General features: G+C 59.1%; 40 protein-coding genes and 4 tRNA genes. 12 read left to right on the plus strand and 32 right to left on the minus strand.

What is annotated here, in order from left to right; translation table 11 throughout:
- Window positions 1-262: 262 nt before the first annotated feature.
- The 8 genes from KGA82_RS18620 to rluD form a co-directional block, all read right to left on the minus strand.
- Window positions 263-1,888 carry a methyl-accepting chemotaxis protein gene (locus tag KGA82_RS18620; protein WP_223451745.1) on the minus strand — a complete coding sequence of 542 codons (1,626 nt, stop codon included), beginning with the start codon at window positions 1,886-1,888 and terminating at the stop codon, window positions 263-265.
- Between the two features lie 153 nt (window positions 1,889-2,041).
- A tRNA-Pro gene (locus tag KGA82_RS18625) sits at window positions 2,042-2,118 on the minus strand.
- Between the two features lie 95 nt (window positions 2,119-2,213).
- A tRNA-Lys gene (locus KGA82_RS18630) sits at window positions 2,214-2,289 on the minus strand.
- Window positions 2,290-2,294: 5 nt separating this feature from the next.
- Window positions 2,295-2,371: transfer RNA gene (locus tag KGA82_RS18635), tRNA-Pro, on the minus strand.
- Between the two features lie 9 nt (window positions 2,372-2,380).
- Window positions 2,381-2,456 (minus strand) — tRNA-Asn (locus KGA82_RS18640).
- Between the two features lie 300 nt (window positions 2,457-2,756).
- Window positions 2,757-5,321 (minus strand): ATP-dependent chaperone ClpB, encoded by a 2,565-nt coding sequence (gene clpB, locus KGA82_RS18645; protein WP_008037881.1) that lies wholly within the window; start codon window positions 5,319-5,321, stop codon window positions 2,757-2,759.
- 130 nt (window positions 5,322-5,451) lie between these two features.
- Window positions 5,452-6,177, minus strand: coding sequence for a peptidoglycan editing factor PgeF (pgeF, locus tag KGA82_RS18650; protein ID WP_223451750.1), 726 nt, complete (start codon window positions 6,175-6,177; stop codon window positions 5,452-5,454).
- Window positions 6,174-7,136 (minus strand): 23S rRNA pseudouridine(1911/1915/1917) synthase RluD, encoded by a 963-nt coding sequence (gene rluD, locus KGA82_RS18655; protein WP_008028788.1) that lies wholly within the window; start codon window positions 7,134-7,136, stop codon window positions 6,174-6,176. Before rluD ends, pgeF begins: the two co-directional genes overlap by 4 nt.
- A 151-nt stretch (window positions 7,137-7,287) precedes the next feature.
- Here rluD and KGA82_RS18660 point away from each other — a divergent pair, with 151 nt between their 5' ends.
- The 4 genes from KGA82_RS18660 to KGA82_RS18675 all read left to right on the plus strand — a co-directional run bounded on the left by KGA82_RS18660 (window position 7,288) and on the right by KGA82_RS18675 (window position 11,586).
- Window positions 7,288-8,310: an outer membrane protein assembly factor BamD gene (locus tag KGA82_RS18660; protein ID WP_008028792.1), complete on the plus strand. Its 1,023-nt coding sequence runs from the start codon at window positions 7,288-7,290 to the stop codon at window positions 8,308-8,310.
- 129 nt (window positions 8,311-8,439) lie between these two features.
- Window positions 8,440-8,673, plus strand: coding sequence for a PP0621 family protein (locus KGA82_RS18665; RefSeq protein WP_223451752.1), 234 nt, complete (start codon window positions 8,440-8,442; stop codon window positions 8,671-8,673).
- Window positions 8,663-10,252 carry a sensor histidine kinase gene (locus KGA82_RS18670; RefSeq protein ID WP_223451753.1) on the plus strand — a complete coding sequence of 530 codons (1,590 nt, stop codon included), beginning with the start codon at window positions 8,663-8,665 and terminating at the stop codon, window positions 10,250-10,252. The genes KGA82_RS18665 and KGA82_RS18670 overlap by 11 nt, the downstream gene beginning before the upstream one ends.
- A 2-nt stretch (window positions 10,253-10,254) precedes the next feature.
- Entirely contained in the window at window positions 10,255-11,586 is a 1,332-nt protein-coding gene (locus KGA82_RS18675) for a sigma-54-dependent transcriptional regulator (RefSeq protein ID WP_223451755.1), read from the plus strand.
- 129 nt (window positions 11,587-11,715) lie between these two features.
- Here KGA82_RS18675 and thiO read toward each other — a convergent pair whose 3' ends face one another.
- The 7 genes from thiO to KGA82_RS18710 are packed head-to-tail and all read right to left on the minus strand — an operon-like array spanning window position 11,716 to window position 18,505.
- Window positions 11,716-12,816, minus strand: coding sequence for a glycine oxidase ThiO (thiO, locus tag KGA82_RS18680; RefSeq protein WP_223451757.1), 1,101 nt, complete (start codon window positions 12,814-12,816; stop codon window positions 11,716-11,718).
- A 55-nt stretch (window positions 12,817-12,871) separates the two neighbouring features.
- A complete protein-coding gene (locus KGA82_RS18685; protein WP_008028801.1) occupies window positions 12,872-13,270 on the minus strand; it encodes a type IV pilin protein in 399 nt (132 codons plus the stop codon).
- Window positions 13,271-13,284: 14 nt separating this feature from the next.
- Entirely contained in the window at window positions 13,285-16,398 is a 3,114-nt protein-coding gene (locus KGA82_RS18690) for a pilus assembly protein (protein WP_223451759.1), read from the minus strand.
- Window positions 16,385-16,864: a PilX N-terminal domain-containing pilus assembly protein gene (locus KGA82_RS18695; protein ID WP_223451761.1), complete on the minus strand. Its 480-nt coding sequence runs from the start codon at window positions 16,862-16,864 to the stop codon at window positions 16,385-16,387. Before KGA82_RS18695 ends, KGA82_RS18690 begins: the two co-directional genes overlap by 14 nt.
- An 11-nt stretch (window positions 16,865-16,875) precedes the next feature.
- The gene (locus KGA82_RS18700; RefSeq protein WP_223451766.1) at window positions 16,876-17,589 is read right to left on the minus strand and encodes a PilW family protein; all 714 of its coding nucleotides are present in this window, start codon (window positions 17,587-17,589) and stop codon (window positions 16,876-16,878) included.
- Entirely contained in the window at window positions 17,586-18,035 is a 450-nt protein-coding gene (pilV, locus tag KGA82_RS18705; RefSeq protein ID WP_008037891.1) for a type IV pilus modification protein PilV, read from the minus strand. The genes KGA82_RS18700 and pilV overlap by 4 nt, the downstream gene beginning before the upstream one ends.
- Window positions 18,032-18,505, minus strand: a complete 474-nt coding sequence (locus KGA82_RS18710; protein ID WP_008028811.1) for a GspH/FimT family pseudopilin — start codon at window positions 18,503-18,505, stop codon at window positions 18,032-18,034. Before KGA82_RS18710 ends, pilV begins: the two co-directional genes overlap by 4 nt.
- 129 nt (window positions 18,506-18,634) lie before the next feature.
- Here KGA82_RS18710 and KGA82_RS18715 point away from each other — a divergent pair, with 129 nt between their 5' ends.
- Window positions 18,635-19,177 carry a GspH/FimT family pseudopilin gene (locus KGA82_RS18715; protein ID WP_223451767.1) on the plus strand — a complete coding sequence of 181 codons (543 nt, stop codon included), beginning with the start codon at window positions 18,635-18,637 and terminating at the stop codon, window positions 19,175-19,177.
- On the opposite strand, the gene ispH is transcribed toward KGA82_RS18715, so the two are convergent.
- From ispH to murJ, 6 genes are all read right to left on the minus strand, one after another.
- Complete coding sequence (ispH, locus tag KGA82_RS18720) at window positions 19,154-20,101, minus strand: 4-hydroxy-3-methylbut-2-enyl diphosphate reductase (protein ID WP_008028815.1); 948 nt, start codon at window positions 20,099-20,101, stop codon at window positions 19,154-19,156. The two genes, KGA82_RS18715 and ispH, sit on opposite strands and share 24 nt — an antisense overlap.
- 131 nt (window positions 20,102-20,232) lie before the next feature.
- The gene (gene fkpB / locus KGA82_RS18725; RefSeq protein ID WP_177318165.1) at window positions 20,233-20,670 is read right to left on the minus strand and encodes an FKBP-type peptidyl-prolyl cis-trans isomerase; all 438 of its coding nucleotides are present in this window, start codon (window positions 20,668-20,670) and stop codon (window positions 20,233-20,235) included.
- Between the two features lie 7 nt (window positions 20,671-20,677).
- Window positions 20,678-21,190, minus strand: coding sequence for a signal peptidase II (gene lspA / locus KGA82_RS18730; RefSeq protein WP_008028819.1), 513 nt, complete (start codon window positions 21,188-21,190; stop codon window positions 20,678-20,680).
- On the minus strand, window positions 21,183-24,014 hold the full coding sequence (gene ileS, locus KGA82_RS18735; RefSeq protein ID WP_008028820.1) for an isoleucine--tRNA ligase: 2,832 nt from the start codon (window positions 24,012-24,014) through the stop codon (window positions 21,183-21,185). Before ileS ends, lspA begins: the two co-directional genes overlap by 8 nt.
- Window positions 24,015-24,965, minus strand: coding sequence for a bifunctional riboflavin kinase/FAD synthetase (gene ribF, locus KGA82_RS18740; protein WP_008028822.1), 951 nt, complete (start codon window positions 24,963-24,965; stop codon window positions 24,015-24,017).
- Between the two features lie 129 nt (window positions 24,966-25,094).
- Complete coding sequence (murJ, locus tag KGA82_RS18745; protein WP_223451768.1) at window positions 25,095-26,633, minus strand: murein biosynthesis integral membrane protein MurJ; 1,539 nt, start codon at window positions 26,631-26,633, stop codon at window positions 25,095-25,097.
- A 252-nt stretch (window positions 26,634-26,885) separates the two neighbouring features.
- Between murJ and rpsT the strand changes: the two genes are divergently transcribed.
- Window positions 26,886-27,161, plus strand: coding sequence for a 30S ribosomal protein S20 (gene rpsT, locus KGA82_RS18750; protein WP_008028826.1), 276 nt, complete (start codon window positions 26,886-26,888; stop codon window positions 27,159-27,161).
- Window positions 27,162-27,286: 125 nt separating this feature from the next.
- Here rpsT and KGA82_RS18755 read toward each other — a convergent pair whose 3' ends face one another.
- The 6 genes from KGA82_RS18755 to rplU form a co-directional block, all read right to left on the minus strand.
- Complete coding sequence (locus KGA82_RS18755) at window positions 27,287-29,395, minus strand: toxin-antitoxin system YwqK family antitoxin (protein WP_223451769.1); 2,109 nt, start codon at window positions 29,393-29,395, stop codon at window positions 27,287-27,289.
- Between the two features lie 11 nt (window positions 29,396-29,406).
- Window positions 29,407-29,862, minus strand: a complete 456-nt coding sequence (locus KGA82_RS18760; protein ID WP_192228005.1) for a CreA family protein — start codon at window positions 29,860-29,862, stop codon at window positions 29,407-29,409.
- A 12-nt stretch (window positions 29,863-29,874) separates the two neighbouring features.
- Entirely contained in the window at window positions 29,875-30,993 is a 1,119-nt protein-coding gene (gene proB / locus KGA82_RS18765; RefSeq protein ID WP_017340857.1) for a glutamate 5-kinase, read from the minus strand.
- Window positions 30,994-31,130: 137 nt separating this feature from the next.
- Entirely contained in the window at window positions 31,131-32,354 is a 1,224-nt protein-coding gene (gene cgtA, locus KGA82_RS18770) for an Obg family GTPase CgtA (protein WP_008037904.1), read from the minus strand.
- A 193-nt stretch (window positions 32,355-32,547) separates the two neighbouring features.
- On the minus strand, window positions 32,548-32,823 hold the full coding sequence (gene rpmA, locus KGA82_RS18775) for a 50S ribosomal protein L27 (protein WP_003215862.1): 276 nt from the start codon (window positions 32,821-32,823) through the stop codon (window positions 32,548-32,550).
- 34 nt (window positions 32,824-32,857) lie between these two features.
- Window positions 32,858-33,172: a 50S ribosomal protein L21 gene (gene rplU / locus KGA82_RS18780; RefSeq protein WP_003176051.1), complete on the minus strand. Its 315-nt coding sequence runs from the start codon at window positions 33,170-33,172 to the stop codon at window positions 32,858-32,860.
- A 240-nt stretch (window positions 33,173-33,412) separates the two neighbouring features.
- Here rplU and KGA82_RS18785 point away from each other — a divergent pair, with 240 nt between their 5' ends.
- The 3 genes from KGA82_RS18785 (at window position 33,413) to KGA82_RS18795 (ending at window position 35,350) form a co-directional block, all read left to right on the plus strand.
- On the plus strand, window positions 33,413-34,381 hold the full coding sequence (locus KGA82_RS18785) for a polyprenyl synthetase family protein (RefSeq protein WP_008028837.1): 969 nt from the start codon (window positions 33,413-33,415) through the stop codon (window positions 34,379-34,381).
- 163 nt (window positions 34,382-34,544) lie between these two features.
- Window positions 34,545-34,886 (plus strand): zinc ribbon domain-containing protein YjdM, encoded by a 342-nt coding sequence (locus KGA82_RS18790; protein WP_008028840.1) that lies wholly within the window; start codon window positions 34,545-34,547, stop codon window positions 34,884-34,886.
- 206 nt (window positions 34,887-35,092) lie between these two features.
- Window positions 35,093-35,350: a hypothetical protein gene (locus tag KGA82_RS18795; protein WP_008028843.1), complete on the plus strand. Its 258-nt coding sequence runs from the start codon at window positions 35,093-35,095 to the stop codon at window positions 35,348-35,350.
- Between the two features lie 113 nt (window positions 35,351-35,463).
- Here KGA82_RS18795 and KGA82_RS18800 read toward each other — a convergent pair whose 3' ends face one another.
- From KGA82_RS18800 to KGA82_RS18810, 3 genes are all read right to left on the minus strand, one after another.
- A complete protein-coding gene (locus tag KGA82_RS18800) occupies window positions 35,464-36,081 on the minus strand; it encodes an FKBP-type peptidyl-prolyl cis-trans isomerase (protein ID WP_008028844.1) in 618 nt (205 codons plus the stop codon).
- 122 nt (window positions 36,082-36,203) lie between these two features.
- Window positions 36,204-36,515, minus strand: coding sequence for a DUF6482 family protein (locus tag KGA82_RS18805; RefSeq protein WP_223451770.1), 312 nt, complete (start codon window positions 36,513-36,515; stop codon window positions 36,204-36,206).
- Window positions 36,516-36,741: 226 nt separating this feature from the next.
- On the minus strand, window positions 36,742-37,230 hold the full coding sequence (locus tag KGA82_RS18810; protein ID WP_008037914.1) for a TIGR00645 family protein: 489 nt from the start codon (window positions 37,228-37,230) through the stop codon (window positions 36,742-36,744).
- 159 nt (window positions 37,231-37,389) lie between these two features.
- On the opposite strand from KGA82_RS18810, the gene KGA82_RS18815 reads away from it, so the two are divergent.
- Entirely contained in the window at window positions 37,390-39,219 is a 1,830-nt protein-coding gene (locus tag KGA82_RS18815) for a hypothetical protein (protein ID WP_223451772.1), read from the plus strand.
- Window positions 39,220-39,224: 5 nt separating this feature from the next.
- On the opposite strand, the gene KGA82_RS18820 is transcribed toward KGA82_RS18815, so the two are convergent.
- Together KGA82_RS18820 and KGA82_RS18825 are read right to left on the minus strand one after the other, a co-directional pair.
- Window positions 39,225-39,566, minus strand: coding sequence for a hypothetical protein (locus KGA82_RS18820; RefSeq protein WP_008028851.1), 342 nt, complete (start codon window positions 39,564-39,566; stop codon window positions 39,225-39,227).
- A gap of 296 nt (window positions 39,567-39,862) precedes the next feature.
- Window positions 39,863-42,301: a Lon protease family protein gene (locus KGA82_RS18825; RefSeq protein WP_192228007.1), complete on the minus strand. Its 2,439-nt coding sequence runs from the start codon at window positions 42,299-42,301 to the stop codon at window positions 39,863-39,865.
- Between the two features lie 417 nt (window positions 42,302-42,718).
- Here KGA82_RS18825 and KGA82_RS18830 point away from each other — a divergent pair, with 417 nt between their 5' ends.
- Together KGA82_RS18830 and KGA82_RS18835 are read left to right on the plus strand one after the other, a co-directional pair.
- A complete protein-coding gene (locus KGA82_RS18830; RefSeq protein ID WP_008028855.1) occupies window positions 42,719-43,207 on the plus strand; it encodes a DUF3015 domain-containing protein in 489 nt (162 codons plus the stop codon).
- Between the two features lie 229 nt (window positions 43,208-43,436).
- Window positions 43,437-45,290 (plus strand): DUF4105 domain-containing protein, encoded by a 1,854-nt coding sequence (locus KGA82_RS18835; RefSeq protein ID WP_223451774.1) that lies wholly within the window; start codon window positions 43,437-43,439, stop codon window positions 45,288-45,290.
- Window positions 45,291-45,392: the final 102 nt, after the last annotated feature.

Raw genomic sequence — 45,392 nt, forward strand, 5'->3', positions numbered from 1 at the left:
GCTCGCGATAGCGGAGTGTCAGTCACCACATGAGTTGGCTGACACACCGCTTCGCGAGCAGGCTCGCTCCCACATTTGATCTCCACTGATTTGGAGATCCGTGTCTTACTGTACCTCCCCCCGCGATTTTCCCCCTTCGCTTACAAACTCCCCCTTGCGCGACACAGCAGCGATACACCTCGCCCGTTAAATGGCCACATCCGAGCAAGGCACCCGGCCGCGCTTCTCCACCGAGAGGTGCGGCTTTTTTCGTCTGGCGGTTTTACACCCGAAAACGCTGCACCATCCCCTGCAACGCATTGGCCAGTTTCGACAGCTCGTGGCTGGAGGCACTGGTCTGATCCGCGCCGGTAGCGGAACGCACCGACAGATCACGAATGTTCACCAGATTGCGATCCACCTCCCGGGCCACTTGAGCCTGCTCTTCCGCTGCACTGGCAATCACCAGGTTGCGCTCGTGGATTTCGTGAACCGATGCAGTGATCGTCTGCAATGCGTCACCCGCCCGCTTCGCCATCACCAGAGTTTCGGCAGCACGGGAAGCGCTGGCATTCATCGAGTCCAGCGCCAGGCTTGAACCGCTGCGCATGCCCTGGACCATTTGTTCGATTTCCTGAGTCGATTGCTGCGTGCGATGCGCCAGTGCACGCACCTCATCGGCCACCACCGCAAAACCACGCCCGCTTTCACCCGCACGCGCCGCTTCAATTGCAGCGTTGAGCGCCAACAGATTGGTTTGCTCGGCAATGGCCCGAATCACATCCAGCACCTTGCCGATGTCCTGGGACTGATTGGCCAGTGACTGCACCAACTCGCCGGTGTGCTGCACATCATTGGCCAGGGCGCTGATGGCACTCGCGGTTTCGCTGACCCGCTCCTGCCCCAGATGCGCCGACTCGCTGGACTGGCGAGTGGCATCGGAGGTCGACACTGCGTTGCGCGCAACTTCTTCGACGGCGGAGGTCATTTCGTTGACCGCCGTGGCGGCTTGCTCAATCTCGTTGTTCTGTTGTTGCAGGCCCTGAGTGCTGTCGAGGGTGACGGCGTTCAGCTCATCCGCCGCCGTGGCCAGTTGCGTCGCCGAGCCACTGATGGCTTGCAGGGTTTCCCGCAGGTTCTGCTGCATGGTCGCCAGCGCCTTGAGCAAACGGCTCACTTCGTCGTTGCCATGGGTCGCGATAGGTCGGGTCAAATCGCCCTGCGCCACGCTTTCCGCCGCACTCAGGGCTTCGTTCAGCGGACGGACGATACTGCGAGTCAGCAACATTGCCAGGCCGACAGTCGCCAACGCCGCGAGCGCGATGAACAGGCTGACGATGGATCGCGAGGTTTCGTAGTGCGCTGCGGATTTCTGGCTTTCAACGGCGACCTGTTTGGCGAACAGTTCCGCCAGGTCATTGAGCTGTTTGCCGGAACCATCGACCACGGTTTTCATGTCGATCAACAGCAGTTTGGTCAGCTCGTCACGGCGACCTTGCTCGGCCAGGGTGAACGACTGGGCAATGCCGGTGCGATAGGCGGCGAAGGTGGTTTTGAACTGGTCGTACAAGGCCTGACCTTCAGCGGTGTCGACCAACTTGTCGTAAGCCGCAATCTTCTCGCTCAGTTCCTTGTCGCGAGTGTCCATCTGGCCGCGGTAGGTGGGAATGTTCTTTGGGTCTTGATCCAGTGCCATGCGCAAGGAAATGGTACGGATGCGCAGCATCAGCTCGCGGATCTCATCACCACCACGGATGCTCGGCAGCCATTGCTTCTCCACCGCCACCTCGCTCTCGCGAATGCTCGACATTTGCCCCAGGGCAAATATTCCGAGCAACGCCACCAGCACGGCAATCAAGGCAAAACCCAGCGCAGCACGAGGGGCAATATTCAGCTGACGAAGAAACATAACGAGCGCCTTTCTTGTTGTTGGCCTGAATGGGAGGTCGCGAGTGCGCCCCGACAGCTCGTTATCGGCTAGTTGTACGATGACTTGAAAGGATTCGGCTTTTTCAAAGGCAAAAAAAAATCCCCGTATCTTTCGATACGAGGATTTTTAATATGGTCGGGGTAAGGGGATTCGAACTCCTGACATCCTGCTCCCAAAGCAGGCGCGCTACCGGACTGCGCTATACCCCGGTAAAAAAAAGGCACCTTTAAAAGGCGCCTTCTGCGAACAGAGCTTTTGGCGTCTGATCTTAAGATTCGATTCCAGCGTTAACTGGTTTCAAAAATGGTGGGTCGTGTGGGATTCGAACCTACGACCAATTGGTTAAAAGCCAACTGCTCTACCAACTGAGCTAACGACCCAAAAATGGTCGGGGTAAGGGGATTCGAACTCCTGACATCCTGCTCCCAAAGCAGGCGCGCTACCGGACTGCGCTATACCCCGGTTTGAAATTGGCTCCGTGACCAGGACTCGAACCTGGGACCCAATGATTAACAGTCATTTGCTCTACCGACTGAGCTATCACGGAACTACATATTTCAATTTACAACGGTGAAGCTTTACTGCGTTCTCTTCGACCCGTTCGCATCGCTGCGTTCGTGTGTCTGAGGCGCGCTATTCTACAATCTTAAGCACCTCTGTCAACCCCCTAAATTGCATTCAAGTTAATGATTTGCAACTTATTTCAGATTCCTGCTTGGGGAGCAGAAACCCTTCCGGGTGACTTACTGCGGGGCGCACTTTACAAGCCTTTTCCTTTGAGTTCAACAACCTGACGAAAAAAAGGCCTCGCAATGCGAGGCCTCTTCAGTTTTGTTGCTAACGCGGATCAGGCGAAGACGATTTCGTCGTTTTCCACCACACCCTTGGCGGTATCGCCGGGCATGAAACGCCCCGACAAAATCAGCTGCGCCAGCGGGTTTTCGATCCAGCGCTGAATCGCACGTTTGAGTGGCCGTGCGCCGTACACCGGGTCGTAGCCAACCGCGATCAGCTTGTCCATGGCCTCAGGGCTGAGTTCCAGTTTCAGTTCGCGCTCAGTCAGGCGACTGCGCAGACGACCCAACTGGATCTCGGTAATGCCCGCGATCTGATCCCGCGCCAATGGCTCGAAGATCACCACTTCGTCGACCCGGTTGATGAACTCCGGCCGGAAGTGCGTGGAAATCGCATCCATCACCGCTGCGCGCTGAGCCTCACGATCACCGACCAGTTCCTGGATCTGTACCGAGCCCAGGTTGGAGGTCATGACGATCACGGTGTTCTTGAAATCCACCGTGCGGCCATGGCTGTCGGTCAGGCGGCCATCTTCCAGCACTTGCAGCAAGATGTTGAACACGTCCGGGTGGGCCTTCTCGACCTCATCCAGCAGGATCACCGAATAAGGCTTGCGACGCACCGCCTCGGTCAGGTAACCGCCCTCTTCATACCCTACGTAGCCTGGTGGCGCACCGATCAACCGGGCCACGGAATGTTTCTCCATGAACTCGGACATGTCGATCCGCACCATCGCCTCCTCGGTATCAAAGAGGAACTCGGCCAACGCCTTGCACAACTCGGTTTTACCGACACCGGTCGGGCCGAGGAACATGAACGAACCGCTCGGACGATTCGGGTCGGACAAACCGGCCCGCGAACGGCGCACCGCGTTGGAAACCGCGATCACCGCTTCGTCCTGACCGATCACACGTTGGTGCAACAGGCCTTCCATCTTCATCAGCTTGTCGCGCTCGCCTTCGAGCATTTTCGACACCGGAATGCCGGTCCACTTCGAGACGACTTCGGCGATTTCTTCCTCGGTCACCTTGCTGCGCAGCAACTGGTTTTCGCTTTTGCCATGCTGGTCGACCATTTGCAGGCTGCGCTCCAGGTCCGGGATCACCCCGTATTGCAGCTCGGCCATGCGGTTCAGGTCGCCTTTACGGCGTGCCGCTTCCAGTTCCTGACGGGACTGTTCGATTTTCTGCTGGATCTGCGCAGAACCCTGGACTTCGGCTTTTTCCGAGTTCCAGATTTCTTCGAGGTCCGAATACTCCCGTTCATGACGAACGATTTCTTCCTGGAGTTTCTCCAGACGCTTGATCGCCGCTTCGTCGCTCTCTTTCTTCAGCGCCTGGGATTCCACCTTCAGCTGAATCAGACGACGCTCCAGACGGTCCAGCACTTCCGGCTTGGAGTCGATCTCCATGCGGATGCGGCTGGCGGCTTCGTCGATCAGGTCGATGGCCTTGTCCGGCAACTGACGATCGGTAATGTAGCGATGACTGAGCTTGGCCGCGGCGATGATCGCGCCGTCGGTGATCGCCACTTTGTGGTGAACTTCATAACGCTCTTTCAGGCCACGCAGAATGGCGATGGTGTCTTCTTCGCTCGGTTCATCCACCAACACTTTCTGGAAGCGCCGCTCAAGGGCCGCGTCCTTCTCTATATATTGGCGGTACTCGTTGAGCGTGGTCGCGCCGACGCAGTGCAACTCGCCACGGGCCAACGCAGGTTTGAGCATGTTGCCCGCATCCATCGAGCCTTCGCCCTTACCGGCGCCGACCATGGTGTGCAGTTCGTCGATGAACAGAATGATCTGCCCTTCCTGCTTCGACAGCTCGTTGAGCAGGGATTTCAGGCGTTCTTCGAACTCGCCACGGTACTTGGCACCGGCAATCAGCGCGCCCATGTCCAGGGACAGCAGGCGTTTGCCTTTCAGGCCATCCGGCACTTCGCCGTTGATGATGCGCTGGGCCAGGCCTTCGGCGATGGCGGTTTTACCCACGCCAGGCTCACCGATCAGCACCGGGTTGTTCTTGGTGCGGCGTTGCAGCACCTGAATGGTCCGGCGAATTTCGTCGTCACGACCGATTACCGGATCGAGCTTGCCGTCTTCGGCGCGCTTGGTCAGGTCGACGGTGTATTTATCCAGCGCCTGACGCGACTCTTCGTGGTTGGCGTCGTTGACCGCTTCGCCACCACGCAGGTTGTTGATCGCGTTTTCCAGGGCTTTTTTGCTGACGCCCTGACCGAGCAACAATTTGCCGAGTTTGCTGTTCTCGTCCATGGCGGCGAGCAGCACCAGCTCACTGGAAATGAACTGATCACCCTTCTGCTGGGCCAGGCGATCCGCCTGGTTGAGCAGACGCGCCAAGTCCTGCGACATGTTGACGTCGCCAGTCGGGTTCTGGATTTTTGGCAGCTGGTCGAGCTCTTTGGTCAGCTCTTTACGCAGGCTGTTGACGTCAAAACCGACCTGCATCAACAGGGGTTTGATCGAACCACCCTGCTGTTCAAGCATGGCTTGCATCAAATGCGCCGGTTCAATACCGGGATGGTCGAGGCCGACGGCCAGCGATTGGGCGTCGGATAGAGCTAACTGCAATTTGCTGGTTAAACGATCTATACGCATGGGTCACCTTCCTTTTGAGCAGGCCGGACCTATAAAACATCCTGAATGAAGAAACCTGCCAGATACCGCTATAGATGTGGTCGATTCTGGGAGTTTCAAGCGTCGTACAGTTGACGCAGGTCAGAGGAGTTTAGCGTTCGAGCCAGATAAGGGAGGCAAACCGACCGGTGCGAGGGCTGCGGCGGTAAGAAAAGAAGCGGGGATCGGTCACGGTGCAGAAACCGCCACCATAAACAGCAGTGACACCACGAGCAGCCAGACGCAAACGCGCCAGCTCATAGATGTCAGCCATGAATTTGCCAGCGTTTTGGCTGGGCACGAAGGCTTTCGCGGATTCGGGCAATTGCTCGACGAAGGTAGCCCGCACTTCCGGGCCGACTTCAAAGGCTTGCGGGCCAATGGCCGGACCGAGCCAGACCAGCACGTCTTCCGAGGGCACGGCCAGCGCATCGAGCGTCGCTTCGAGCACACCCGCCGCCAACCCGCGCCAACCGGCGTGGGCCGCAGCGACGCGAGTGCCGGCACGGTCGCAAAACAACGCGGGCAGGCAATCAGCCGTCATCGCCGCGCAGGCAATGCCGGGCGTTGCCGTCCAGCTGGCGTCGGCGGTGGCCACAAGGCCTGGGTCCGCATGAGCCACGGCGATGCCGTGAACCTGCTTCAACCAGGCCGGCTGCATGGAGAAATGATCGGTGAGGCGACGGCGGTTTTCGGCAACAGCTTCGGGGCTGTCGTCGACGTGATCGCCGAGGTTGAGGCTGTCGAACGGCGCCAGACTGACGCCGCCCGCACGGGTGGTGACGCAGGCTTTCACCCCGGCAGGCACAGGCCAGTCGGGAATCAGCCAGTCACTCATCCGATGAACGCCTCGCGGTCTTGCTTGAGCAGCGTCAGCAACCAGACGAAATCGTCCGGCAGTGGCGATTCCCAGCTCATGCGTTTACCGGTAGTCGGGTGATCCAGCTCCAGGAACCGCGCATGCAGCGCCTGACGCGGGAACGTCTTCAAGGAATCGACCATGGTCTGGCTGGCGGCTGGCGGGATACGGAAACGACCGCCGTAGGCAGGATCTCCGACCAACGGGTAGTTGATGTGCGCCATGTGCACGCGAATCTGGTGCGTACGACCGGTTTCCAGCTTCACCCGCACGTGAGTGTGGGAGCGGAAACGCTCAAGCACACGGTAATGGCTGACGGCTTGCTTGCCACCTTCCATCACGGCCATGCGCTGGCGTTGCTGGCCGTGACGACCGATCGGCGCGTTGATCTTGCCGCCCGCCGTCACTACGCCGATCACGATGCACTCGTAGATCCGGCTGACGCTGCGGCTCTGCAACTGTGTCACCAGCTGCGTCTGCGCTTGAATGGTCTTGGCCACCACCATCAGACCGGTGGTGTCCTTGTCCAGACGATGCACGATACCGGCGCGGGGCACATTGATGATGTCCGGCACGTGGTGCAGCAAGGCGTTGAGCAAGGTGCCATCAGCGTGACCGGCAGCCGGGTGCACCACCAGGCCCGCAGGCTTGTTGATCACCAGGATGTCGTCGTCTTCATAGACGATGTCCAGCTCGATGTCTTGAGCGATCCATTCGCCCTGAGCTTCCTGCTCGGCAGTCAGTTCAAGAATGGCGCCACCGTGAACGATGTCTCGCGGGCGGATAACCGCCCCATCCACAGTCAGGCGGCCGTCTTTGATCCAGGCGGAAAGGCGCGAGCGCGAGTGCTCAGCGAATAATTGTGCGGCGACTTGATCGAGGCGTTGGCCGCCCAATTCGGACGGCACCTCTGCGCGAAGTTCAATTTTATCGGACATGCTCAGACTAGGCGTCGGCACAGCCTTTGGTTTCGGCTGCGCGCTTGTGGTTAAATACGGCGTCTTTTGCCCCGAGGCTATTCAACGGGGCGCTCATCATAACAGGACGGCCTCGCCCAAGACAGCGGCCGTCATAGGGACGCAAGCCGCCATGCAAGTGAAACACCTGCTGCTGATCGCCATCCTCGCATTGACCGCTGCTTGCTCATCGAAGGAAGTCGTAGACGAAAACCTTAGCGAAGTCGAGCTGTACCAGCAGGCTCAGCAAGATCTGGACAACAATAGCTACACCGCCGCCACAGCCAAGCTGAAGGCGCTGGAGTCGCGTTATCCGTTCGGTCGCTACGCCGATCAGGCTCAACTCGAGCTCATCTACGCCAACTACAAGAACACCGAGCCTGAGGCTGCGAAGTCTGCCGCCGAGCGCTTCATTCGTTTGCACCCTCAGCATCCGAACGTGGACTACGCCTATTACCTCAAGGGCCTGACCTCTTTCGACCAGGACGTCGGCCTGCTGTCGCGTTTCCTGCCGCTGGACATGACCAAGCGTGACCCGGGTGCTGCCCGCGACTCCTACAACGAGTTCGCCCAACTGACCAGCCGCTTCCCGAACAGCCGCTACTCGCCGGACGCCAAGCAGCGCATGATTTACCTGCGCAACCTGCTGGCGGCCTACGAAATTCACGTCGCCGACTACTACCTGACCCGTCAGGCCTACGTCGCTGCCGCGAACCGTGGTCGTTACGTGGTGGAAAACTTCCAGGAAACCCCATCGGTCGGCGACGGCCTGGCGGTGATGACTGAAGCCTACCAGCGTCTGCACCTGGACGACCTGGCAGCCACCAGCCTCGAAACCCTGAAGCTCAACTACCCGAACCACCCAACGCTGGTAGACGGTCAGTTCGTGCCATCGGTCGACGAAGCCGACAACCGTTCGTGGTTGAGCAAGGCGACTCTGGGCCTGATCGAATCCCGTCCACCGCTGCCGCCGGGCGAAACCCGCGCCAACCAGGACGTGCAGAGACAATTCCGGGACGCCAAGGAAGCGATTCCGAACGATCTCAAGCCTAAAGATGAAAATGGCGACGTGATCGAAGAAGAAAATCACGAAGCGGAAGGCAACAACAGCGACCGCTCGTGGTTCAGCTACATGACCTTCGGCGTGTTCGACTGATACGACCGGTGGTGCAAAAAGGGAGACTCTTGAGTCTCCCTTTTTTATTGCGCAGTTTTTATTACGCTGTGCGCCTGTCATGTCCTTGGCTAAACTGCCTGATCATTAGTCAAAAAGCAGCTGCTCACCATGTTTGGTAAATTGTTCTGGATCGCCCTGATTGTTGCGGCGATATGGTTTTGGCTTAAGCACAAGCGCCAAGTAGCTGCGCCCAAGTCCCCTGCCGAACTGGAAGCCGCGCCCATGGTCCGCTGCGCCCATTGCGGCGTACACCTGCCCCGCGACCGCGCGCTGAGCCTTCAACAACAGTGGTATTGCAGCCAGGCTCACCTCGAGCAAGGCCCGGGCTCCAGTGATCGCTGAGACGTCCAGTCCCGGCAGCAAACAGGCTCAGCGACTGCTGCGCCTTTATCACCTCTACCGCCTAAGCGTCGGCATCACCTTGGTGCTGCTGATCTCCAGCAACCTGGACAACCAGTTGCTGACGTTCGCCAATGACAGCCTGTTGCGCAGTGGCAGCTGGCTGTACCTGGTGCTGAACATCTTGCTGGTGGTCTTCTTCGAGAACACTCGCCGCCCGGCGCAATTGTTCGGCCTGGCGCTGATTGATGTCCTGCTGCTGTGTGGCTTGTTCTACGCCGCCGGCGGTGTCGCCAGCGCCATCGGCAACTTGCTGATCGTCTCGGTGGCCATCAGCAACACCTTGTTGCGAAGCCGCATCGGCCTGCTGATCGCCGCCGTGGGCGCGCTCGGCATCGTCGGGCTGAGCTTTCTCCTGAGTTTCAGCCATCCCGCCAGCCCCAACGATTACCTGCAAGCCGGCACCCTCGGTGTGTTGTGCTTTGCCGCGGCGTTGCTGGTGCAAGGCTTGATCCAGCGCCTGGAAGTCAGCGAAACCCTCGCCGAACAACGGGCCAGCGAAGTGGTGGGCCTCGAAGCCCTCAATGCATTGATCCTGCAACGCATGCGCACCGGCATCCTGGTGCTCGACGGCCAACTGCGGGTGCAATTGGCCAACCACAGCGCGCTGATCTTACTGGGCCGAGACCATCTTGAAGGCCAACGGATCGACGACTGCTCGCCCATCCTGGTCGAACGCCTGCAGCTGTGGCGGAACAATCCGACGCTGCGCCCCCAGAGCCTGAAAATCGCCAACAGCGGCCTGGAACTGCAACCGAGCTTCATTGCCCTGGCCCAAAGCCCACACCACCAAACCCTGGTCTTCCTTGAGGATCTCGCACAAATCGCCCAACAGGCCCAACAACTGAAGCTCGCCGCTTTGGGCCGCCTGACGGCCGGTATCGCCCACGAAATTCGCAATCCTTTGGGCGCCATTAGTCATGCCGCTCAGCTATTGCAGGAATCGGAGGAACTGAACGGCGCGGATCGACGTCTGACCCAGATTATTCAAGACCACTCTCAGCGAATGAATCGGGTTATCGAAAACGTCCTGCAACTGTCCCGCCGCCAGCAAACCGTACCGCAACGACTCGATCTGAAGCTGTGGCTGGAGCAGTTCGTGGCCGACAGTCGCGAAAGTGCGCTCGATCGCCAGCAGATTCACCTGCGCATCGGTTCAGGCGACTTCAAAACCCTGATGGACCCGAACCAGCTCACCCAGATTCTCGACAATTTGTTGCGCAACGCCTGGCGTCATAGCGCTCAGGTCCACGATCAGGCGCAGGTCTGGCTCGATTTGTTTGTCGACCCCGACAGCCAGTTGCCGATCATCGAGGTTCGGGACGATGGCCCCGGCGTGGCACCGGACCAGCAGGTGCATTTGTTCGAACCGTTCTATACCACCAGCGCCCAAGGCACAGGCCTGGGGCTGTATCTGTCCCGTGAGCTGTGCGAAAGCAACCAGGCCCGCCTAGACTTCAAGCCACGCCATGATGGCGGCTGCTTTCGCATCACCTTTGCTCACGGACGGAAACAAAGTTGAACATGTGCCCACGGCAAAAAGTCCTGATCGTCGACGACGAGCCGGATATCCGCGAACTCCTGGAAATCACCCTGGGACGGATGAAACTCGACACCTTCAGCGCCCGTAACCTCGGCGAAGCCCTGGCGCTGTTGAAGCGTGAGACCTTCGACCTGTGCCTGACCGACATGCGCCTGCCGGACGGCACCGGTCTTGAACTGGTGCAACATATCCAGCAACGCGCCCCAAACCTGCCGGTGGCCATGATTACCGCCTACGGCAGCCTCGAAACGGCGATCAACGCCCTCAAGGCCGGCGCCTTCGACTTCCTGACCAAACCGGTGGACCTCACGCGATTGCGTGAACTGGTCACCAGCGCCCTGCGCATGCCGGCACCGGGCGCAGCCATCGACCGACGATTGCTGGGCGATTCGCTGCCCATGCGTAACCTGCGTAAACAAATCGACAAACTGGCCCGCAGTCAGGCGCCGGTCTACATCAGCGGCGAGTCCGGCAGCGGCAAGGAACTGGTCGCCCGACTGATCCACGAACAAGGACCGCGCGCCAACCAGCCGTTTGTCCCGGTCAATTGCGGCGCGATACCGTCGGAACTGATGGAAAGCGAGTTTTTCGGCCATCGCAAAGGCAGTTTCAGCGGCGCCATCGAAGACAAGCCCGGGCTGTTCCAGGCCGCTCAGGGTGGCACGCTGTTCCTCGACGAAGTGGCCGACTTGCCGCTGTCGATGCAGGTCAAACTGCTGCGGGCGATTCAGGAAAAAGCCGTTCGCAGCGTTGGCGGCCAACAGGAAACCGTGGTCGATGTGCGGATCCTCTGCGCCACCCACAAAGACCTCGACGCCGAAGTCGCCGCTGAACGCTTTCGTCAGGATTTGTATTACCGGCTGAATGTGATCGAACTGCGGGTTCCGCCTTTGCGCGAGCGCCGCGACGACATCGAGTCATTGGCCGGTCATGTGCTCAAGCGTCTGGCGGCAGCCAGCGGCCAACCCGTCCCGAAGCTCCACCCACAAGCGCTTGAAGCGCTGAAAAGCTATCGCTTTCCGGGCAATGTGCGGGAATTGGAGAACATGCTCGAACGCGCCCACACCCTGTGCGACAACAAGCAGATCGAAGCCAGCGACCTGCGACTGGCCGAAGGCAATTGCAGCGCCGACAGCGGTGTGCCGGACCTGACGCAGATCGACAATCTGGAAGACTATCTGGAAAACGTCGAACGCAAACTCATCCTCCAGGCCCTGGAGGAAACCCGCTGGAACCGCACGGCGGCGGCTCAGCGATTGAATTTGTCGTTTCGGTCGATGCGTTACAGGTTGAAGAAATTCGGGCTGGATTGAGGGCCCCTTCGCGGGCAAGCCTCGCTCCTACAGGATTTGAGTCGATCGAAAATATTGTGATCGCCACAAATCCTGTAGGAGCGAGGCTTGCCCGCGAAAGCGTTCTGGAAGGCGACGAATGTTTCGCGTCTAGATCCGCCCGACCGGCGCATACGGCGCCGGATCAATGATCGGCGTCCTGCCCAGCATCACATCCGCAAACAACTGGCACGACGCCGGCGCCAGCACCAACCCGTTACGGTAATGCCCGCAGTTGAGCCACAACCCCTCGAAGCCCGGCACCCGGCCGATGTAGGGAATGCCCTCCGGTGAGCCCGGTCGCAACCCCGCCCAATGCCCGACCACCTCGGCATCCGCCAGCGCTGGAATCAATTCCACCGCAGACGCTTTCAGGCTCTCAAGCGCAGAGCCGGTCGGCGTCTTGTCGAAGCCTTCATGTTCCAGCGTGCTGCCAATCAGAATGTGTCCATCCCGGCGAGGAATCGCATAACGCCCCTTGGCCAGCACCATGCTCGGCAGGAAGTCCGCCGCGCACTTGTAAAGAATCATCTGCCCTTTCACGGGTTCAACCGGCAACGCAAGGCCCAGGCTTTTGAGCAAATCACCGCTCCAGGCACCCGCCGTCAACACCACCTGATCACCGTGGATCGCGCCCGCCGAAGTCTGCACGCCGACGACTTTTTCGCCTTCGCGAACGAACCCGCTGACTTCGCACTGCTCATGAATCGTCACGTTCGGCATCGCCAGCAAGGCAGCCTTGAGGGATTTCACCAGCCGCGGATTGCGCACATTGGCCACGTCGGCCATGTAGATCGCGCGGGTGAAACCGCCACCCAGGACCGGCACCGCATCGTGCGCCGCCGAGATATCCACAGCCCGCAATGGACGGTTTTCCCGCTCAGCCCAGGCCAGCGCCTCGGCTTCATCGTCCAGGTCCAGCCAGTACAGGCCGGTGGTGTGCACTTCTGGATCAACCCCGGTCGCGGCAAACAGACGCTCGCCCAGCTGTGGATAAAAGTCCTGAGACCAATGGGCCAGCGCGGTAACTGCCGGGCTGTAGCGCCATGGGTAGAGTGGCGAAACGATACCGCCACCGGCCCAGGACGATTCCTGACCGACATTCGAACGGTCCAGCAGCACAACGCTCTGTACTTGCGACGCGAGATTGAACGCTGTCAGCAGGCCAATTACACCGCCGCCGACTATCACCACTTGCTGTTGCATGGTCATGTTCCGATCCAACCGTTAAAGAGACAGGAGGCGCAAAAGGCGCCCGAAAAAAAACTCAGCGACCCCAGCAATCTTTGGTGGTCAGTCCGGCCGTCGCATTGACCATGCTTCTGACACCGGTGTTGGTGATGGTGAAATCGCCACACTTGTCAGTCGCCATGCTGCCGGCCTTGCGTGTAGCGGTCAGCAGGAAGGTCTGGTCGGTCAGGGTCGGGGTGATGGTGTAATAGTCATTGCCGGCGCTCAGGCCGGTGGCACCGGTGTAGACATTACCCTTCGAGTAAAACCGTTCAAGAACCTGCGCCTGCTCGGAGAGCAGCCCGGCCACTTCAGCCCGGCGGCCCTTTTTCACGTATTCGGTGAGGCTCGGGTAGCCAATGGTGATGACGATCCCGATGATCGCAATCACGATCATGATTTCGATCAGGGTAAAACCTCGGTTGGATCTGCGCATGCCTCAACTCTCACTTACTGTATTTGTCGCCACATGATGCGACGGCTGCCACCGCCGCCCTTTTCGGTCAGCTTGGTCACCGTTGAACCTGTATCGGTTACGATCTTGCCGGTGCCGCCGTTGGTAACGGCGCTCAAGAATGGCATCCCGCTAGTGAAAATCACCCCGCTGGATATCGCATCGTTGCTGTCGACTAGCCCATCGCCAGTGGTGTCGAGCACCGCGTAGTTGAGCATCTTACCGCTGAACGCATCCAGTTCGACCAGTTTGCCGGTGCCAAAACTGGCACAAGGGTCCGTGGTGTCCACAATGGCCGTGGTAAATACGATTCGCCCCAACACCAGCGCCGCCTGGCTGATCACTCGCTCACCGGTCAATACGCTGTTGTAGACCAGCGGCAAATACCAGCCTTTCTCTGCCGGATAAGTCACTTCGTTCTGGCTGGTGGTGATGAATTGCCCCGTGCTTCCCGAGAACACACCGGTCACCGATTGGACCTGCAAACTGGACGTGGTGATCTGTCCAGAGCCGCCGTCAGCATCCCACACCGCATAGAACGCCTGCAGATCCTTGTTGGTCTTGTCGACCGTTTCATTGAATTTGCCGGTACCGAAAAACACCACTTTGCCGCCCAGTGAATTGTCCGCCAGCAACGGCTGCGCGGTGATTGGCTGGGTGGCGCCGCCCGCCGTCGTGAACAACGGCTTTCCGGAAAACGCCACGCCCCAGATGTCCGTGGTGGCGCCGCTCAAATCAAACTTCCATAAACGCCCTTTCAGATCCCCGCCATAGGCGGCCTGCACCACATTCTGCGAGTTGACCTTGAGTTTCACCGACGACAAACCGTTGGTGGTTTCCGTGCTGTCGATGACGATTTTCTTGATCAGCGACCCATCGCGGATATCCACCACGTACAACGCCGCCACACCCGAATTGCTGCCGTAGCCGTTGGAGATGAATGCTGCCCATCGACCATCCGCCAAGCGTGCCACTTCCGGACGGGCGTAGGCATAACCCAGATCATTGAAAACGTTCGCCGTGTTTGCTGTGGCAGGTGCACTGATTTCCCACAACGCCTTGGTCACGTTGCCGGCCGAGGCGTCAAACAGCTGCAAGGCGTAGAACGTCTTGCCGCCCGCGCCTGTTCCGCCGAGCGCCAGGGTTTTCCAGGCACTGTTGAGTTGAGCATCAAAAACGCCGACCTGACCGTCGACCAGAAACTTGTGGCTGACGCCGTTGATGTAGGCGGTATCGGCGATATAGCGCAACGATGGCAAAACATTGGAGGGCATGTAGGCATAACGTCTGGCGCCGTTACCCGAGTTGATGACGCTGACAAAACCATCGTTGGCATTGACCACAAGGCTGGTGTTCATGTTGCTGGATTTGGTGGCCAGATAGGTGCTGTAGCTGGTGTCACTGACCAGATCGGATGCGGTTTTTTCCGTTGGCGAGGCCAGCACCAAAGGCGAGTTGATGATGTCGCCGAGCAACACGCTGCGTACTTTCAACCCGGTCTTGTTGGTGCCCTTGCTCCACTCCACAAGGTCGCTGCCCGTGATGCCGGTGGGCAGGCCCTGATTCAGCGCCGTCTGCTGTGCCGGGGCGAAATTGGCGAAAGCCAGCGTGACGGGAGCGTTGCTCACGTTGTTCCACGACTGGTAAGTCGGCGCTGTGGCGCCGGGCACAATGGCCGTGTCAGTCGTCCAGAGCACCGTGGAGGTATTGACCGAGCCGGTGGCGGTGAACCCGTAAGACTTGATGGTGCCGCGCCAATCCTTGGGGTCGTAGCTGGTCTGGTAGTAAGCGGAACCGACCCCGACGATTGCGCTGCTGGTGGTGCCGCTCCCGCCGGAACCGGCTTTCGACGTGATGTCGCCCAGCGCTGATGACAACGCGGTATTGAGGCCGGCACTGTCCGTCGCCTGGTAGTACTTGCCCTGCCCGTAACCGGCGGCGTCCGACAACATCTGGTTCGCGGCGGTGAAACCCACGGTGTAGGTGTTCATGTTCTGTTTGGGGAAATCTGCGGCGTTCCAGTTTTTGCCACCGGCGTCGGTACCAGTGGTACGCATATCGATGTCAAAGGCGAATTTGGCGATGTCGTCCAGGTACAACGTGTCCCCCTCGCCATCACCGGAGAGGTTGTCGCCATCGTTCGCGCTGTTGCCGTCCCAGTTCGGCAAGAGGGTGCCACCGAGCGGATCGTTGGTCGGGAAGGTCCTGTCGAACGTAGGCAGGCCATCGGTGATCACCACGCCATAGTTTTTCTGGCAGCGATACTGGATCGGGCTGGTGTAAGTGGTTGGCGTCGAGTTGTAGTACGGCGCCATGCCGCGCATGTACCGCGTGATCTCGTAATAGGTTTCCGCCAACGGGGTACTGGCGATTGCACTCAAACCATTGATCGAAGAGATCAACGCGTTGTAGTTGGTGTCCGCCTGGGATTGGGAAACGCTACCACTGACGGGAGACAGATCACTGACCGCGCGGGCGATAAAACCGCCGGGGCCGGAGTTGCCACTGACAGAAGGGTTGAATGTCGCCAGGCCTATTCTCAATGAACGGTTGCTGGTGACCAGATTGGTGGATACATCCTGCGCAACGCTGATGCGGTAATCATTGGGGATCGCACCGGTACCGGTGGTGAAATCCCTGTTCGAACCGTTGGCCAGTGTGACCAGATAAGACAGATAGTTAGCCGTATAACGCGTGTTTTCGTTGCCCACCGGGTCGGGCAGCTTCAGGCATATCGATGACAGTCCCAATAAGCCCCGATAAAAACCGTACCAGTTGCCATTGTTGGAGCAACCGCCGCGATTGAGGCTCGACAAGGCGATGTTGGTATCGTCCATGTCCAGATTCTGACCGGTCAGACACGAGTTGTTCGAACTGCAATTGGCAATTTGCGGGCGACTGACCGTCGGATCGAAACCCGGCGCCCAGATGATGTTGTTCATGCTCCCCGAATCATCGATCAGCAGCATCACGTTGGGCGCAACCGCCGCAGCGCTCAACAGGGGCGAGTCCGAGGGCGTGAACGCGTACGCAGGCGCTGACAGGTACAGCCCCAATGCAATACCACTCAGAAACCGCCAGATCCCTGAGCACCTATTAGTATTTGGCATAGATGCTCTCCACCACACTGCGCACGTTGTTGCCCACGATGGCCACTGCCGTGACCCGATAAAGCGTCGCGGAGGTGTTGCTCGGCACATTCACGGCATTCAACGTGGTGCCGATGTTCTGTACCCCATAGAAACCGTTGGCGGCCGCGATCCAGGTGACCCCCGAGAAGGAATTGAGACCGGCAGCCGTGAGGGTCGATGACTCGGCGGGCGGCAAACATTGATTGCCGCTGCAAACCGGCAATGTATAGGTATCGAGCTGAACCGCACTTTCGCCGATGCGCAACGCGGCTTCGGCGATCTGGAACGACTGATTGCGCAGGGTGACGCTGCTGGCCATCTTTTCCTGCAGGGTTGCGTTCTGCATCGATGAAATGCCAATCAGCGTCAGCAACAGAAGGAATACCAGGCTGACCAGCAGCGCCATGCCGCGCTGGGCGTGAGAGGTAGCGGGAGAAAAACTCATCGGCCCTCCCCTCATGGCAAGCGGTTGCGCAAGGCGGCAACCACGTTGAAAGTTTGATCGCGGACCCGGCTGTTCGGATCTCTCAGTGTCAGCGTCAGGCGCACACTACGGATTCGCGCAGGGTCGGACGGGTTGGTGCTGTAACTGGAAGCGGCCGTATCGGTGGCTGACGCTGCGAGACCGAAGCTCACGTCAAAGGCTTTGACGTTGTCGACGAGCACTGCCTGAGTCGGCGTGCCGATGCCGCTGCCCATCGTCAGTTGGCCGTTCTTGAGGCTGTAGATCAGTCGTCGAATCGGAAACGCCAATTGTCCTGTGGCGGGAGCCTGCACGTTGGAGTAAGCCGTCGCGGTATTACGGCAATCCGAAACCACCGTCCAGGTCGGCGTACCGCCACCCGCTCCGACATCGGCGGTCACCAGGGTCAGCTTGAGGTTGGCATTGTCCCAGCTGATCGGCGCTATCTGGCTGGCAGTGAAGCTCGCCCCGGCGCTTGCATCAGTAATAGCCCCCAGACAACCAAACATCCCCACCATGCGGATTTCCTGAATCATTTTGCTCAGCACGAAACGCGCGTCTTCCTGCATGTTCGCCGCCGCGTTCTGGCTGACATAAGTGTTCTTGGCCGCTATGAAAATCTGCGCTACACCGAGCACCACGACCAGGCTCAACGCCAACGCGATCAACATTTCGATCAGGCCGAAACCTCTGTTGAGCCGGTTCATGGTGTCGCCACCGGATCGACGGCGGCGCGACTGGTCAGCACAAAGCTGCGACGGGAATTGGCGGCATTGGCAGCCCGCGAGTCGTCCCAAGTAATGGTGATGGTGTACACCCGCTGATTGAGGGTGACGCTGCCCGTAGCGGTGGCGCCGAGCATACTGACGATATTGGTGGTGAAGTCGTAGAGGTCCTGATCCCGGGCAACGTTGAGGTTGCCCGACGTCGGCGGCGTGACCGTGTAATCGGCGCCGGCGTTGGCGCGGATGCGGTCCATCATGTCGTAGGCGATAAAACTCGCCTGGCTGGTCATCCGCGAACTGTCGGTGTACTTCAGCGCATTGAGCTGGAACGCCGCCGCCCCCAACAGCCCCACGCTCAAAATCAACAACGCCACGAGAACCTCGATCAGCGTCATGCCCTCCTGTGCACGCTTGCTCCATCCCCTCATCCGCAACTTCCACCCAATAGAATTCGTCCGTTCAAACACACATTCAGCGTCCTGCTTTGCGCCCCCAGTACGTAGCTGATCACCACCGCCGTGGACGGTGCCGACAGACCGCCCAGATTGTTGAAATCGATGGCGGTCACGCCTGAGGTTAGCGTCAGAGTCGCGCCGCTGCTCATCGCGGGAACAACCCGCAATACATTGGCCACAGTGCCAGTACTGTCATAAACCGCCAATTCCCCGGTCCAGACGCTGCCACCCGCCGTCGGCCGCACCCGGGTGGTGATGCCGCGGTCGATGGCTTCAAGCCGGGCGAAATTCAAGGCGCGCTGCAGGTCGCCGATCTCGGTGTCGGCCCTGGTGCCTTGCACCGAACGGGTAAACGCCGGCACTGCCAGGGTGATCAGAATCAAAAAGACCGCAAGCGCGACCAGCAACTCGATCAGCGTGAAACCTTTTGTACGATGATCCATCAATGCCCTCCGTTGCCGTCGGCTATACCTGCTGTTACACGCTAGAACAATCGACCCACAGGTGTCGGTTGTTTTGCCATTACTGCGCAAGGATTGCGCGGGCCACCGCACTCCAGGGAGGGAGATGTCATGCGTCAGCAGGGTTTCAGTCTGATTGAACTGCTCATGGGACTGACGATTGTCGGGATTGTTCTGCATCTGGTCAGTCCGGCGTTTGCAGCGCTCACGGAATCGAACCATCAGGAAGAGGCAGCGAAGTCGCTTGTCAGTGGCATGCGCAGTGCCAGAAGCGAGGCAATCACGCGAAACCAGGCTGTCGTCATACACGGGATAAACGACGATTGGGGCCAAGGCTGGCGGATGATTCTGGATTTAAATGGCAAGGGACATGAGGACAGCAACAATCCGCTGCTGGTCGAGCGCCGAAGCGACACTCGGGTGCCGATTGTCGGCAATCACTATGTCAGGACTTCAGTACGATTCAGCCATCTCGGCGAACCGCAGCACGGAGGCTTTCAAGCGGGGACATTGCATGTATGCGCAAAACACGAGCCAGTGAGTCAGCACCAAGTGGTGCTGGCCCCGAGCGGTCGCGTCAGCCTGCGCAGCATCAAGGCTGTGCAGGCGTTGTGCGAGAAAGGAAAAAAATCAAAGCAGCGAACGAACGCGTAACTCTTTCGGCATGGAGAACGTGATGTTCTCCTCGCGACCCGCCAGTTCATCGGCACCGGTAGCGCCCCAGGCCTGCAACTGCTGGATCACGCCACGCACCAGTACTTCCGGTGCAGAGGCACCAGCGGTAATGCCAATGCGCTCGACACCGTCGAACCAGCTCTTTTGCAGGTCTTCAGCGCCGTCGATCAGGTAGGCCGGAGTGGCCATGCGTTCGGCCAGCTCACGCAGGCGATTGGAGTTGGAGCTGTTCGGGCTGCCGACAACCAGCACCACGTCGCATTCATCGGCCAGCGTCTTGACGGCGTCCTGACGGTTTTGCGTGGCGTAGCAGATGTCGTCCTTGCGCGGGCCACCAATCGCCGGGAAGCGTGTACGCAGGGCGTCGATGACGCGGCTGGTATCGTCCATGGACAGGGTGGTCTGGGTCACGAACGCCAGTTTTTCGGGGTTGTTCACCTGCAACGCGGCGACGTCTTTCTCGTCCTCGACCAGGTAAATCGCGCCGCCATTGCTGCCATCGTACTGGCCCATGGTGCCTTCGACTTCCGGGTGACCGGCGTGGCCGATGAGGATGCATTCACGGCCGTCGCGGCTGTAGCGCGCGACCTCGATGTGCACTTTGGTCACCAGCGGGCAGGTGGCGTCGAACACCTTCAGGCCACGGCCGGCGGCTTCGGTACGCACAGCCTGGGAAACGCCGTGGGCACTGAAGATCACGATGACGTCGTCCGGTACCTGATCCAGCTCTTCAACGAAGATCGCGCCGCGAGCGCGCAAGTCTTCGACGACGAATTTGTTGTGGACCACTTCGTGGCGCACATAGATCGGCGGCCCGAAGACTTCCAGGGCGCGGTTGACGATTTCGATCGCCCGGTCCACACCGGCGCAGAAGCCACGGGGGTTGGCGAGTTTGATTTGCATGCTGTGCCTCGTGTCTTGCGCGCAGGAAAATTAGATCTTTGTAGGAGCCGGCTTGCCGGCGATGAGGCCCTTGGCGTTGCAGCGAGCCTGATGGCCCCATCGCTGGCAAGCCAGCTCCTACAGAACAGCGTTTACAGCGATTTGACGTTGATGATTTCCACGTCAAAGGTCAATGTCTTGCCGGCCAACGGATGGTTGAAGTCGATGGTCACTTGCTCGTCATCGAACTCTTTCACCACGCCAGGCAGCTCAGTATTCGCCGCATCGTTGAAGATCACCAGCAAACCCGGTGAAAGGTCCATGTCCTTGAACTGCGAACGCGGGATGATCTGCACGTTTTGCGGGTTCGGCTGACCGAAAGCGTTTTCCGGCTGAATCGTCAGTGTACGCTTGTCGCCGGCCTTGAAGCCGAACAGGGCCGCTTCGAAACCTGGCAACAGGTTACCGTCGCCGACCTGGAAGGTCGCCGGGGCTTTGTCGAAGGTGCTGTCGACGGTGTCGCCGTTCTCCAGGCGCAGTGCAAAATGCAAGGTGACTTCCGTGTTCTGGCGGATGCGTTGCTCAGCCAATACCTGTTCAGTCATGAACTGCTTCTCCCGTCTTCTTTGATTTGAACATGTCCAGCGCCAGCATCACCGCACCCACAGTAATTGCACTGTCGGCGAAGTTGAACGCCGGGAAGTACCAGCGGTTCTGCCAATGCACCAGGATGAAATCGATCACATGGCCCAAGGCTATGCGGTCGTACAGATTGCCCAGCGCACCACCCAGGACCAGCGCCAATGCGATGGCCAGCCAGGTTTCGTTGCGCCCCAGACGCTTGAGCCACACCACCAGCACCGCACTGACCACGACCGCGATCAGGGCGAACAACCAGCGCTGCCAGCCCGAGCTGTCGGCCAGGAAGCTGAACGCCGCGCCTGTGTTGTAGGCCAGGGTCCAGCTGAAGTAATCGGGGATCACCACGATCTGCTGGTACATCTCAAGCTTGCCTTCGAAGTAGAACTTGCTGGCCTGGTCGATGACCAGGACCAGCAAACTCAACCAGAGCCAGCCCAGCCGTCCGAAACGGCCAATGGCGTTAGGCATAGTGACGAACCTCGCCAGTGCCGCTGATGTTATCGACGCAACGACCGCAGATTTCCGGATGTTCCGGGTTCACGCCGACGTCTTCACGGCAGTGCCAGCAACGGGCGCACTTGGCGAAGGCCGACTTGACGATTTTCAGCTTCAGGCCGCTGACTTCGGTGACCACTGCATCGGCCGGAGCCTGTACGAACGGCGCAACGCTGGCGGTCGAGGTGATCAGTACGAAGCGCAGTTCGTTGCTCAGCTTGGCCAGGTCGGCGCTCAGGGCGTCTTCGGCGAACAGCGTCACTTCGGCCTGCAGGTTGCCACCGACGGCTTTGGCCGCGCGCTGGATTTCCATTTCTTTGTTCACAGCGACCTTCACCGCCATGATCCGCTCCCAGTAGGCGCGGCCCAGTTCGACGTTTTCCGGCAGCTCGGTCAGGCCTTCGTACCAGGTGTTGAGCATCACCGACTCGTTACGCTCGCCCGGCAGGTATTCCCACAGTTCGTCGGCGGTGAACGCGAGGATCGGCGCGATCCAGCGCACCAGCGCTTCGGAGATGTGGTACAGCGCGGTTTGCGCCGAACGGCGGGCCTTGCTGTTGGCGCCAGTGGTGTACTGGCGGTCCTTGATGATGTCGAGGTAGAAACCGCCCAGCTCCTGCACGCAGAAGTTGTGGATCTTGGAGTAGACGTTCCAGAAGCGGTATTCGCCGTAGTGCTCTTGCAGTTCGCGTTGCAGCAGCAAGGTGCGATCCACGGCCCAACGGTCCAGCGCGAGCATTTCTTCGGCCGGCAGGATGTCGGTGGCCGGGTTGAAACCGGTCAGGTTGGAGAGCAGGAAGCGCGCGGTGTTACGGATACGCCGGTAGGCGTCCGCACTGCGTTGCAGGATCTGCTCGGAAACCGCCATTTCACCCGAATAGTCGGTGGATGCGACCCACAGACGCATGATGTCGGCGCCCAGGGTGTCGTTGACTTTTTGCGGCGCGATCACGTTGCCCAGCGACTTGGACATCTTGCGGCCGGACTCGTCGACGGTGAAGCCGTGGGTCAGCAGCTCGCGGTATGGCGCGTGGTCGTCGATGGCGCAACCGGTCAGCAGCGACGAATGGAACCAGCCACGGTGTTGGTCCGAGCCTTCCAGGTACAGGTCGGCGCGTGGACCGGTTTCGTGGCCCATCGGGTGCGAACCGCGCAGGACGTGCCAGTGCGTGGTGCCCGAATCGAACCAGACGTCCAGGGTGTCGCTGATCTTGTCGTACTGCGGCGCTTCGTCACCGAGCAGCTCGGCAGCGTCCATCTTGAACCAGGCTTCGATGCCTTCGACTTCAACGCGCTTGGCGACTTCTTCCATCAGCTCGGCGGTACGTGGGTGCAGCTCGCCGCTTTCCTTGTTCAGGAAGAACGGGATCGGCACGCCCCAGTTGCGCTGACGGGAGATGCACCAGTCCGGACGGTTGGCGATCATCGAGTGCAGGCGCGCCTGGCCCCAGGCCGGAACGAACTGAGTCTCTTCGATGGCTTTAAGAGCGCGCTTGCGCAGGGTGTCGCCACTGACAGGCTCTTTGTCCATGCCGATGAACCACTGCGCGGTGGCGCGGTAGATCAGCGGGGTCTTGTGACGCCAGCAGTGCATGTAGCTGTGTTCGATGATGGTGGTGTGCAGCAGCGCACCGACTTCGGTCAGCTTGTCGACGATGGCCGGGTTGGCTTTCCAGATGAACTGGCCGCCAAAGAACTCCAGCGAAGTCGCGTATACGCCGTTGCTTTGTACCGGGTTGAGGATGTCGTCGTTGACCATGCCGTATTTCTTGCAGGTCACGAAGTCGTCCACGCCGTAGGCCGGAGCGGAGTGAACCACACCGGTGCCAGCGCCCAGTTCAACGTAGTCGGCCAGGTAAACCGGCGACAGACGGTCGTAGAACGGGTGACGGAAGTTGATCAGTTCCAGTTCTTTACCGGTGGTGGTCGCGATGACCGAACCTTCCAGGCTGTAACGGACCAGGCAGGATTCAACCAGCTCTTCAGCCAGCACCAGCAACTTGTCGCCGACGTCGACCAGGGCGTAGTTGAATTCCGGGTGAACGTTCAGCGCCTGGTTGGCCGGGATGGTCCACGGGGTGGTGGTCCAGATCACGATCGAAGCAGGTTTGCCCAGCGACGGCAGACCGAAAGCGGCAGCCAGCTTGGCTTCATCGGCAATCGGGAACGCCACGTCGATGGTCGAGGACTTTTTGTTCTCGTACTCGACTTCCGCTTCAGCCAGGGCCGAACCGCAGTCGAAGCACCAGTTCACAGGCTTCAGGCCCTTGAACACAAAACCGCCCTTGACGATTTCGGCGAGTGCGCGGATTTCACCGGCCTCGTTCTTGAAGTCCATGGTCTTGTACGGGTTGGCGAAGTCGCCCAACACGCCCAGACGGATGAATTCGGATTTCTGGCCTTCGATCTGCTCGGTGGCGTAGGCACGGCACAGTTCGCGGGTCTTGTCCGCGCCCAGGTTTTTGCCGTGGGTCACTTCGACTTTGTGCTCGATCGGCAGACCGTGGCAGTCCCAGCCCGGAACATAAGGCGCATCGAAACCCGACAGGGTTTTCGAGCGGATGATCATGTCCTTGAGGATCTTGTTCAGCGCATGACCGATGTGAATCGTGCCGTTGGCGTACGGAGGACCGTCGTGCAGAACGAACTTCGGACGATCCTTGCCAATCTCGCGCAACTTTCCGTACAGGCCAATACTGTCCCAGCGCTGCAGAATCTGCGGTTCGCGCTGTGGCAGGCCGGCCTTCATTGGGAAGGCGGTGTCCGGAAGGTTTAGCGTGGCTTTATAGTCGGTCATTTATGGCTCTTCATTAGCGATTGGCGCTAGGTGCGACAGGGCACGGGCGGCGGCGACATCCGCATTGATCGCCGTCTTAAGCGCCTCCAGAGAGGCGAAACGCTGCTCTTCACGCAGCTTGTGGTGGAAAACCACCGTCAAACGCCGGTCATACAGATCGCCGGCAAAATCTAAAAGATGTACTTCGAGGTGGGCTTTGCCATCCCCTTGGACCGTGGGGCGCACGCCGATATTGGCGACGCCTGGACAGGTCTTGCCGTCGATGTCGACGTTGACCAGGTAAACCCCGGTGAGCGGCACGCGACGGCGCTTGAGTTGAATGTTGGCGGTTGGCGTACCCAACTGGCGCGCCAGTTTCTGGCCATGCAGGACTCGCCCGGTAATCTGGAACGGCCGACCGAGCAGGCGCTCTGCCAAGGCAAAATCGGCAGCGGCCAGGGCATTTCGCACCTGGGTGCTGCTGACGCGAATGCCGTCCAGCTCAACGGTTTGCGCCGCTTCGACGGTGAAGCCCTGCATGACGCCGGCCTGTTGCAGGAAATCGAAATCCCCTACCCGGTCACAGCCGAAGCGGAAGTCGTCACCGACCTCAAGATGCTGCACGCCGAGACCGTCCACCAGAATGGTATCAACGAATTCGCTGGCGCTGAGCTTGCTCAGGCGCTGGTTGAAGGCCAGGCACAGGACCCGGTCGACGCCTTCGTCAGCCAGCAGCTGCAGTTTGTCGCGCAGACGCGCCAGGCGGGCCGGCGCTGTCTCCGGGGCGAAAAACTCCCGTGGCTGCGGCTCGAAAATCACCACGCAGCTGGGCACGCCCAACTCGAGCGCTCGCTCACGCAGCCTCGCCAGGATAGCCTGGTGGCCACGGTGAACACCGTCAAAGTTGCCAATAGTGGCGACACAGCCCCGATGCTGGGGGCGCAGGTTGTGGAGGCCTCGAACCAGCTGCATAACGCGCTTCTTGCTCATAAAGTGGTCGATTATAACCACACCCGGCGGCCGACGACAGGCAACACCGTAACCCAAAGTGATCGAACCGACAAAACCGCCGGCCCGCCCGTGTTTATCGAGGCAAAAGCCTCAGTTCAGCGCCTTGCGATTGAAGTCGCGCAAACGGAAGCCCATCAACAGCAACATGCCGAAATACGAGACCACACCAGCCCCTACCAGAGCGCCCAGACGCAGGAATCGCTCAAGCATGTGGCCCTGATCCCAGGCCGGCATGAAATGCATCCCGGCCAGCAACACCGCGGACATCACCGTGACCGCTACCACCAGTTTGGCACCGAACTTCGCCCAGCCCGGCTGCGGCTGATACATCTGCTGTTTGCGCAGCTGATAGAACAGCAGCCCGGCGTTAAGGCAGGCACCGGCGCTGATCGCCAGAGCCAGACCGGCATGGGCCAGCGGCCCGATCAGCACCAGGTTGAACAACTGGGTAACCACCAGGGTGAAAATTGCGATTTTCACCGGCGTGCGAATGTTTTGTTGCGCATAAAAGCCCGGCGCCAGCACTTTGATCACGATAATCCCAAGCAACCCGACCGAATACGCAATGAGCGCGCGCTGAGTCATGGACGCATCGAAGGCGTTGAACTGGCCGTATTGAAACAGTGAGACCGTCAGCGGCTCAGCGAGAATCCCCAACGCCAGCGAGCACGGCAGCACCAGCACAAAGCACAGGCGCAGCCCCCAATCGAGAATCCGCGAATACTCTGCGCGATCCTTGCTGGCGTAGGTCTTGGCCAGGGTCGGCAACAGGATCGTGCCCAACGCCACGCCCAGCACGCCGGACGGCAATTCCATCAGGCGGTCGGCGTAATACATCCACGACACCGAACCGGCGACCAGGAACGAGGCAAAAATGGTGTTGATGATCAGCGAAATCTGGCTCACCGAAACGCCGAGAATCGCCGGCAGCATCTGTTTCATGACCCGCCACACGCCACTGTCACGCAGGTTCAGGCGTGGCAGCACCAGCATGCCGATCTTTTTCAGGTGCGGCAGCTGATAGAGCAACTGCGCCAGACCACCCGCCAGCACCGCCCAACCCAGCGCCATGACCGGCGGATCGAAATACGGTGTCAGGAACACCGCAAAGATGATCATGCTGACGTTGAGCAAGGTCGGCACGAAGGCCGGCACCGAGAAGCGGTTATAGGTGTTGAGGATCGCCCCGGCCAATGAAGACAGGGAGATCAGCAATATATAAGGGAATGTCACCCGCAACAGGCTGGAGGTCAGCTCGAATTTTTCCGGGGTATCGGTGAAACCGGGCGCGGTCACCCAGATGACCCACGGTGCAGCGAGCATGCCCAACACAGTGACCACTGCCAGCGCCAGAGTCAGCAGTCCGGAGACGTAGGCAATAAAGGTTCGTGTCGCCTCTTCGCCTTGCTGACTTTTATATTCAGCGAGAATCGGCACAAACGCCTGGGAAAACGCCCCTTCGGCGAAGATCCGGCGCAGCAGATTGGGCAGTTTGAAGGCGATAAAGAAGGCGTCGGTGGCCATTCCCGCACCAAAAATACGCGCAATGAGGGTGTCACGGACGAACCCCAGAATCCGGGAAAGCATCGTGATAGAGCTGACGGCGGCCAACGATTTGAGCAGATTCATTGAAAGAGTTTGTGCCTGTCGATAAACAGCAGGCGAACAAAGCGCCCACTTATGCGATACTCCGCGCCGCAGCAGCACAGAGCCAAAGCTCGCGAGTTTACAGGTCAAGCGCCGGAAATAAATATCCCGCCTCTTTATACCTACCACTTAGCGGAACGTCTCAACCGCCCTTGACAAGACATCAACTCATCGGCATGATTCGCGGCCTATTTTGTTTGCTATTTCCTAAAAAGTCTTTCGAGGAGCTCGACGGTGGCCAACACACCTTCCGCCAAAAAACGTGCAAAACAGGCTGAGAAGCGTCGCAGCCACAACGCCAGCCTGCGTTCCATGGTTCGTACCTACATCAAGAATGTAGTTAAAGCCATCGACGCAAAAGACGCTGAAAAAGCTCAAGCTGCTTACGTTCTGGCCGTGCCAGTTATCGACCGTATGGCCGATAAAGGCATCATCCACAAGAACAAGGCTGCTCGCCATAAGAGCCGCCTGAATGGCCACGTCAAGGCTCTGAACCTTGCTGCTGCCTAAGTAACACGCTTGTTAAAAAACCGACCTCAGGGTCGGTTTTTTATTGCCTGCGATTTGACCTTGTCACTCAACCCAAACCCACACCGGGAGCACATCCACCACGGGATGCACTCTCCGGACAAAGGCTACTCACCGAAATTGAACACCACCGGCTTCGGCGGAGGACAACCTTCTGGCGGCGGAAAATTCTGAACACCCGCCTCGTCGTAACCGGTATAGCAACCGACCAGCTTGTCATCCTTGAAGTTGAATCGCCGCTTGATCACACCCGTCTGGTAATAGCAGACCATTTCTCCCTCACGCCTGGCATACGAATAATCCTTGTACTCTCGCCCCTCGACCGTGATCAGACGAAAGCCCTGTTTTGCCTCCGAACACTCCAACTGTCCATTGGAGTAGTAACTGTTGCGAGTCACATGATCATCAGGCCCCAGCAACACTTCGCGAACTTTTCGGCCATCCTGGACATGCCGGACACTTTGCTCATTGCCGAACAGATACTCGGCCTCAAAGTCGAACTGGCCGTTATTAAAGCCACCTCGCTGCTTGCCGCAGAGCTTGATACGGGTGTACTTCCCGTCCGCCACATGGCAATAGTTTTTATCCTCGACCAACACTCCAGCCTCATCAAATGACTGAAGATTGCCAATTGGCTCGCCCGCTTCGTAGGTAGCCACCCGATCGGGCCTCCCATTGGGATGAAAGTCTCGAAAAGCACCGTCTATCGAACCGTTACGCCAGGAGATATCCGAGCGCAACACAGCACCGTCCTCACTGTAAGTCAGCGCACGCCCCTCAATCTGGCCATTGGCATAGTTGGCCGAATAGGTAAGCTTGCCATTGGCGGCATAGGTTTCTTTGAGCCCATCAAGAACGTCGGCACGATAATGCTCGACGAGGCGCAACACGCCTGCCGCATCAACTTCCCGCAACTCTCCCTGCTTCTTGCCGGCGACGAAATTGACAGTCTGCACACGCCCATCCTGAACGTTCAACTTCCAGGTGCCTTCGCGAACGCCCCACAGGTAACTGCCCTCGCCACTCCTGGTAATCCAGTAACCATGCTGCTGACTCTTTACGAAATCGCCGCGCTGGACGATCTCACCATGGCTCATACGCTCGGTAGGACCGTCGAACTCACCGTGCTTGTAGGTATCAAACCCCGACAGCTCGCCCTCCCCCGATTGCGCACGAATGACCCAGCGTCCCTCATAAAAGTCATCGACGATCATGCCTTCTGAAACGGTATCTTCATCCTGAACAATCCAGCGCCCCTGACGCAGCCCGTCCACGTAGGCGCCGCTAGACTCACCCGACACTTCGAAGATGACCCAATTGCCCGACTGCTTACCCTGAACAAATGCACCACGCGCCAGTAGTCTGCCCTCACTCAACAACACCGACACACCGTCTTCCGATCCTCGATACTGCTTCGGATCAGTTTCCCAGGCCACTCTGCTAACCCTATAGGCAGAGCCGACATCGTCCTCCGAAGGATAGACACGCTCATAAGTGACCGTCAGCCAATGCCCGTCACGATTCTCGAAAGTCTTCTTATAGGTGTCACGATGACCATCCTCCGGTCCATGCACCGCAGAAGCCGGGACGCCATCAACGCCAAAATACCCCACCAGCGTTCCGCCAGCAGGATCGAGCGCATCGAATTCGACAATGCCGGTTTTCACCATGGGCCGACCGTAGTCGTAAGGTGGCAACTTAACGAGCTCGCGCTGGACGAGGGCGGCATTGAGGGTTTTATGACCACTGGCAATTCGATCCAGAACCGACTGCAGGGTTTCGAGTCGGCGGTATCGGCCCGCCTGCGGGGAGAACCGGTAACCACGAAGCGCATATCGCCCCGAAGCCCGGGAAAGCACGATCAGCGTCTCAATGTCGCTGTCGAGGCTGGCATAGAACACCGACTCAATACTCGCATCACCGAAGTTATCCAGTAATTGTGGCGCCTCATCAGGCGACTCGCACAGACAGGTATAACCTTTCACCCCGCCCGCCTCACGGAGAAAGGCCAACGTCGCACCACTGTCCTGAGAGCCCTTTATCACTGGATGCGCCAGCGACTTTCCAACATAAAATGGCTCCGCCAATACCGAGCCGGACACCGAACAGCACAGCACAAACCACAGCAAAAACGACCGCATACGAATCCCTTCGCGCCTGAAGCACTTCAATTCCACCGAACAAAAAAATGGCGAGCCGAACGGCTCGCCAGTCAATCAACCATCCATTAACGCCACGGCAATATCGGAATCGCCGTCACCGCATTCTGCGGACTGCCTTCGATCAAGCGATCGCTGTACACCAGATACACCAGCGTATTGCGCTTCTTGTCGAGGAAACGCACCACCTGCATGGTCTTGAAGACTAGCGAAGTACGCTCCTTGAACACTTCTTCGCCATCCTTCAACTCCCCCTTGAAGTTGATCGGACCAACCTGACGGCACGCAATGGACGCTTCCGCTCGATCTTCAGCCAGACCCAAGCCACCCTTCACACCGCCCGTCTTGGCCCGGGACAGGTAGCACGTCACCCCTTCGACCTTCGGATCATCAAATGCCTCAACGACGATGCGGTCGTTCGGGCCGACGAACTTGAACACCGTCGACACCTGGCCGATTTCCTCAGCCGAAGCCAGCAGCGGCATTGCCAACAGCAAGCCCAACAACCCTTTTGCCACGCGCATTCAAATATTCCTTCAGACCAGGATCAGGTTATCGCGGTGAACCAGTTCCGGCTCCGCCATGTAACCCAACAGACCGACAATCGCCTCAGACGACTGACCGATGATTTTTTGTGCTTCCAGCGCGCTGTAGTTGGCCAGGCCACGGGCGATTTCACGACCGTCCGGCGCCACGCACACCACCATTTCACCGCGACGGAAACTGCCCTGAACCAGTTTGACACCCACCGGCAGCAGACTTTTATTGCCTTGAGACAAGGCCGTCACCGCACCGGCATCCAGCACCAGCGTGCCGCGAGTTTGCAGATGCCCGGCCAGCCATTGCTTGCGCGCCGCCAGCATGCCACGCTCCGGCGACAGCAAGGTGCCGATGCGCTCGCCGGCCTTCAGGCGATCCAGCACACGCTCAAGGCGCCCACCGACGATGATGGTGTGCGCACCGGAACGGGCCGCCAAGCGCGCCGCACGCAACTTGGTCTGCATGCCGCCACGACCCAACGCACCACCGGTACCGCCCGCCACTGCATCCAGCGCCGGATCATCAGCGCGCGCTTCGTAAATCAGCTTGGCATCGGGATTGTTGCGCGGATCGGCGTCGAACATGCCGTCGCGATCCGTCAGGATCACCAGCAAATCAGCCTCGACCAGGTTGGCCACCAGCGCCGCAAGCGTATCGTTGTCGCCGAAACGGATTTCGTCGGTGACCACGGTGTCGTTTTCGTTGATCACCGGGATCACTTTCAACTCGACCAAGGCACGCAAGGTGCTGCGGGCATTCAAGTAGCGCTTGCGGTCGGACAGATCGTCATGAGTCAGAAGAATCTGCGCAGTGTGCCGGCCATGCTCGGCAAAGCTCGACTCCCACGCCTGAACCAGACCCATCTGACCGATGGCGGCAGCAGCCTGCAATTCGTGCATCGCACTGGGTCGCACGGTCCAGCCCAGACGGCTCATGCCCGCCGCTACCGCCCCGGAGGACACCAGCACCAGCTCGACGCCCGCCTCATGCAAGGCCACCATCTGTTCAACCCAGACACCCATTGCCGCGCGATCCAGGCCCTTGCCGTCCGCCGTCAGCAACGCGCTGCCGATTTTCACGACCCAACGCTGCGCACCTGTCACCTTGCTCCGCATCATCTTCAACCTTAGCTTGAGGGCAGCGCGACCCAGCGCTGCCCGTGACGTTAATCGTGGCTATTTGTTACCAACAATCGATTTCCAGATACTAAAACGCCGCTCCAGGGAGCGGCGTTCAAGTTTATCGCAACAGATCAGTCGCGCACGTAAATGATTTCCGGACCGTCTTCATCATCTACATCTTCTTCGTCCCAATCATCGTCACCGATGTCATGGACCGACTTCACGCCACTGCGACGCAGGGCACGCTGGTCATCCAGGGCCTGCAACTGAGCGCGCGCTTCGTCTTCGATGCGCTGATCGAGCTCGGCCAGCTCTTCCTTGTAGGCCGGATCGTTCGCCAGACGGTCAGCACGATCTTCCATGTAACGCATGATGTCGTGGCAAAGACGCTCGGTACCGAGCTTGGAGATGGCGGAGATCACGTAAACCGGACCGGTCCACTCCAGGCGATCAACGATTTCCTTGACGCGAGCATCGTGCTCTTCCTCAAGGATCTGGTCGCACTTGTTCAGTACCAGCCAGCGATCACGCTCAGCCAGGGACGGGCTGAACTTGGTCAGCTCGCTGACGATCACTTCGGCCGCATCCGGGGCGCTGGTGTCATCCAGTGGCGCCATGTCCACGAGGTGCAGCAGCAAACGGGTACGCGACAAGTGCTTGAGGAAGCGAATCCCCAGGCCAGCGCCGTCGGAAGCACCTTCGATCAGGCCCGGAATGTCCGCGACCACGAAGCTTTTCCAGCGATCAACGCTGACCACACCCAGGTTCGGCACCAGCGTGGTGAACGGGTAGTCGGCGACTTTCGGCTTGGCGGCCGATACCGAACGGATAAAGGTACTTTTGCCAGCATTTGGCAAACCCAGCAGACCAACGTCCGCCAACACCTTCATTTCCAGCTTCAGGTCACGCGCTTCACCCGGTTTACCCGGAGTGGTCTGACGCGGAGCACGGTTGGTACTGGATTTGAAACGGGTGTTACCCAGACCGTGCCAGCCGCCATGGGCCACCAGCAGCTTTTGACCGGCCTTGGTCAGGTCGCCGATCACTTCCTGAGTGGCAGCGTCGATGACTGTGGTGCCGACCGGCACACGCAGTACCAACTCTTCACCTTTCTTGCCGGTGCAGTCGGTGCTGCCGCCGTTGGAACCGCGCTCGGCATCGAAGTGCCGGGTGTAACGGTAGTCCACCAGGGTGTTGAGGTTTTCGTCGGCGATCATGTAGACCGAGCCGCCATCACCACCGTCGCCGCCGTTCGGGCCGCCGTTTTCGATGAATTTCTCGCGACGGAAGCTCATGCAACCGTTGCCGCCGTCACCGGCCTTTACTCGAATCGATACTTCATCAACAAACTTCATAACAAAACGCCTCTCGCCATACGGACGAGCCGAAAAAATCCAGACATAAGACTCTTGCAAAAATGAGCGCAGCGACCTCAATCAACGACCGCAAATCCAGCGCTGGAGCTCATTACAAACAGCTTTGCAAGAGACTCACCCCACAAACGAAAAAGCCCCGTCGCGAGACAGGGCTTTTCCAGCATCTACGTAATTATGCCGCGACGACTTCAGTCTTCGGGACAATGCTCACGTAACGGCGGTTGAAAGCGCCTTTTACTTCAAACTTGATCACGCCGTCGATTTTAGCGAACAGAGTGTGATCTTTACCCATGCCAACACCGTAACCGGCGTGGAATTGGGTGCCGCGCTGACGCACGATGATGTTGCCCGGAATGATAACCTGGCCGCCATACATCTTCACGCCAAGGCGTTTGGCTTCTGAGTCGCGACCGTTACGGGTACTACCACCAGCTTTTTTGTGTGCCATGAGTCAATTCTCCTAGTGAGGAATTAGGCTGAAATTAAGCCTGAATACCGGTGATTTTGATCTCGGTGTACCACTGGCGGTGGCCCATACGCTTCATGTGGTGCTTACGACGACGGAACTTGATGATGCGGACTTTATCGTGACGACCTTGGGAGATCACTTCAGCCACAACGGTAGCGCCAGCAACAACTGGAGCGCCGATGTTCACGTCATCGCCATTGGCGACCAACAGAACGCGATCAAAAGTAACGGATTCGCCGGTAGCGATTTCCAGTTTTTCGATCTTCAGGTATTCACCTGGGGCGACCTTGTATTGCTTGCCACCAGTAACAATTACTGCGTACGACATGGTATTTCTCCGATAATCCTGCTCACCCAGCTCTTTATAAGAAGAGGTATTGGCTGGCATGGCTGCATATGGCTGGAAGGCCAGTTTGCAATTGCGTAAGGCAGGTGCTGCCCAGGAAGTTCAGGGTGCGCGATTGTACGCAAGCTACCGTGGCGTTGCAAGAGGCCGTCCATCGCGCCTTGACACCCGCCGACGTGGGTCCTAGCATGCCGCGCAACCCTTCTGGAGCGACTGTCGCTGATGCAACCCCAAGCTTTCTACCGCGCGGTGGCGGACGATTTTAGCGCCGTCGACGGCATCATCAAGAAGCAGCTGACTTCCCGAGTGCCGCTGGTATCGAAAATCGGCGATTACATTACCTCGGCCGGTGGTAAACGCCTGCGTCCTTTATTAGTGCTGCTGTGTGGCAAGGCCCTTGGCCGCGAAGGCGACGACCTGCGTCTGCTGGCAGCGACCATCGAGTTCCTGCACACCGCCACCCTGCTGCACGACGACGTGGTCGACATGTCCGGCATGCGCCGCGGCCGTTCGACCGCCAACGCCATGTGGGGCAACGCACCAAGCGTGTTGGTAGGCGACTTCCTGTACTCGCGCTCCTTCGAAATGATGGTCGAACTGGGCTCCATGCCGGTGATGAAGATCCTTTCGCAAGCCACGCGCATCATCGCCGAAGGCGAAGTGTTGCAGCTGTCGAAGGTTCGTGACGCGAGCACCACCGAAGAAACCTACATGGAAGTCATCCGCGGCAAGACCGCGATGCTTTTCGAGGCTTCGACCCACAGCGCCGCCGCCCTCTGCGAAGCCACGCCGGAACAGGCTGAAGCCCTGCGCACGTTTGGCGATCACCTGGGCGTAGCCTTCCAGCTGGTCGACGACCTGCTGGACTACAAAGGTGACGCAGAGACCCTGGGCAAGAACGTCGGTGACGATCTGGCCGAAGGCAAGCCGACCCTGCCGCTGATCTACACCATGCGCGAAGGCACGCCGGAACAGGCTGCCCTGGTGCGCAAGGCGATCCAGAAAGGTGGCATCGAGGACCTGGAAAGCATTCGCGAGGCCGTTGATGCTTCCGGTTCGCTTGAGTACACCGCGCAACTGGCCCGCGACTACGTGGCCCGTGCGATCAAATGCCTCGACGCGCTGCCCGCCAGCGAATACCGCGATGCATTGGTCGAGCTGAGTGAATTCGCGGTCGCCCGCACTCACTGATCTGCTTTTCGTAGGAGCCGGCTTGCTGGCGATTGCATCACCGCGGTGCTTCTGGAGCACCGCGGCGACTGGATCGCCAGCAAGCCGGCTCCTACAGACCCCCTCCCGGCTAAAACCCTATATAATGTGCGCTTTTTAGCGATCCTGAATCCAAGGAGCTTTAGTGAGCACGTTGCCACCCTGCCCGAAATGCAATTCCGAATACACCTATGAAGACGGCGCGCAGCTGATCTGCCCGGAGTGCGCCCACGAATGGTCCGCCAGCGGCGAAGCCGAAGCGGCGTCCGATGACGCCGTGAAAAAGGATTCGGTGGGCAATGTCCTGCAAGACGGCGACACCATCACCGTGATCAAGGACCTCAAGGTCAAAGGCACATCGCTGGTGGTCAAGGTCGGCACCAAGGTCAAGAACATCCGCTTGTGCGATGGCGATCACGACATCGACTGCAAGATCGACGGCATCGGCCCGATGAAGCTCAAATCCGAGTTCGTCAGAAAAGTCTGAACCTGCTGTATTCCATCCCGCGCCCGGCGTGGGATGGTGCTTCGTCCTCCCCCGCTTCGCCCCGTATTTCCTCGCAATAGCCAAACGCCAGCCGCTTTGACCTTACGCAATCTTTACCCGGAAAAAATCACAAACCGCCAATAGGCCCTTGCTATTTGATGAATAAGAATTATTCTCATTGAAACCAATCAATGGAGATGAGACCCATGACTTATTTGATCGATGCCTGGCTGGACCGCCCACACCCCTACCTCAGGATCCTGCATCGGGAAACCGGGGAAGTCTGTGCGGTGCTTGAAGAAGAAGCCTTGAACGAGCTGCAGGATCAGGGTGACCTGGACGTCAACGGCTTGAGTTCCAGCGAGCCGGTGGTGCTCAAGGAACTGGTGCGCAATCTGTTTCTGTTCTGCTACGCCCGGGCATTGCGCCCGTCGCATGAACTGCATCACAAGCTAGAAATATGAGAAACCCCAAACCGTGTAGGAGCCGGCTTGCTGGCGATGGCATCACCGCGGTGCAACTGAAACACCGAGGCGCATGGATCGCCAGCAAGCCGGCTCCTACAAGGTAGTCAGGCTTACAGAACGTCGAGCAGCTCGACGTCGAAGACCAGTACGCTGTGCGGCGGAATGCTGCCAACGCCTTGAGCGCCGTAAGCCAGTTCGCTCGGCACGTACAGACGCCATTTGCTGCCAGCGTTCATCAGTTGCAGGGCTTCGGTCCAGCCAGCGATCACGCCGCCTACCGGGAATTCTGCAGGCTGACCGCGCTCGTAGGAGCTGTCGAACACAGTGCCGTCGATCAGGGTGCCGTGGTAGTGAGTACGCACTTGGTCTTCACGGGTCGGCTTGGCGCCTTCACCGGCGGTCAGCACTTCGAATTGCAGACCGGAAGCCAGGGTGGTGATGCCATCGCGCTTGGCGTTTTCAGCCAGGAATGCCAGGCCTTCGCCAGCAGCCGCTTCAGCCTTGGCAGCTGCTTCGGCTTGCATGATTTCACGGATAACCTTGAAGCTGGCGGACATTTCTTCCTGACCTACACGGCTTTCCTTACCGGCGAAAGCGTCAGTCAGGCCTGCCAGGATTGCGTCCAGGCTAACGCCCGGCGGCGGGTTGTCGCGCAGTTGGTCGCCCAACTGACGGCCAATGCCGTAGCTGACGCGGGTTTCGTCGGTGGACAGATTTACTTCGGACATGACACTGCTCCGCTGTGCGGACGGCCCTGGAACTTGCCGTGCGTGCACAGCGCGTCCCGGAACGCCCGGAACCAAAAGGGCCAGCAGACTAGCACAGATGTCGTTGCGCTGATGAGGGGGTGTCAGTGCTGCCAGGCAGAACCGAAGGCAATCGGCACCTTCAGGCTTTCCCCCGCACTCGCACCCAACCCGCACATTTCATCGTGAACCGATGTATGCACAAGGTTGAATGGCAAGGTGGGAAAGTTATGCAGCACTTCACGCGCATGCTCGACCGAGCGCAGGTGAACCATCACGCCGTGAGCATCACTTAACGGGTAGGCGGCTCCATGCATGCGCGCCTCCAGCAGGTAGATCCCGCCTTCCATGGAGATCAGGTTCAGCTCATCGACTTTCCCTGCGATGGCATAAGCACGTAACTCTACGAAGTTCATGAACGCACCTCACGCAGTGGCGAGCCAGCATTCATACAGGCATAGGCCTCACAGCATCAAAGTACAAGCCATAAACGCCACCGCCCGTCTGTTTCACACCGTTCATGTAGGAGCGTGCGGTGCGGCGATCCGACTTGCCCGCGAAGAGGTCGTGTCAGTCGACATAAGTGTTGTCTGTCACGACGCCTTCGCGGGCAAGCCTCGCTCCTACAGTGCCTGGTGAGGATCAGTGCTTGGTGAGTTTATCCAGATACCCCATGGCAAACGCCGATACCACGAAGGTCATGTGGATGATCACGTACCACTTCAAATGCTCGGGATCGACGTTTTTGGCGTCCATGAAGATCCGCAGCAGGTGAATCGACGAAATCGCCACGATGGACGCCGCGACCTTCATCTTCAATGAAGACGAATCCATGGTGCCCAGCCAGTTGAGCTTTTCCTTGTTGTCATCGATATCCAGCTCGGAAACGAAGTTCTCGTAGCCGGAAATCATCACCATCACCAGCAAACCGCCCACCAGCGCCATGTCGATCAACGACAGCAGCACCAGAATCAGGTCCGACTCGGCCATCGAGAACACGTTAGGGATGACGTGGAAGACTTCCTGGAAGAATTTCAGCGCCAGGGCCAGCAGCCCGAGGGACAGACCGAAGTAGATCGGCGCCAGCAGCCAGCGGGAGGCGTACATTGCATTTTCGATAAAGCGTTCCATTGAATCTCACACGTGGGCTGGAAATGGCCGCGAGTATACCAGCCACCCGTTACAGCCAGAAACACTCGGAAAATCCGCCACCTGCGCGTGTGTGACAAGGTTTTTCTGCTAGTGTCCAAAGCATTGACACCTCTGCGACATCGGACAGGACGACGGGAAATGGATGTGCGATTGCCTTTAATGAGCGCCGGGATTTGTCTGGCCCTGCTGGTGAGCGGCTGTTCACCGGACGATGACAAACGCCAGGTCAGCCTTGAGGAAAAGACCGCGCAATTCGAAACCTCCCTCGACGCAATCCAGGACCCGAAACTCAAGGATGCCGTGGCCGAACTCGGTGGCTCCCTGCTGCTGCTCGAACGTGCGCAACTCAAACTCGACAGCAAACCGGTGGAAACCGAGTACGGCGCAGATGTCCTCGCCGTGCTCAAGCACTACCCCACGCCACAGGCGCTGGTCGACACGTACATTAACGGCCTGTTCGTGCTGCACAAGGATTCCAGCTCCGACTACCTGACCGATCTGCAACCGGTGTTCCCGTTCAACTTCAACATTCCGGCCGAGTTTCTCTTTCCCCACGGCCTGGAATGGCAGTCGGTGACCTTGAGCAACAAACGCGTGATCCCGTTCCAGCCGGAGTGGTCGGAAACCGATCCGGGCATTCAACTGAGCCCGTCGAGCTCCAACCTGACCAGCCCCGACGATCTCACGGTGACTTACCCCTTCATCGACGGCCTGGGCATGGAAATCAAGAACCAGCCGCAGCCCGTCAGCCTGCAAGGCAAGGTCGAAGTCATCGCCCCGCGCAGGCTCTATAGCTTCGAACTGACAAAAAAAGACGTCGGCCAGACTCGCAGCAATGACAACCTGAGCGTCACGCTGCTGAAGCTGACAAACAACTACGCCGAAATCGAGTTCAGCAACAGCGCGCCGCTGGCCCCGGAAGTCAGCGAGATACCCTTCAACCCGTCGGTCGTCCAGGCTAGGGACGCCACCGGGCAATTTCTCTCACGCTCGGGTTCGATCAACCAAACCGCCGCGCAAATTGCCTTCTACCAGAAACAACTGGCGAAAATGCAACAGCAGAAGAGCTGGAGCGAAGCCTTCGAAAGGCAGCTCGATCAAGAACAACGCGCGTTTGAGAAGCAACAAACCAGGCACTACTCCAAGGTGTATTTCAACGGCCCGATCGAAACCCTTGAAGTCAGCCTGTTGGACTTTTCGGCGGCCACAGTCACGCGCAAGGACCTGGACCTGCCGATCCGTCGCTTCGATCAACACACCACGGCAAAGACCATCCAGCCACTGACTTTACCCGTGGTCGTGTACGACGATCAGGCACCGACCTGGCTCAAAGGCGCAACGCTCAGTGAGGAGCAACTGAAGAAGAGCGTCAGCATCCGGCAATCGGTGGACGACCCGAGCGCGGCGCGCATCGAGTTCGATCACACCCGAAGCTTCAACGATGAACTGCTCGGCACGTCCTTCAGCCCTGGCGATAGCCCGGTCAGTTTCTTTACCGAGGACAGCAGCGGTCAACGCGACGAGCCGATCGAACTGCCGCCCGAGGCTTACCAGGTCGATCCCCTGCGCGGCATCATCACTTATGACCTGAACCTGTTCGCGCAAACGCCGGCGTTTGCGGTGGGTTCCATGCCGCTGTTCCTGGCCACCGTCGACAAGCAGACACTTGAAACCGACCGGCTGCCCAAAGGCCTGGAACTGAAAGGCAATGCACTGGTGGTTGATCTGAAGCTGTTCCCCGCCCAGGACTGGCGCTTTTTCGCCAGGGACGACAGCGGCCACTATCTCAAGGAGATTCTTTCGGTCATTCACGATGCAAGTGCGCAGGGCCCGGCGTTATTCAGCGTGCATTACTTCTACGGCCAGCCGGCGCAGCTGGAAACCTACCAGCGAACCGATCTCACCACGGTGCAGTATGGATTCGAGGTCAAACTCGACAAGGCTGATACGTCCAGCCTCGCCCAATAGTCGTCTCAGTGATCGGGGCGGAACTCGAAGCCGCCCATGTTGCGGCAGCGCCCACCATTGATTTCCCGTAGCTGGGCTTGCAGGTGCAGGCACCAGATTTGCGGGTCATCGGCCAGTTCATAGCCATGCAACGTCAGGCTTTCAACGATGGTGTCGAGGATCGATTCAGCCGCGAAGGGCCCAGGAAACGGACCTTGGGCTTTGATGGCTGAGGGTTGTTCGCCAGCCATTCCGGCGGCGAAAAGCAAAGTCCACATGCCCGTATCACCAGCCAATGGCTTGATGGCACATTCGATACGGGTCACAAGGCCCAGGCATTGACGGGTGAGGCAGAGGTTGCGCGACATGGCGGCGACCCTCGGTAGATCCGGTATTCAGCTCCCACGGGAGAACTGTCTCGATCCAGTGATTACTGTCGATGTCCTTGAGCTGAGAATAGAAGAAAAGTCAGACCCGCACGCCAACTGAGACCAGAAGGCGCCGAATGGTCATTGTGTGAATATTGACGTCAGAGTGATGGCACTTGTAGGAGCGAGCGGTGCGGCGATCCGACTTGCCCGCGAAAGCCATGACGCGGTTTGCCGGAATAACCGCGTTATCGTTCTTCGCGGGCAAGCCTCGCTCCTACAGGGACTCCTCTGTGTCAGGCCGGCTTGGCTTCGACCAACGCTTCCTGTGCCGCTTCTTTCTCGGCTTCTTTCAGGTCTTCTTCGCTGATCATTTCCGCGATCACCCGCAAGCGCTCCACCACCCGCGCATTCACGCTGCCTTCTGGGAATTCGCCATTTTCATCCGGCGCACCGGCAGGCTCGCCGACCAACAGGCTCAGCGCTTCGTCAGCCTGGCGCACTGCGTAAACGTGGAATTGCCCTGCGCGCACCGCCGCCAGCACCTTCTCGTCCAACATCAGCGTCGCCACGTTGGCGTGAGGAATGATCGCCCCCTGCTCACCGGTCAGCCCGCGGGCTTCGCAGAGGCGGAAGAAGCCTTCGATCTTCTCGTTGACCCCGCCCACCGCCTGCACTTCGCCGAACTGGTTGATCGAGCCGGTGATTGCAAAGCATTGCTTGAGCGGTGTTTTCGACAACGCCGAAATCAACGTGCATGCCTCACCCAACGACGCACTGTCGCCATCGACATAACCGTAGGATTGCTCCAGGGCGATACTCGCGGAAATCGCCAACGGGAATTCCTGGGCGTAACGGCTGCCCAGATACCCGGTGAGGATCATCACGCCTTTGGAGTGAATCGGCTGGCCGAGGTTGACCTCACGCTCGATGTCGACAATGCCGCTGCCACCCGGGTACACCGTGGCGGAAATCCGCGCCGGGACACCAAACGCCGAATCCCCGACTTCCAGTACCGTCAGCCCGTTGCACTTGCCCACGGCCGCGCCATCGGTGTCGATCAGGATGATCCCGGCCAGCATGTCATCGAGAATCCGCGCCGAAACGCGCCCGGTGCGGGTGGCCTTGGCCTTGAGCGCACGCTCGATGTGCCCGGCGTCGGTCATTTCATCGCTGGCCAGGTGACGAATGAAATCCGCCTCGCTGACCAGTTGGAACAAGTCACCGATCCGCGCCGACAAACGCCCCTGGTGCTCGGCCAGACGCGCGCTGTAGGTCGCCAGACGCGCCACCGCATCGGCGGTCAGCGGTGCCATGCCTTCTTCGGAGGTACGGGTTTTCAGCAACTGGGCGAACTGCTCCAGGCTTTCGTCGACCATCGGGATGTCTTCGTCGAAGTCCACCAGAACGCGGAACATCTCCTGGAAGTCCGGATCGAGGTCTTGCAGCGTGTAATACAACTGCCGGGCACCGATGATGACGACTTTGACCTGCAACGGAATGTGTTGCGGTGTCAGGGTCACGGTGGCCAGACGCCCCAGCTCACCCAGCGGTGATTCCATTTTCAGTTTGCGCGATTGCAGGGCGCGCTTGAGCGCATCCCATACGAACGGCTCGCTGAGCATTTTTTCTGCTTCAAGGATCAGGAAACCGCCATTTGCACGGTGCAACGCGCCGGGACGCAACTGGCGATACGTGGTGTAGAGCGCGCCCTGATCGGTGCTGTATTCGATGCGGCCAAACAGGTTTTCGTAGGTCGGGTGCGGCTCGAACACCACCGGCGCACCGCCGCTGGCCGAGTGACCGACCACCAGGCTCGGCGCGTATTGCTCTTCCAGCATCTTGCGCGCCACCGCATCGACCTTGCTGTCGTCGACCAATTGCTCGACCACGGTTTTCAGCAAGTAAACCTGCATGGCTTGCAGGTAACCGCACACCGCCGCGTTCTCGGCGTATTTTTCCGACAACGGCGACAGCAACGGCTGCAAGGCCAGGGTGATGGTTTCTTCGTTGAGGTGGCGCAGTTGATTGCTCGACTCGCGCTTCCACTGCGGCAGGCTGGCGAGTTCTTCGTTCAGACGCTCTTCCAGACCGGAGATGTCTTCGTGGAAACGCTCGCGATCGGCTTCCGGCAACTGGGCGAATTCAGCTTCATCCAGCGCCTTGCCTTCGCTCATCGGGGTAAACGCGATGTTGCTCGCGTCACGGTATAGCGCGACTTCTTTCTCCAGCGCCAGGCGCTCGATGATGTCCAGCGCCTTGTCGTAGCGCTGGTTGAAGGCGCGGTCGATGGCGCTTTTTTTCTGCTGATAAGACGGATGTTCGAAGACCGCCGGGAAGGTCGCCAGCAGGTTGTCGATCAAAGCGTTGATATCACCGATGAACGCGCCGGCCGTGCCCGATGGCAATTCCAGGGCGCGCGGCTCGCGGGGTTCATCGAAATTGTTGACGTAGACCCAGTCGGCCGGGGTCTGCAGGCGTTTGCCTTCGGCCTTCAGGTAGCGTTTGACGAACGAAAACCGGCCAGTGCCAGGCTCGCCCATGACGAATACGTTGTAACCGGGGCGTGGCATGGCCACACCAAACTGCAAGGCTTCGACCGCACGTTCCTGGCCAAGCACACCGCGGAAGGGCTCCAGATCATTGGTGGTAGAGAAGCTGAACTGTTCAGCGGAAAACGGACGGGTCAGCGCTTCGGGCGCTAGACGCAAGCTGGCAGCAACAGGATCAGGCATCGGGCTTCCTTACATCAGGCGGGGCAGATAGCGGCATTCTGGCGCTGCCCATACCCCACTTGCAAGGCGCGCCTTTCGCCAAAGCATAGCCAAACGGGCATCCCCAGGCGGGCCGGGTCTAAATCAATGTTTTCAACGAATGTTTCGGAAAAAGTAACGGAACCCTTGGAACGTGCCTAAACTCCAAGCTGCGCGGCTGGAACAATAACCGGCCCACTGGCGCCGTAGTGGTCTGTACGAAAACTCGCCGAGCGGCGATCAGGCAAGGCGAAAACAGACGAGGAAGCGGAGTGTGGGGGACCCACATGAGCATTCCGAGTCTATTTTCAACGCAGCCTGATCGTCGCGCAGGCAGTTTTCGTACAGAGCCGGGCCAGAACCCTTGTCCATTGGTACGCACATAAAGAGAACAAAGCTATGAAACGGATTCTTCTCGGTACTCTCTTCACCGCTGTATCCATCAACGCTATGGCACAGGCGCCAGGCGGCCCGGATTGCGGGTGGGGCAACATGCTGTTCGAAGGTCAGCGTGGCACCCCGGCTCACTTCCTGGCATCCACCACCAACGGCACTTCCGGCAACGCAACGTTCGGTATGACCTCTGGTACCAACGGTTGCGCGACTAATGCGTCGCTGACTTATGGCGGCAAATCCTGGTTTGCCATGAATGGCATGATGAACGAGCTGTCCGAAGACATGGCTAAAGGTAACGGCGAAGCGCTGACGACCTACGCCGTGGTACTGGGCGTGGCGCCGGAAGACCGTGCGCATTTCGCGGCTGTGACTCACGAGCACTTCCAGCAGATCTTCAGCAAGGCTGACGTGACTGCAGAAGATGTGCATACCAACACCCTGGCCGTTTTGAAGGCCGATCCTCGTCTGGCCAAGTACGCAACTCAAGCTTAAGCTCGACCCGCCCGCTCCTTTCGGGGAGCGGGTTTTATTTTTTGGACCTGCCCTCTTTCGGCCATACCGTTCAATTGTAGGAGCCGGCTTGCTGGCGATCGCATCAACGCGGTTGTCCAGATACAACGCAGCGCTGCCATCGTCGGAACGCCGCCCGCAGCAAGCCGGCTCCTACAAGGACGGATCTTCCGTACCGGGTCTTTATTTTTTTCGACTTAAGTTGCCCACTATGCTCAAACGCCTTGCCTGGCTGGCGCTCTGTGTCTGCGCCCCGCTGTCCGCCGCGCCTCACATCGACAATCAACGTTTGCAGCAACTGGCCAACGACCCCTTCTGGATTTCCCTGGGGCATTACGAAACCGCCAAGCTCGGTGGCTGGCGCAGCTATGTCAGCGACAGGAAATTCTTTCTGGCGCCCGATGGCAACGAACACCCCGACCGCGAACTCGCGGCCACCGTGCAGGCGCTGTACGCCCCGGCCAGTGCCGGCGAAAAACATGCGCAATGCGTCTACCCGGCGCGTACCCGCTGGCTCAAGGCGCAACTCAACCTGACTGACTTGCCGGCCCTGGGCTGTGCCGAATTCAAGCAATGGTTCAAGGATGTCTCGCCCCACAGCGCGGTGATGATTTTCCCGGCAGCCTACTTGAACAGTCCGTCATCGATGTTCGGCCACACGCTGCTGCGCATCGATCAGGCGGATGTGCAGAGCGACAAGACGTCATTGCTCAGCTACGCCATCAACTTCGGCGCCTACATCGAAGGTTCCGACAACAGCATTCTCTACGCCTGGAAAGGTTTGATGGGCGGCTACCCGGGCCTGTTTGCGCTGGTGCCGTATCAGGAAAAACTCTCGGAATACCGCAGCCTCGAAAACCGTGACCTGTGGGAATACCGGCTGAACCTGACGCAGCAAGAAACCGAGCGCATGGTCGAGCACGTCTGGGAACTCAAGCAGATCCAGTTCGACTATTTCTTCTTCGACGAAAACTGCTCCTATCGCCTGCTGGAACTGCTGCAAGTGGCGCGTCCAAGCCTGCGCCTGACCGAACAATTCCCGCTGACCGCCATCCCCACCGACACGGTCAAAGCGGTGAAAGAAGCCGGCCTGGTGGAGTCCATTCAGTATCGGCCGTCCCGCGAGCGTGAACTGCTGAGCCGCGCCGAACCGTTGAATCCTGAAGAGCAGCAATGGGTGCTGAAAGTCAGCGCCGACCAGAAACAGTTGCAGGAGCCGGCGTTCAAGGCGCAACCGCGCGAACGCCAGGCGCTGATCATCGACGCGGCTTACCGGCTCGAACGCTACCGCGCCAACGGCCAGGAACGCGACCCGCAGCGAGCTCAGCGCAGTTTTGAATTGCTGCGGGCGATCAACCAGAACCCGGCGCCGGAGCTGGACATCCCGCAACCGGGCTTGCCCGAAGATGGCCATGAATCGCGCACCTGGCAGGCCGGCCTCGGCACCCGGGGCGACAAGGCCTTCGGTGAATATGGCCTGCGCATGGCGTATCACGACCTCAACGACAACTCGGAAAGCTTTCCCCTCGGCGCGCAGATCGAAATCCTGCAGATGAAACTGCGCCAGTACGAAGGCAATCAGTGGCAGTTGCAGCAACTGGATCTGGCGACCATTCGCTCCCTGACCCCGCGCAACGAGCTGCTGCAACCGCTGTCGTGGCAGGTCACCGGCGGCCTGGAGCGGGTGCCGGGCAAACATGACGATGAAACCCTCGTCAGCCATGTCAACGGCGGCGGTGGCGGCACGTGGCAACTGGGCGACGACATGCTCGGTTTTGCCTTGGGCACCGTACGCGTCGAACACAATAACGACTTCGCCGGTTTCATCGCCCCCGCGGCGGGTTTCAACAGCGGTGTGCTATGGAAGAACCCGCTGGGCAATTTCAGCCTGGAGGCCAAGGGGGATTTCTTCACCAATGGCGAAGTGCGCCGTAGTTTGAGTCTGAACCAGCAGTGGGAATTGTCGCGCAACCTGGGTCTGCGTCTGAGCGCCCAGCGCGAATTCAGCCATCTGGCCACACCTGAGAATGAAGTGATGCTTGAGCTGAAGTGGTATCACTACTGACCTGTAGGAGCCGGCTTGCTGCGGGCGGCGTTCCGACGATGGCATCACCGCGGTGAATCTGAAAAACCGTGTTGATGCGATCGTCGGAACGCCGCCCGCAGC

This window comes from Pseudomonas sp. BF-RE-22 (genome assembly GCF_019956155.1).
Taxonomy (GTDB): domain Bacteria; phylum Pseudomonadota; class Gammaproteobacteria; order Pseudomonadales; family Pseudomonadaceae; genus Aquipseudomonas; species Aquipseudomonas migulae.

Bases quoted from the DNA above. Each gene is read 5' to 3' on its own strand.
- KGA82_RS18665 (WP_223451752.1), top strand. From the start codon at position 8,440: ATGTTTGGTAAATTGTTCTGGATCGCCCTGATTGTTGCGGCGATATGG.
- rluD (WP_008028788.1), bottom strand. From the start codon at position 7,136: ATGTCCGATAAAATTGAACTTCGCGCAGAGGTGCCGTCCGAATTGGGC.
- KGA82_RS18620 (WP_223451745.1), bottom strand. From the start codon at position 1,888: ATGTTTCTTCGTCAGCTGAATATTGCCCCTCGTGCTGCGCTGGGTTTT.
- lspA (WP_008028819.1), bottom strand. From the start codon at position 21,190: ATGCCTAACGCCATTGGCCGTTTCGGACGGCTGGGCTGGCTCTGGTTG.
- KGA82_RS18820 (WP_008028851.1), bottom strand. From the start codon at position 39,566: ATGTCGCGCAACCTCTGCCTCACCCGTCAATGCCTGGGCCTTGTGACC.
- KGA82_RS18825 (WP_192228007.1), bottom strand. From the start codon at position 42,301: ATGCCTGATCCTGTTGCTGCCAGCTTGCGTCTAGCGCCCGAAGCGCTG.
- murJ (WP_223451768.1), bottom strand. From the start codon at position 26,633: ATGAATCTGCTCAAATCGTTGGCCGCCGTCAGCTCTATCACGATGCTT.
- clpB (WP_008037881.1), bottom strand. From the start codon at position 5,321: ATGCGTATAGATCGTTTAACCAGCAAATTGCAGTTAGCTCTATCCGAC.
- KGA82_RS18760 (WP_192228005.1), bottom strand. From the start codon at position 29,862: ATGCGCGTGGCAAAAGGGTTGTTGGGCTTGCTGTTGGCAATGCCGCTG.
- thiO (WP_223451757.1), bottom strand. From the start codon at position 12,816: ATGACCATGCAACAGCAAGTGGTGATAGTCGGCGGCGGTGTAATTGGC.
- KGA82_RS18800 (WP_008028844.1), bottom strand. From the start codon at position 36,081: ATGTCCGAAGTAAATCTGTCCACCGACGAAACCCGCGTCAGCTACGGC.
- KGA82_RS18695 (WP_223451761.1), bottom strand. From the start codon at position 16,864: ATGAGTTTTTCTCCCGCTACCTCTCACGCCCAGCGCGGCATGGCGCTG.
- KGA82_RS18715 (WP_223451767.1), top strand. From the start codon at position 18,635: ATGCGTCAGCAGGGTTTCAGTCTGATTGAACTGCTCATGGGACTGACG.
- KGA82_RS18830 (WP_008028855.1), top strand. From the start codon at position 42,719: ATGAAACGGATTCTTCTCGGTACTCTCTTCACCGCTGTATCCATCAAC.
- rpmA (WP_003215862.1), bottom strand. From the start codon at position 32,823: ATGGCACACAAAAAAGCTGGTGGTAGTACCCGTAACGGTCGCGACTCA.
- KGA82_RS18835 (WP_223451774.1), top strand. From the start codon at position 43,437: ATGCTCAAACGCCTTGCCTGGCTGGCGCTCTGTGTCTGCGCCCCGCTG.
- KGA82_RS18815 (WP_223451772.1), top strand. From the start codon at position 37,390: ATGGATGTGCGATTGCCTTTAATGAGCGCCGGGATTTGTCTGGCCCTG.
- KGA82_RS18700 (WP_223451766.1), bottom strand. From the start codon at position 17,589: ATGAACCGGCTCAACAGAGGTTTCGGCCTGATCGAAATGTTGATCGCG.
- KGA82_RS18660 (WP_008028792.1), top strand. From the start codon at position 7,288: ATGCAAGTGAAACACCTGCTGCTGATCGCCATCCTCGCATTGACCGCT.
- KGA82_RS18685 (WP_008028801.1), bottom strand. From the start codon at position 13,270: ATGCGCAGATCCAACCGAGGTTTTACCCTGATCGAAATCATGATCGTG.
- cgtA (WP_008037904.1), bottom strand. From the start codon at position 32,354: ATGAAGTTTGTTGATGAAGTATCGATTCGAGTAAAGGCCGGTGACGGC.
- pgeF (WP_223451750.1), bottom strand. From the start codon at position 6,177: ATGAGTGACTGGCTGATTCCCGACTGGCCTGTGCCTGCCGGGGTGAAA.
- proB (WP_017340857.1), bottom strand. From the start codon at position 30,993: ATGCGGAGCAAGGTGACAGGTGCGCAGCGTTGGGTCGTGAAAATCGGC.
- ribF (WP_008028822.1), bottom strand. From the start codon at position 24,965: ATGCAGCTGGTTCGAGGCCTCCACAACCTGCGCCCCCAGCATCGGGGC.
- rplU (WP_003176051.1), bottom strand. From the start codon at position 33,172: ATGTCGTACGCAGTAATTGTTACTGGTGGCAAGCAATACAAGGTCGCC.
- ileS (WP_008028820.1), bottom strand. From the start codon at position 24,014: ATGACCGACTATAAAGCCACGCTAAACCTTCCGGACACCGCCTTCCCA.
- ispH (WP_008028815.1), bottom strand. From the start codon at position 20,101: ATGCAAATCAAACTCGCCAACCCCCGTGGCTTCTGCGCCGGTGTGGAC.
- KGA82_RS18810 (WP_008037914.1), bottom strand. From the start codon at position 37,230: ATGGAACGCTTTATCGAAAATGCAATGTACGCCTCCCGCTGGCTGCTG.
- KGA82_RS18805 (WP_223451770.1), bottom strand. From the start codon at position 36,515: ATGAACTTCGTAGAGTTACGTGCTTATGCCATCGCAGGGAAAGTCGAT.
- KGA82_RS18785 (WP_008028837.1), top strand. From the start codon at position 33,413: ATGCAACCCCAAGCTTTCTACCGCGCGGTGGCGGACGATTTTAGCGCC.
- KGA82_RS18795 (WP_008028843.1), top strand. From the start codon at position 35,093: ATGACTTATTTGATCGATGCCTGGCTGGACCGCCCACACCCCTACCTC.
- pilV (WP_008037891.1), bottom strand. From the start codon at position 18,035: ATGAGGGGATGGAGCAAGCGTGCACAGGAGGGCATGACGCTGATCGAG.
- KGA82_RS18675 (WP_223451755.1), top strand. From the start codon at position 10,255: ATGTGCCCACGGCAAAAAGTCCTGATCGTCGACGACGAGCCGGATATC.
- KGA82_RS18710 (WP_008028811.1), bottom strand. From the start codon at position 18,505: ATGGATCATCGTACAAAAGGTTTCACGCTGATCGAGTTGCTGGTCGCG.
- KGA82_RS18690 (WP_223451759.1), bottom strand. From the start codon at position 16,398: ATGCCAAATACTAATAGGTGCTCAGGGATCTGGCGGTTTCTGAGTGGT.